The sequence below is a fragment of the Methylotenera sp. genome, from assembly GCF_029946165.1.
GTDB lineage: Bacteria > Pseudomonadota > Gammaproteobacteria > Burkholderiales > Methylophilaceae > Methylotenera.
Map to the genome: position 1 here is coordinate 115,343 of NZ_JAQSDZ010000008.1, position 57,671 is coordinate 173,013.

The window sequence follows — 57,671 nt, forward strand, 5'->3', positions numbered from 1 at the left end:
ATTGGTATTGATTTACCACACTCAAGCAATTGCTGAAAACAAAGATTTTGCAGGTCCTTCAGCTGAAGAAGGCAAAGCATTCTTTAACAATAAAGTTAAAACAGTTGATGGTAAAGAAACCGCTTGCGCTTCATGCCACACAGCCAACCCAGCTGATAAAGGTAAAAACATCGTAACGGGCAAGGCGATTCAACCATTATCACCAGCGGTCAACACAAAACGCTTCTCTGATTTTGACAAAGTTGAAGCTAAGTTCTCACAACATTGCTTTGATATTTTAGGTGAAGACTGTACAGCGGCTCAGAAAGCCAACTACATTACTTACGTGTTAACTGAAAAAACACCAACGCCTAAAGCTAAGAAATAATTTTTAAGCTTTTAATTAAGCTTAAAAAAACTAAAAGCAGTGTTTCACGTGAAACACTGCTTTTTTTACGTCCTCACTTTAGGTGTTTTGTGGGGGTTTTTTAAGGTTTTACTTTTTAGGCTTTGTTATATTAGATGTTCACTTAACTAAAGTGCTGAGTAGGGAAGGTAAAATGATTAGCCTCGCGGAGCTTTTGAAAAAAAATCGGCATCAGCGTGGGCATGATAAGGCTTCTTGCCCACGCCACCTAATTTGCAAGATACGCACTTAACAATACTATTTTTGAACCTTTTTCGGCTTTGGTTTTTTGCTTTATTTTTTCTATAGGTAACAAACTAATAAGTTGCTGATTACGCCCCAATAAAAATGCCACGCACGCCGCATCGGCATTAGCGCCTTTGTAGAAATATGCGACATGCAACTCATTATCTAACGCTTGATGCGCTTTGAGTAAATTAGCTGGAATTGGTGATTGGGTCGTAGAAATCGGTTAATGAAGCATTAACTTGTTAAGCGCGTGCATATAATATTGTTTGAGCGGCAGTTTTTATAGTTTTGTAGGAACGCCTTGCAGCTGCGAGTTTTCATTTACAACGATTGCTGTTCGCGAATGCAAGCCACTTCTACTTTCAGGCCGCGGGAAGTTGCTGTTGTAAACAAGGCTTGCTGAATATGTAAAATCACTTTTTAGGCGCCCACACAAAATGTGCATCCGAGCCATATGTATACTCAAGCATATAACCCAATAGTGATGAATCATTACCTTTTCATTGCAGAAAGCCTGCTGTGTTGGTGGTAGCGCCAGCTCTTGTGTAGGTATTTTGGTGCTTTAAAGACGGATTTTTTAACTGCCAATACACTGCATCACATACGGCATTTACCGCAATAGCTGTGGACTAGCTTCTTTTCACCATAAACAATATCTTACGCTACCATTTCTTAACTCTTCGGAGCCTATAAAGGACCTTATAAAAATTTTTGCTAATGGCCTAACTTATATAAATGCTGCCGTTTCTTCTGTTGTAAATAATAACCGCCATCTGCTGGCTTACTTACATAAGTAATTTGTGGCACACTGAAATTTGCTTGCTGCTCTTTTCTAATATCAAATTAGGTGTCTCCACTAAATATGGGTTGATATTATTCGTCTTAATCGCATGCGGCTCACCTTTAATATCTTCGTATTTATAAATGGTTTTATCGGCGACCCTCCTGCAAACCAAACCCACAACACGCCTATCTTCTCGCCTTTGGTAATAAATGCTATTTGTAGAAACAAAGGCATACTTAATATTCCCTCCTCGAAGCTAGGGGAGGGCTAGGGTCGGGTAGAAGCTTGCACAGTGTTATTCATTATCTGTATTTCATCCCCATTCCTACCTTCCCCGATTAGGGAAACGAGTTGTAGCCATATATCGTGTGGCTTTGATGTACCAAGCCGCGACAAAATCAAGCAAACCCGCTTTTTTAATATCCTCACACACCAATTACATGTCATTTTTTTGTGCATCCGATTGAGTGCTTTTACTCAAAAACGGTGTGTTACCAAGCACATAACTACAGCGCTTTGCAGGTAGCATGCTTTGCCAATCGGTTTGTAGGGCATTGCCACACACAATATGCGGCGTGGCTTTTAAGGTAATACGCGCAAAAAAATTGCGCCAAATTCTTCTAGAATTTTCATATTCCTTTGGTAATCGGTTAACCATAGCGCTACTTGGCTAATTTGCGCGGGAAACTCTTCACTCTCAATGCAGTATAATTGGTCTACATTAATGTTAATCAAGACTTGCACGTCCATGACCAATTGCCCTGTTTCATGGCTAGCGCGTAAATCTTCAAGCACCAATACTCTGAACTCGCGATAAGTGACGCCTAAAAAGTTGCCGCATACACAAGCTTAGTCAAAAACGGTGAGAGTACGTAGCTTTTGGTTAAACTCTGCCAAGCGGTTTATTGCTCTTAACTTTTTCAAACTCCACCCATAGCGCATCTAAAAACAAATGTTAAATAAGCTTAAGAATAATCTTACTGATGTAATGTTCATCTAAATTGCGCAGCGCCTCTGCATCCATCAAGATTTGAATAGACTGCCGAAAATAGCGAGGAGGCATGGCGCTTCGCGCATTTTGCTATCATTCCGGGCGGGTGGAAGTGGCTTGAAAGTCTACACACCCAGTATTTGACGGGCTGTTGCTTGTGTAGAAAAATGATTGTTTCACGTGAAACACAAAATTAACATTTTTGTACTTAGGTCTAAAATGACGATGGTCTTGACGAGCGCATGACTGCGCGCCTATAGTATGGCAGGCGTTTTGTTATATATACCATAGCGTCTTCACCGAAAAATATTGAGGAGAACTGTATGGCGGGTAAATTCGAATTAAAAACAGCAAAAAGTGGGCAATTTCACTTCAATCTATTGGCGGGTAATGGCCAAATTATTATGCAAAGTGAAATGTATGAGAGTAAAGCCAGCGCATTAAATGGTATTGCTTCTATTCAAAAAAACGCCGCAGATGATGCACGTTATGATCGTTTAGCTTCAAAATCTGAGAAACACTACTTTGTACTTAAAGCAGCCAATCACCAAGTAATAGGTCAAAGTCAAATGTACGAGAGCGAAGCAGGTCGCGATAATGGCATTGAGTCAGTGAAAAAAAATGCACCAGAAGCTTCTGTAGACGACCAAACAGCTTAAGTTTTAATTCTTAGTAGCGCAATTCTGGCAACATTTTAACTCAGGCAAGCATGAGTTAAAATGTTGCCAGAATTTATTTGCCTATGCAGAATTTAGAAAATATTTCGCCTAATAGATCATCTGGCGTAAATTCCCCCGTAATGCTACTTAATGCATCTTGAGAAATTCTTAACTCTTCTGCCACCAACTCTGCCGAGTTGATTTGTTCAGCCGCTAAACTTAAATGTGTTTGTACTTGGCTTAAAGCATCCAAATGCCTGGCGCGCGCCATAAAAACACCTTCAGAATTATTTTCGTAACCTGCAAGTTTTAGTAACTGACTTTTTAGTAAATCTAAACCTGCGCCAGTTTTGGCCGAAAGATAAATATGCGTTGCACCATCTTTTTCGGCTACTAAAGCAGGTTCATTGGTCGCATCAATTTTATTATGTACCCAAATTTTGCGAATTTCTTGCGGCAACCTAGTTAAAATCGATCTTTCAGCTTCCGTGATACCGTGAGCTGCATCTACCATCAATAATGCGATATTGGCGCTTTGTGCAGCTCGCCAAGTTCGCTCAATACCAAATTTTTCTACTTCATCGTCTGTTTCACGTAAGCCTGCGGTGTCAATTACATGCAAAGGTACGCCATTTATCTGAATAGCATTTTTAATGGTGTCGCGTGTCGTACCTGCAATTGAAGTCACAATTGCAATTTCTTCACCCGCAAGCTGATTCATCAAGCTGGATTTCCCAACATTGGGCTGACCGACCAAAACGACATTAATGCCTTCACGCAATAAGCTACCTTGCTTGGCTTTTGCAAACACCGCGTTCAACTCAACGCTAATTGCAGCTAATTTATCTGCTACGCGACCTTGCGTAATAAAGTCTATTTCCTCTTCAGGAAAATCTAAGCATGCTTCTACAAACATGCGTAAATCAATCAGTTTTAAAAGTAGGGCATTAATGCGTTGCGAGAATTCACCTGACAAAGAACGTACTGCACTTTTAGCAGCTTCAGCAGTAGCGGCATTAATTACATCGGCAACCGCTTCAGCTTGAGCTAAGTCTATTTTGTCATTAAGGTAAGCGCGGCGTGTAAATTCACCTGGCTCGGCTTGACGTGCACCAAGCTCAATACAACGTGCCAGCAAAATCTGCATAAGTGCAGTGCCGCCGTGAGCTTGAAGCTCTAGAACATCTTCACCAGTGTATGAATGTGGATTTGGATAGAAAATAGCGATGCCACGATCGATTAAATCACCGTTGGCTTGCTTAAAATCTAGATAAGCTGCATGACGCGCGGGAGGGCACTGCGCTAGAATTCCCGTCGCTATTAGCTTTGCAGAAGGGCCTGACACTCTTACAACACCAATGCCGCCAGCACCACTGGCAGTGGCGATGGCGGCAATGGTGTCTATTGGTTTATTGCTTGCCACCTGTCTTTTTCAATAATGCTGCAGCATGAATTGATTTATTTACATACCATTGTTGCCAAATTGAGATGATGTTATTCACCACCCAATACAACACTAAACCAGCAGGGAAGAAGAAGAAGAATACGCTGAATATTACAGGCATCCATGTCATCACCTTAGCTTGAATTGGGTCAGTTGGTTTAGGATTAAGTTTGGTTTGAATAATCATAGAAATGCCCATGATTATTGGCAAAATATAGTAAGGATCAACCGCTGAAAGATCTTGAATCCAGCCAAAGAACGGTGCGTGACGTAGTTCAACTGAGCCTAGCAACATCCAATATAACGAAATAAACACTGGAATTTGAATTAAAATTGGCAAGCAACCGCTCATAGGATTGATTTTCTCTGTTTTGTAGAGCTCCATCATCGCTTGCTGCATCTTTTGTCTGTCATCACCAAACTTTTGCTTCATTGATTCTAAACGTGGCGCTAATTCACGCATCTGTGCCATTGAGCGATAGCTTTTTGCTGATAATGGGTAGAACGCCGCTTTAATCAACAAGGTGAGCAAAATAATCGCTACGCCCCAGTTATGAACCAAGCTGTGGATAAGTGATAACACCCAAAACAATGGTGAAGCCACCATTTTTAGCCAACCGTAATCTACGGTGTATTCTAAGCCTGGTGCCGTTTCTACTAAATCTTTTTTAGTTTGCGGGCCTGAATATAAACGTGCTGGAACCGTTAAACTCGCGCCTGGTGCAATGGTACTTAATGTACTTTTTGAACCGATTCTATATATATGTTCATTAAGCTCTTCTGTATAAAACTCGCGTGCTAAACCATCTTTTGGAATCCATGCACTTACAAAGTAATGCTGTAACAAACCAACCCAACCGTCGCTTGAAGTCACTTTGAGTGGCTCTTTAGCCATATCACTAAATGCTAATTTTTTAAACTTAGTTTCGTTTGTAAAGTAGGTACCACCAGTAAAGGTTGGCATTAATTTAGAGCCTTGATTTGACTCATTATCATGCACGATTTGGTAGTAAATTACAGGTGTAATGGCTGTTGCAGAGCCATTTTTAATTTCATAATTCACATCGATTGCGTATTTATTACGATGGAAAGTATAAATTTTATCTACTGTTACACCATTGCCAACCCAACTTAAACGCACCTCTAATGCATCTTTGCCTTCTTGCATTTGGTAAGTGGTAGCTGCGCTGGTGAAGACAGACTTATGTGAAGGTAAATCTGCACCTATTAAGCCTGTTTGCGCAACATAAGTCATTGGCTTTGCTGCATCATCCAACAAAACAAAGTTAGTTTGAACGTTATCTGAAGAGCGATGTTTCAACAATTCTAATCTACGTAAATCGCCGCCTGTGGTATCAATATCCGCTTTGTATAGATCTGTAGTAACGCTAATGCGTTGACCCGCTGAAAGTTTAAAATCACTATCTAGAGCGACATTGCCAGCCACTGCAGGCGAATTATTTGTAGTACTACCAACAGTTTGACTGCCTTGTTGCACAACTTCAACTGGTGCATTTTGGCGCTGCCAAGCATCCCACAACATCAAAATTGACATTGAAAATATAACAAACAGAACTAAACGTTTTGTATCCATGATTTTTAGGGCAATCTTTATAAAATATTTAAATGTTAAGGTATGGGGTCATGTCCACCAGCATGCCAAGGATGGCAACGCAACAAGCGACGTACTGTGTAATAACTGCCAACTACAGCGCCATGCTTATTAATAGCTTCTATCGAGTAATGTGAGCAAGTAGGGTAAAACCGACATTGCTGGCCAAAAAATGGGCTAAGCAATACTTGATAAACTTTAATCAACCATATGAGTATACGCGCCATTATGTTCATCACTAATTTTTAGAGACTATCATTTACGTCTGTTTGGGTCATTACTTGTGAGCTCTTTTGTTGGCTTGAAATAACGCGCTGGTTTAATTTAAAAATAAGTGAATCAAACTCTTGTTTTATTTGAATAAAATCTTTTTTATCAAATTTTTTTTGCACTCTAATAATTAAGTCAACATGGCAAATGTCATGCTGGTTTAATCTAAAAAACTCGCGCAAAACACGACGCATATAGTTTCTACTGACCGCTAATTTAGCCGTTTTTTTCCCTACAACTAAACCTAAACGGGCACGTTGAAGATTATTTGGCTGATAGTGCATGGCCAAATACTTCAAAGAAAAACGTTTGCGGAAATTAAAAACGGATGAAAAATCATCCGTTTTAATCATCTTGGCTTGCTTAACAAGCCTGTATGTTTGCACCATTATTTTTTAACTGCTTTAGCAATACTGTAACTAAAATTACTGTGTTAAAACTAACGCTGATAAATGCTGCGATGTAATATAAAAGCCCTAAAGGACTTTAAAATTACAGACCTAAACGTTTACGACCTTTAGCGCGACGAGCTGCAATAACAGCACGACCACCTTTAGTAGCCATACGAACTAAAAAGCCATGCGTACGGGCGCGACGTGTTTTTGAAGGTTGATAAGTACGTTTCATGTAATTCTCCAACGAGCGAAATGCTATAAAGGGCGCTATTAGACACGATAACCACCTATTTTGTCAACGTTTATTTAGTTTAGTAAAGATTGTATTTGCCTGTGGATAAGTTAACGTAAACAAGCTAAAATGTATTCGATAAACTATCTAAAATTAATAAGCAAATTATATTATTAATTACAATAAAAACAAATAGTTAACAATTATTTATATGCAAATGATTGTTTTGCTAACTAAATACCTAGGTAAATCACGATAGATGGAAAATTTTTGGCCAACTTGTCTCAGTCGTTTTGAACAAGAGCTCTCTACGCAACAATTTAATACTTGGATTAAACCTCTTCATGCAGAAGTTGAGGGTAATGCAGTACGTCTAGTCGCGCCTAATCGTTTTGTGATGCAATGGGTGAAAGAACGGTTTCTAAAAAAAATTGAACAGTTTGCGCATGATTTACAGTTAGCCAATATTAAAATTGATTTTATTATTGCTGAGTCCGATCAAAAAAATAACTCAGAAAAAAACACTGCAAAAAATACGTTTAAAAATGAAGTTAGCAATAATGTTAATCTGATGGAATCAAAAATCAGTCAAATTAGCCATGCGATTTCAACCTCTAAAAGTATCAATAAAAAAACTAATGAGCCATCCAAAGTTAGCTCTGGTTTAAATAGTTCATTTAACTTTGATAATTACGTAACCGGCCGCGCTAACCAATTAGCGCGCGCCGCTGCCATACAGGTAGCAGAAAACCCTGGTACAGCTTATAACCCATTGTTTATTTACGGTGGCGTAGGGCTTGGTAAAACGCATTTACTGCAAGCGATAGGTAATGAATTAAAGAAAAATAATCCAGAAGCTAAGATTCGTTATTTGCATGCTGAACGTTATGTCACTGATGTAGTAAAAGCTTATGAACATAAAGCTTTTGATGAATTTAAGCGCCAATATCATTCTTTAGATTTATTGTTAATTGATGATATTCAATTCTTTGCCAAAAAAACCCGTACGCAAGAAGAATTTTTCTACGCTTTTAATTCATTGATTGAAGCTAAAAAGCAAATCGTGATTACCTGTGATACTTACCCTAAAGAAATTATCGATGTAGATGAACGCTTACGTACACGCTTTAGCTGGGGCCTAACAGTTGCCGTGGAGCCACCAGAGCTTGAAATGCGTGTGGCTATTCTATTAAAAAAAGCAGAAGCGGTTAATTTAAACCTACCTGAAGATGTCGCTTTTTTTATTGCTAAGCAAATACGCTCTAGCGTACGAGAGTTAGAGGGGGCTTTGAATCGTATTATTGCAATGGCTAAGTTTACTGGTCATGTTATTGATGTACATTTAGCAAAAGATGCGCTTCGTGATTTAATAGCTGTTCGCGGCAGGCAAGTAACAATGGAAAATATACAAAAAACCGTTGCTGATTATTACAAAATTAAAGTCGCCGAGATGTACAGCAAGAAGCGTACGCGTAACTTTGCTCGACCTAGGCAGATTGCTATGGCTTTATCGCGCGAACTTACCAACCATAGCTTTCCAGAGATTGGTGAGGCGTTTGGTGGCAGGCACCACACAACGGTAATGCATGCCTGTGATGAAGTAGATTTATTAAGGCAAAATGACCCTACGTTTACGCGTGATATTAGCTTTTTAGTGCAAGTAATTAGAGATTAGAACTACTATTTAGATAAAATAAAAGTTTATAAATTATGTGTATTTTCACGTAGTTTATATCAAGTTAAGTTATGAACTTTCTGTGGATAAAAGTAGGAAAAGGTTGTGTATTTAAGAATTACATTATTTTCTCAACAATTTATCCACAGTAGAATATGCTTTTATTAAGATAAAAAAATTAGAGTTAATATATTGATTTAATTAAAAAATAATCAGTTATCAACAGAAAATTGCAACATTATTATTATTATTATTTATATATATATTATTTAGGTTATAAAGATGAATATACAAATCAACCGCGAAACATTGTTAAAGCCTTTGACTTCAGTCACTAGTATTGTAGAAAAAAGACATACCTTACCAATATTGTCTAATTTGTTATTAGAGGCTAAACAAAACAAAATTCATCTAACCGCCACAGATTTAGAAATGCAAATATCACTTTCAATAGAAAGTGCAGCAACAGGTGATTTCTCAACTACGATATCAGCTAAAAAATTACTTGATATTTGTCGTTCATTGCCAGATAGCTCAGAAATTAATATGGCGACTAATGACAGCCGTATTACATTAAAAGCTGGTAAAAGTAGGTTTAATTTACAAACGCTGCCTGCGGCAGATTATCCAGTAATGACTAAAACACAAGGTGAAAGTACTTTGGTAACAGTTGGTCAACGTCAGCTAAAAGATTTGTTAAAGCAAGTTGAATTTGCCATGGCACAACAAGATATTCGCTATTACTTAAATGGCTTGTTATTTGAAGTTGTTGCTAATCGTTTAAACATTGTCGGTACAGATGGGCATAGACTAAGCTTTACCTCAACAGAACTTAAACAAAATTACGATAAACAAGATGTTATCTTGCCGCGTAAAACTGTGATTGAGTTAATCAAGCTGCTAGATGATAGTGATGAAGATGTACAAATTGAATTAGCAAGTAACCAAGTTAACTTCAGTTTTAGTCATTTTAAATTAATCTCAAAAGTGATTGATGGTAAGTTCCCAGATTACAACCGTGTGATTCCAACAGGGCATCAAAACAGCTTTACAACGGATAGAGTAGGCGTGTTGTTAGCAATGCAGCGCGCTTCAATTTTATCAAACGAAAAATATCGCGGTATTCGCATGGTGCTAAGTAATAATAATTTAAAACTCATCAGCACAAATAGCGATCAAGAAGAGGCTGAAGAAGAATTAGAAATTGATTACGCAGGCGATAGCTTAGACATAGGTTTTAACGTTACCTATTTAATTGATGTGTTAAATAATACGAGTAGTGAGCAAGCCACGTTCTCATTTGCAGATGCAAATAGTAGCTGCTTAATCACAGTACCTAAGAATAATGATTACAAATATGTAGTCATGCCGATGCGTATTTAAGCGCTTGTTTCACGTGAAACAGTTAAACCCAAATATTTACTAAATAAAGACAATAAGTATGGCTGAAAACCAATCAGAATCAAAACCAGTGTCGCCAGATTACGATTCATCTAGCATTAAAATCCTTGAAGGTTTAGATGCAGTCCGTAAACGCCCGGGTATGTATATTGGTGATACATCAGACGGCTCAGGCTTACATCACATGGTGTTTGAAGTGTTAGATAATGCGATTGACGAAGCATTAGCTGGTCATTGTGACGATATCAAAGTCACAATTCATTCGGACAACTCAATTAGTATCTCTGATAATGGTCGCGGCATTCCAACAGACATTAAAGATGATGATAAGCACGAGCCTAAACGTTCAGCCGCTGAAATTGTGATGACAGAATTGCATGCAGGCGGTAAGTTTGACCAAAACTCTTATAAAGTTTCTGGCGGCTTGCATGGGGTGGGCGTTTCTGTAGTGAATGCCCTATCTGACTGGTTGCGTTTGAAAATTTACCGTAAAGGTGAAGTGCACCAAATGGAGTTTCAGCGTGGCGTGCCAGTTTCACCTTTAGTTAAAACAGGTGTGACTGAAAAACGAGGTACCGAAGTTCACTTTTTAGCATCAGTAGAAACTTTTATATTGGTAGAATTCCATTTCGAAATATTAGCAAAACGTATTCGTGAACTCTCTTTTCTAAACAACGGAGTGAAAATTGAGTTACTTGATCAGCGCACCGGTAAAAGTGAAAACTTTGCCTATTCAGGCGGTATTAAAGGTTTTGTGGAATACATGAACCGCAGTAAAACGGTGCTTCATCCAAAAACTTTTTATGCAATGGGCGAAAAAGACGGCATGACCATTGAGGTGGCTATGCAATGGAATGATTCATATTCTGAAACGGTACAATGTTTTACCAATAACATTCCACAACGTGATGGCGGTACGCATTTAACCGGCCTGCGCACGGCCATGACACGTACTTTGAACCAATATATTGAGCAAAGTGATATTGCTAAAAAAGCTAAAGTAGAAACAACTGGCGATGATATGCGCGAAGGTATTTGCTGTGTGTTATCCGTTAAAGTGCCAGATCCAAAATTCTCATCTCAAACTAAAGACAAATTAGTTTCAAGTGAAGTGCAACCAGTGGTATCAGAAGTAGTTTCAGCTAAATTGGCTGAATTCTTAGCAGAAAATCCAGCGGATGCAAAAATCATTGTAGGTAAAGTGGTCGATGCCGCTCGTGCGCGGGAAGCTGCGCGTAAAGCACGTGAAATCACACGTCGTAAAGGTGTGATGGATACCATGGGCTTGCCAGGTAAATTGGCAGATTGCCAAGAGCGTGACCCAGCTAAATGTGAAATTTACCTTGTGGAGGGTGACTCAGCGGGTGGTTCAGCTAAACAAGGGCGTGATCGTAAGTTTCAAGCGATTTTGCCGTTAAAAGGTAAAATTCTAAACGTAGAAAAAGCGCGTTTTGATAAACTTTTAGGCTCACAAGAAATTGCCACACTCATTACTGCGCTTGGTACCAGCATTGGTAAAGCGGACTTTAATGCAGAGAAATTACGTTATCACCGTATTATTATCATGACCGATGCCGACGTTGATGGTGCGCATATCCGTACCTTGCTTCTCACATTCTTCTACCGTCAAATGACAGAGTTAGTAGAACGCGGCCATATTTATATTGCACAACCACCTTTGTATAAAGTTAAACAAGGCAAAGATGAACGCTATTTAAAAGATCAACAAGAGTTGGATCAATACTTACTGCAATCTGCACTTAAAGGCGCTGAGCTAACCACTAAAACAGGCGCAGAAGTGATTATAGGCGCACCATTAGCTGAAATTGCAAAACAAATGGTACTGACAGAAGCCGTGATACGCAGAATTGCCGCGCTTTATGACGAGAGCGTGTTGCGCGCTATGCAAGATTTAGGTGAAATGAGTTTAAGTACTAAAGAAACTACAGAAATTGCAGCAGCTAAATTACGCCCAATTTTAGGCGCTATTGGCAGTGATGTGATTGTAGGTTTTGACAAAGAAGCAGGCGCACATCGTTTAGAAATCAATAAATATGTACATGGTAATTTGCAGTGTTGCGTGATTGATGCCGAGTTTTTAGGCTCAGGAGATTATCGTCAAATTAGCAAAATGTCTGTGATGCTGCAAGGTTTATTAGGTGAAGGTGCCTTAATCAAACGCGGTGAGAAAGAACAAAGCATCACCACTTTCAAACAAGCGCTAGATTGGTTGTTAGAAGAAGCAAAACACAATCTCAATATACAACGCTATAAAGGCTTGGGCGAGATGAACCCATCACAATTATGGGAAACTACAATGGATCCAACGGTACGTCGTTTACTCAAAGTACAAATTGATGATGCAATTGCAGCCGATGAAATATTTACAACCCTAATGGGCGATCAAGTTGAACCTAGAAGGGCTTTCATCGAAAGCAACGCATTAGGGGTTGGTAACTTAGATATTTAGGGTAGTGTAGGTTCCCACTGATTTCTAGATTTTTCCCAAAAAAATAGATTTTTAATTTTTAAACTGAAATTCATAAAGGGTCCTAATTGGACCCTTTTTCTTTATATGCTTGTGATAGGTTCTCGGCCCAGAATTAACCATAGAGTTGTTGACGGTTAACTTACTCACAGACTAACGTTAGTAATATTAGGATATTTATAAATGTTTATTTATACTAATTCAACATTATTGAATAAGAGTGTCAATGCTGTTAAGACTTTAAAACTTCTCACGATATTAAGAAGTTAGTTTCGTGTTCTTCACTGAATAATAAAAATATAATACTCAAACAATTAGACATAAAAAAATGTCGGCGTTTGTAAGAATGATTTTAATAGGGGTTGTAAAGAATGAAAATAATAATAACAATAGGCCTTGTCCTTACCTCACTCTTAACGGGCTGCGCCACCAACCCAATGACAGGTAGATCACAACTTATCTTAGTTTCAGAGGCTGCTGCCATTAACAAAAGTTCATCACTTTATGAGTCTATGATTAATGGCTATGGAAAAGAAAGCAAAATTAGTAGTGATCCAGCAGTCAATGAGCGTGTTCAAAAAATTACCAACCGACTTGTCGAGCAAGCTGTTTTATATAAACCTAACTCTCAAAAGTGGCAATGGCAAGTCAATGTAATTGAATCGGAAGAAGTAAATGCTTTTTGTATGGCTGGCGGAAAAATGGCCGTTTATACAGGTTTACTAAATAAGGTTCAGCCAACTGATGATGAGCTAGCACAGGTCATGGGACATGAAATATCCCATGCTTTGGCAAATCACACCACAGAAAAAATGTCTGTGCAAATCTTAACTCAAATTGCTGTAGGGGCTGTAACCGTTGCAGCGGCGGCTTCTGATAGAAGTGCTTACCAGTCACAACGAAATTACAACACGCAAGCGGTGCAAAACACAGCAGTTTTAGCGGGTGCTGCATTTGTTACCTTACCAAATAGTAGGGGTGCAGAAACCGAGGCTGATAAGCTAGGCATCGAGCTTGCTGCCCAAGCGGGTTATAACCCAGAGGCAGCAGTTTCGCTGTGGCATAAAATGATGGAGGCAACTGGTAATAAAGTTAAAGGTGACTTTATGAGTACTCATCCTTCACCACCGAATAGAATTGATGCTTTAACTGCTCTGCAGGAGCCGATGAAAAAAATTTACGATGTAAAAGCTCCGCTTTATGCCAATTACAAACCAACATTCCAATATGTAAAAACCGCTAGTGAGTCGTCAGGCTTTGGTTCCAATGTTCGCGTTGTTTCAGAAGGGTCTTCTCTGGCACCGGCACCAGTTTTAGACGAATCAAAGACTATGGCATTCTACTCAGCTGATTATGAATCATTCAAAGCTGGTACTTTTGAGTTCAATTGTAAAACTTGTAGCTTAAAATTTTATATGAACCAAGTTGAGTTACGAAGATTGCATGACACCCGTGATTGGCGGGGACTGGCACAGAAGCTTATAAAAATTGGATATCAATTTGATCTCTCTTACTATTATCTTGCAACAGCGGCAAAGGGATTAGGGCAAATAGATAGCTCTAAAATTTATTTTAAAAAGGCAAAAGAGCTCACTGAAAGTGATGATACTAATTGTAAAAAAGCAAAAATGATTAAGTGTGAAGGAGTTGATATAGCAGCAGTATCAGATTTAGCGCTGAAATAAAATATTAGTGACCTGATTTTGAAGTGAGGTCATTAGTTTTCGACCTTCAAACTGGAAAATTAAAGTTTATTTAACCAATTAAAAATTTGCATCTTGGCTTTTTTAGTAATTTATTAAATTAAACTCGCTTTTAGGCTTAATGGTCGCGTGCTTAATTACGCTCACTCCAACACCACAACGCGAGTTCATACTATTTTTATTTCCAAATCTACCTTATTAATGAATGTATTCCTACATTCATTTCATCATAACTCTGATAATCCATCTTAGGCTGAATCATTAAAGTGTCCTTTTGATCAATTTCTTTTTGAAGGAGTTAATGATGTATATCAGCGAAGTAATGACGAAAAATGTGCGGATTGGATCTCCTGAGGACACACTGCAGATGGCTGCGGAAATGATGGGGGACTGTGATTTCGGGATTTTACCGATTGAGGATAACAATCAATTGGTAGGCATGTTATCTGATCGTGATATCACCATTCGCGCTGTTGCCAAAGGTTTTTCACCTAATGAACATCATGTAAGGGAAATTATGACCCGAGATGTACAATTTATTTATGAGGATGAGACCGTAGAAGATGCAGCTCAAATGATGAGTAGTCTGCAAGTGCGTAGACTTCCAGTGGTAGATATTGACGAACATTTGGTAGGCATTGTTTCGCTCGGAGACCTTGCAATTTCTGGTGATGAAGCTGCTGGGGATGCGCTTGAGTCAATCTCACAGCCAAATTAACTAGAGCTTACTTTAAGCTAAGATTCTTTAACCCGTGGATAAATATTCACGGGTTTTTTGTCTAAATTTCATGATTGCTTACTTCTACGCTTAATAAAGTCTACGACACTTAGCCTAGCTATTAGCCTGACACAAGCATCAAACTCTCGGATAGGGGTCCATTTTGTGCAAGAACCTACTTGCTGGGGTTAATAGTAAATGCGTTATTAGAATATTCGTCTTTACCTGCTGAACCAAGGGTAGATAATTGTAGTTTTAATTGCAGTAGAAAATATTCTTGAAGATATGTTTATATCTTCGAACGCTTGCTAACAGACGCAAAATCAGGAGAAGCATAATTTTAAGTTCACCATATAGGAAAGGATTATCAAATGAGAAAGTCTCTGGCAATTAAAGCGTTAACATTTGTGGCTTTGTATCTTTGGCGAAAGAAGAGTAAAGCTAGTAGGGCAAAATCACCAATGAATAACGTATAACTTCAAAATTATATAAAGCAATCATAGGATTTGATTTGAGTACCTTAGTCTAATTTTGTAAGTCTAATTTTGTACTAAGGTACTCAAACTTGTTATATATATTGCATTTTCAAATGCTATATATTTCTTTTAGTTTTATGCAAGGTCAAACAAGGAATACTCCTTGTCCATATTTGACTGTCGACATTAATCTCTACTAGCAGTAAGATAATTGTATTGATTTAAGGAAATTAATCAGTGGCGTTCTTAGCGCAAGCTGCATCAAGGGATAATTATGTCCCAATTGAGGCGAAATTGGTTCAGTTTCCATTTTTTATAACGGAGGTCATATCATACATCCGTGGAAGCAAAAGCTGGTATGGTTTGCGGCTATTGTGGCAGTACTATTTGTTGTGCCATTCTTAGTTCCCATGAGTGCATATATTCAGCAGGTAGAAGCGTTGGCAACGAACACGCTCGGCCAACCAGTCAGCATTGGGTCGCTTCGCGTAGCCTTATTGCCAAGCCCGCGTCTTAACGTGGGTGATGTCGTGGTGGGTAAACATCGAGAGTTAACTATCGCGCATATTTCTGTGGTTCCTGCCCTTACATCTTTATTGTCAGAGACCAAGGTAATATCAAGCTTGCGAGTGATAAAGCCCATGAGTACAAAGGACGCGCTTAATATTTTAGCTGGTTTAGCCACGGAAGCAGAGGGGAAACCCAGCAACAATGCTGTAAATGTACGTCAAATAATTATAAAGGATGCAAAGCTTGATTGGCCAGGCATGCGCTTGCTAGAGATGAATGCTGATATCAGCTTAAGCGCTGAAAGTAAGCCTGAAGCAGCTAAGATAGAGAGTGTAGATGGCCAGCTAAAGTTTAATTTTATCCCCCAGAGTAGTCGGCAATTAATCACGCTCACTGCCAAAGAGTGGATTTTGCCGATGGGAGCGCCTTTGCTCATTAACCAGCTACAGATGAATATGGTGCTAACCGAAAGCAAGTTGGAGGTTTCTAAAATTGACGGCACATTTTATGGTGGTAAGTTAAGCGGCGTTGCTAATTTAACTTGGGGTAAAAGCTATAAGATTAACGGAAAAATCAAGCTTGATAACCTAGCGCTACATGAGCCAGCAACGTTACTGACCAAGTCTACAAGCGTGAGTGGCCAACTTTTTAGCAGCGGCCAATACACTGCGACAGCAAAAGAGCCCGCACAGCTAGCGGATAACTTGCATGCGAATTTTAAATTTAATGTAAAAGATGGTGTGCTCTATGGTTTTGACTTGGCAAAAGCGCCATTAATGCTTTTAGGGCAGGGTAAAGGCGGTGAAACCAAGTTTGATGAGTTCACTGGCTTGCTTGGAATCTCAGGTAAAACATATCAATTACGTAATTTACAAATAAGTTCTGGACTGATGTTAACCTACGGCGCAGTGAAAATAAACCCGAATAAAAGCCTAAATGGCGAGGTGAAAGTAGAAGTCAAGAATAGCATGAAGATTGCAGCAATTCCGTTACAAGTTTCTGGTACTTTAGACAACCCAACAGTATTCCCAACCAAGGCTGCTATAGCTGGCGCTGTTGCAGGTACCGCCCTTTTAGGACCGGTAGGGACGGGAGTTGGCATTAAGGCTGGCGAGGCTATAGGAGACTTGAAAGGCTTATTTATCGGTGATGAAAAATAAATAGCCATGTTTGCAACATACTGTAGGGCAATAGGTAAGATAGTTGGTATAAATTAACAAAATAGGTGGTCTGTTATGTTTAAATTTAAAAAGTGGTTGTGGGCAAAAATTACAAGATTTTTGGGGCTTAATCGAGCTTATGAAAAATACTTAGCTCATTTTAATCATTATCAAACGAATGTGGTGGATGGGGAATTGCAAAAGGACTTGAATGTAAAGGCCATGAGCAAAGAGGAATTCACGAAAGTGTGGAAGCCAACTAAAAAAAGTAAAAGCGGATGTTGTTAATTTATACATCAAAATTATTTCGCAATAAAAAGATAGCCTGCTAGAAGTAACCCCACTAATGCAATTGAAAAGCTAAATAATGAAGCCAACCAAGGAATTGCTAATTTGGGTACATCTTCAGGTGGAAGCGTTTTAAGATAACGATAATGGTTTAATTGCGCCCCTACTGAAATGATAACTCCAATCATCACCAGCGAAACGCCCAAGATACCTGCAGTACCATTACTCGGTTGCAAGGTATTATTAGTTTGATTTGATAATGACAATACCGATAAAAATAAGCCAAATTTAGCTACAACAAACCCAAGTGCCATTACGGTCATACTCGACCGCAGCCAAGCTAATAAAGTACGTTCTGCAGCAAAAAAGACACTTGGGTCAGAAGCCATTTGTATTCCTTAAAAGTTATCTTGATTATAAAAAATAAGTAAGTTGATATATCAATTAAGTAGTTATTCAAATCTAAATATTAACCCTATATGCTAACTTTTAATCATGGTTCTGGTGAATCAGTATCAAAATTCCCTTGGCTTAAGCTAGTCCGCGCAGCCGCCGCTAGTGCCTGATATTTCTTTTTGAATTCATCGAGATTCTCCTCTTCAAGATCTTCCAAATCCAGGAGTACATTATGAGCGCCTTTTGTAGCGCGGATTAACTCGTCAAGCTTGACCTGAATGGCCTCAGTATCTCTATTTTGTGTATTTTGAATTAAGAAAACCATTAAAAATGTGATGATGGTTGTTCCTGTATTAATAACCAATTGCCATGTATCGCTAAAATTGAAGATCGGACCTGTAAGAATCCACACGACAACAATCGCAGTTGCAAAGGCAAACACGCGCGGTCGACCGCAGAAGTGAGCTGTGACCTTAGCAAAATTTGAATACCAAGAAGTGTTGCGCATAAGTTTTATTTCCTTGATGGTGTTTGTTTAACTTTATTGTTTAACAATTAAACCACATTTTATTTACTTAAACTTTTACTGACTATCCAGCAAAGTTACGCGACCATACTAATTTTATACTTAACTAGTACTTAACTAGGTTAAAAAAAACAAATTTCCGGTACGACGGAATTAAAACTAAAGATAACGGTGTTAACCTTCTAATAAGAACATGATTAAGTGTTTATTTTAACAATGATACTTTTATCCTTGGTGTATCCTTATTCTTAATCATTTAATTTCCATAATTGGGTAGTAATACTCATAAAGTTATAATTTGTTATATATATTTTTCGGGTTAGAGCAAAGCCTAATTTATTAAGGGTTAGTAAGTGGCAAATCAAATAAAATACCTGAGTATTTCCAAGAGTTATCGACTAACGTTAGTTATGTTGCTTATTCTATCTGGCGTATTTGTTGCATATATTCGTTCAGAAATACAGGTTGACCGCGCTAATGAACTAAGAATTCAATCGTATCTTTTAGCTGATTAACTACGTCAATCATCTGATGACCTTACGCGCATGGTGCGCACTTATGTAATCACTGGCGATAGTATTTATAAGCAACATTATCAAGAGATTTTGGATATACGTAATGGCAAGCTCCCTCGCCCAACTTCCTACAACAATATATATTGGGATTTAGTATTAGCTGACAACATCAGGCCTCGCGCTTATGGTGAAAATAAGCCCTTACTGCAGAGGATGAAAGAAGCAGGGTTCACCAATATAGAGTTTGCAGAGTTATCAAAAGCTAAGTCTAACTCTGATTTGTTGACGAACAGAGAGTTCGCTGCAATGAAGTTAATCGAACCTACGAATGCCACTACGGCCCTTGTTCGTAATAAAGCTAGCTTAATGTTACATGACATGGCTTACCATCAGGCTAAGGCTGCCATTATGCAGCCCATCTCTAATTTCAACCAAATGATGGAAATACGGACTTTAGCAAATATTCATTATGCTGAAACAACGGCTTTGGTGTTGAGAATACTTGTCATTTTCTTCGGAGTAATGTTCTCTTTTGCCTTATGGCGTCACTATAAATTACTAAATGCCATATTAGGGGCATCTGCAGATGAGGTGCACAGGCATTTAGTAAGAATTGGCAGTGGGGAGCTGTTATCAAAGATTCCAGTCGGAAAAGGTATGGAAAACAGTGTGATGGGGTGGCTCTCTCAAACCCAAATCAAATTGGCTCAAATTAATAATGAACATCAAGCTGCAGAACTACGAAGCCATCGGCAAACTCAACTATATGCAGCTTTAAGTCAATGCAATCAGGCGATTGTGCGTAGTAAAAATGAGAGGGAACTATTTCCTAAAATCTGCCAAGATGCCGTGCTCTTTGGCGGCATGAAGATGGCTTGGATAGGGATTTTTGATGAAAAGAGTCAATTATTAATTCCTGTTGCCTCTTATGGAACGGGGACAGAATATTTAGATTTTCTTAAAATTTCCGTTGACGCTAAAGTGAATACTGGACGTGGCCCTAGCGGCACAGCATTTCGTGAAGATAAACCGTTTTGGTGTCTTGATTTTCGTCATGACCCTTCAACAGGATTTTGGCATGAACTAGGTTCAAAATTTGAATGGGGTGCTTCTGCGGCATTACCGCTGCATCGCAATGGTAAGGTTGTAGGTATCTTTAATATCTATGCCAATGACCAAAATGTGTTCGATAAACAAGGTCAAAATCTGTTGATTGAAATGACTTCAGATATTGATTTTGCGCTGGATAATTTTGATATTGAAAATGAACGGGAACAATTTAAAGGGAAATTGTTAGAGAGTGAAGAAGTCTCGAGATTAGTGCTGGAAAACTCCTTAGATGCAATCATCAATATGGACAGCCAAGGCTTAGTGATTGAGTGGAGTGGCGCCGCATATAAAATGTTTGGCTACCAACGAGAGGATGCTATGGGTCAAAAACTCTCTGATCTTATAATTCCCGAAAGAGACCGTGAAGCGCATTTAAAAGGAATGAAAAGAGTCATTGCCACAAATCAGTCAAACATGACTGGTCGACGTGTTGAGGTATCTGCGTTAAGGCTTGATGGTACAGAAATGCCAGCGGAAATGTCTATAGCAAAAATTGAAACAGGTAACTTAGTCTTTTTTAGCGCATTTATTAGAGACATTACTAATCGTAAAGAATATGAAAAGCAAATACAGCAACTCGCCCATTTTGATGCGTTAACTAATTTACCTAATCGGATTTTGTTGCAAGACCATTTCAAATACGCATTAAGTTTGGTTAAGCGCAATAATGGAAAATTGGCCATTATATTCCTCGATCTTGATCACTTTAAAGACATTAATGACACACTAGGTCACAGTATTGGTGACTTATTACTAAAAGAGGTAGCGAGTAGATTACAGTTGACCTTGCGTGAAGAAGATACGCTGTCACGTTTAGGTGGAGATGAATTTATATTAATATTACCAGGGACAGATTCGCTAGGTGCGGCTAACGTATCGCAAAAACTGCTAAATATTATGGCTATGCCTTATCACATTGATTCGTTTGAACTCACTGTCACTGGTTCATTAGGTGTTGCGTTGTATCCTGACGATGGCAATGATTTTGAGATACTCTCTCAAAAAGCCGATACCGCAATGTATCGAGCCAAACAAGAGGGAAGAAACAATTATCGTTTCTTTACTGCTGAAATGCAGGCTAAATCTTCCAGAAATTTACAATTGGTGAATGCTTTACGTTACGCACTGGAACGCAATCAACTACATTTGCATTATCAACCTCAGATATCTCTTAATAAAAATTGCATCATCGGTACAGAAGCTTTATTGCGCTGGTATCACCCAGACCTTGGTACTATTTCTCCTGCGGAATTCATACCAATTGCTGAAGATTCAGGATTGATAATTTCTATCGGGGAGTGGGTGTTACGGCAAGCCGTGAAACAAGCTAAATTATGGATGGACGAGGGTAACGACCCATTAATCATGGCGGTGAATATCTCAGCAATACAGTTCCGTCATCCAGATTTACCTAAATTAGTCACACAAATACTTGAAGAAATTGGACTGGCTCCAGAATATCTTGAGTTAGAGCTCACTGAAGGCGTTGCAATGTATGACCCTCTAGGTGCCATTGAGATGATGAATAATTTACATGAGCTGGGTATTCGCTTATCTATTGATGATTTTGGTACAGGCTATTCTTCATTGAGTTATTTAAAGAGGTTTAAAGTCTATAAACTCAAAATTGATCAATCTTTTGTGCGAGACATTAATACCGACCCTGAAGATAAAGCAATTGTGAGCGCCGTGATTAGCATGTCTAAAAGTCTTGGTTTACAAACTATCGCAGAAGGGGTGGAAACCATTGAGCAATTAACCTATTTGCGGGCGCAAGGGTGTGACGAAGTGCAAGGTTTTTACTACAGCAGAGCTATGCCAATAGAACAATTAGACAAGTATTTCAGAGAGTTTAAATCATTGAAACATTAATTGTGCAATCACATCTTGGGATTGGCTATTTTGGATGCACGTTTAAAAAAGCCCTTTCAGACTTTTTAAAGAGCATTTAACAGGCATCAACACCAATCAGGATTTGGGATTTCGGCAAATACTTTACGTAAACCCTCACCCCAATGTTGACGCACTGAGAGAAAGTAAGGGTCGTCTTTTGCAATGCGGTGATTGTAATCGATGCTAAGTTTATTATTTCTATACACCAGCACGTCCACTGGCAAATCAACAGACACATTACTGCGAATGGTCGAATCAAATGAGATGAGTACGCATTTAAGTGCGTCCTCTAGGCTACATTTGTAATTAATTACCCTGTCTAAAATCGGCTTGCCGTACTTAGTTTCGCCTATCTGAAAATATGGGGTTTCTTTGCTGGCTTCAATAAAATTTCCAGCAGAATATATATGGAAAAGCCGTGTAGGCTCACCCGCTATTTGCCCAGCAAACAGAACCGAGATATTAAAGTCTGTATTGTGGTGGCGTAAATGTTCGGCATCTTCTTTATGCACAGTACGGATGGCCAAACCAATTAGTCGCGCAGCATCGAACATATCGCTGACATTGAGTAAATGCTGCGTTTCATTGTTGGCGATGTCTTTATGTAAGTGTTGCAATACAGCTTGTGTAACGGCTAAATTACCAGAAGTGAGCATAATCATCGTGCGCTCGCCAGGTACTTCAAAAGTAGTCATTTTAGGAAAAGTAGCTACTTGATCCACCCCCGCATTTGTACGGGTATCTGATGCCATGACTAATCCAGATTCTAGAAGTACTCCAACACAATAAGTCATAAATGCAGCTTGAGAAATAAAGCATTAATAATAACTTTTTAATGATTAAACAAGCAACTTGTTTGCGCTGTAAATCGCGCCAAATCAAGCTTCATTTAGGTGATTCTAGGATTTTATTTGTTAAAACTTGTTTCTATTAATGCAACTTAACCGCTGAGCCGAATTTAAGCTTAAAATGTGCTTAGGTTTTTGAGACTACACATGGCAACTTCAAATCAAAATTCACAAGCTTCTAAAGTTAATTCTTGGCTAGGTAATACGGCTGGCTATTCCGCAGGCGCAAGCAAATTGGATGAAATGCTTGATCAATCAGGCAAGGTTCGCCCGCATTGGTCATATTATATTCAAGCCTTACAAAAATTAGGGTCAACTGAAGTAAGTTTAAGGCAGAATGAAATTCACAAGTTACTCCGTGAGAACGGCGTCACTTACAATGTGTATGGTGACCCTGATGGCAGCAGTAGGCCTTGGCAGCTAGATTCCGTTCCATTGCTACTTGCGAATGAAGAGTGGCGCGAGATTGAGCTTGGTCTGCTTGAGCGTGCAGAGCTTCTTAACCTAATTTTGGCGGACATTTACGGGCCGCGCGAGCTTATTCGACAAGGCTTGTTACCGATTGAGATGTTGTATAACCACAGCGGTTTTTTACGCGCTTGTGACAAAATTAAAATACCAGGTAAACATCAATTAGTGCTTTATGCGGCAGACTTAGCCCGCGGTCCTGATAATCGTATGTGGGTCATTGGCGACCGCACCCAAGCGCCTTCTGGGGCTGGATATGCTTTGGAAAACAGGCTGGCAATGTCGCGTGTTTTTCCCAATATTTTTCGTGACACACAAGTACAACGCTTGGATGGCTTTTTTCAATCGTTGCGTCATGGTATGCAAGAAATTGCACCGCAAAATTCAGATGCGCCAAGAGTAGTTGTACTTACACCGGGGCCGTTTAATGAAACCTTCTTTGAACATGCTTATTTAGCTTCACATTTAGGCTATCCTTTGGTTCAAGGGGATGACTTAACCGTGCGTGATGGCTTTGTTTGGTTGAAATCACTGAATGGTTTGCAGCGCGTAGATGTGATTATGCGCCGTATGGACGATGTATTTTGTGATCCACTAGAGTTGCGTGATGATTCACGTTTAGGTATTCCAGGCCTGTTAGAAGTAGCGCGCAGAGGCAATGTGACGATTGCAAACCCTTTAGGCAGCGGCGTATTAGAAAGCCCAGGTTTATTGCCATTTTTACCAAAAATAGCACAATACTTTTTAGGCAAACCACTGCGTTTGCCTAGTGCCGCCACATGGTGGTGCGGTCAGCCCAAAGAGCTAGATTATGTGCTTAATAATCTAAATAAATTGGTCATTAAACATATTTGCCGTGGCGCTGTTACCTCGGTTTTTGGTATTCAGTTGAATCACCAACAAATCACTTATTGGCGCGACCGTATTCGTGCCAACCCAGCATTTTTTGTCGGGCAAGAACATGAAATTTTCTCTACCGCGCCCTCATTGGTGGATGGTCATTTAGAGCCGCGTCAGTCATTGATGCGCTGTTTTATGGTTGCCCAAGAAGGTGGTTATAAGCTCATGCCTGGCAGCCTCACACGCAGCGCGGCGCAAACAGAAGATGTGCTGGTTTCAAATCAGCTAGGCGCAATGAGTAAAGATACCTGGATAGTGGGTGGCAATACCACGCAACAAAACAGTCCTGCAGCAAGTAAGCATAATGAATTAAATAGTAACAGTTACTCCAGCACGCTTTCAAGCCGCGTTGCCGAAAATTTATTTTGGGTGGGGCGTTATGCCGAACGTACAGAAGGTAGCATTCGCCTGCTTCGCACGACAGTTAAAAAACTTTATATCAATCCAGATAATAGTAATGTGTATTTTCAGCATAGTTTGCACACGATGTTGCGTAGCTTAACTAACATTACCAATACTTACCCAGGTTTTTTGGGTGATGCAACTAAAGAAGCCACCGCATTACTGCAAACACCAGATGGCGAATTGTTGGCATTAATGTTAGATGAAGAAAAAGTCGGTAGCATTGCCAATAATCAGCGTAGTTTGGTGCAAGCGGGTTATACCGTGCGTAATTTGTGGTCATCGGATACTTGGCGGGTAATGGACGACATTAAGTCCCACTTAGAACAATCCCAGCAACTCACAGAATCTACATTGTGGAATATTCAAGAGCACATGGATGGATTAATCACCGCATTATCAGCATTCAGCGGCTTGATTATGGAAAGCATGACACGTGGTAACGGTTGGCTATTTTTAGATATTGGCCGTCGCCTAGAGCGCGCATTACTGCTAATTTCACTATTACGAAGTAGCTTCTCTACCGCGCAAGCTTCAGGCACAGAACAACTTTTAATGGAATCATTGCTGGAAACCAGCGATAACCTGATTTGCTACCGTGAGCATTATCGCAATAGCATAGAGCTACCTTCATTTATCGAATTGCTGATGTTAGATAAAAATAATCCACGCTCTTTGGCCTACCAATTTAGTCGCATTCAAGAACACGTGAACAAAATGCCGCGAAAACAAAGCAACGCACAGCTTAGTGTAGAAGAACGTCTCATATTAGAAGCGTGTAGTCTGTTAGATCTAACCAATATTAACGACTTGATTAAAACTACACAGGCGCATGTGCGTGAGAATTTAGATCAAACACTAAGCCGTTTGTATTATTTAATCGCCACCTTATCCGACAGCATTACTGTTACCTATTTCAAACACGGGCAGCTACAACATTCTCTCAACGAAGTCAGGCCAGTTTAGCAAAATCACATGCACTATAAAATCACTCATATCACTAAGTACGATTACACCAATAAAGTTTCTCTGTCATACAGCGAAGCCCGCTTAATGCCAAGAAACTGTAAGAATCAACAAGTGATTTCATCCACGCTGGATATAGAACCTTACGCGGCAGACTTTCGTATTCGCGAAGACTTTTTTGGTAATCCTGTGGCGCATTTTTCTATGCAGCAAGCACATAATGTTTTCACTATTACCGCAATAAGCGAAGTACAGCTACAAGAAAACCCAACCCAACTAGACTTTTATCAGGGGTATAAGTGGGAAGAAGTGCGGGACATGTTAGCGCAACAGCAGTATTTTTTAGCACAATCTGCAGAAATGTTAGATGCCCGTCAATACACACTAAATTCACCATTGGTGGCTGTAAGTGCAGAGCTGGCGGAATACGCGCAACCTTCTTTCACAAAGGGCAGGTTAATCACAGATGCGGTGAATGACTTAATGCAACGTATTTATAAGGACTTTACCTTTGATCCAGACTTTACCACCCTCGCCACGCCGCTGGCCACTGTATTAGAGCACAGAAGAGGGGTTTGTCAGGATTTTGCACACCTTGCAATTGGCTGCTTACGTTCATTAGGATTAGCCGCACGCTATGTGAGTGGCTACATAGAAACCATACCACCCGCGGGCAAAACCAAGTTGATTGGCGCAGATGCCTCACATGCTTGGTTTTCAGTCTACGTGCCCGAACAAGGCTGGGTAGATTTTGACCCCACCAATAACCAAATGCCCAGCACCAAACACATCACGCTGGGCTGGGGAAGGGATTATGCCGATATTACCCCACTAAAAGGCGTGATATTTGGCGGCCAACAGCACGAGTTAGATGTTTCGGTGCATGTAGAGTGTTTAGATTCGTAAGCCTAATTTACCTTATAGGGTTTTTGATTACTTGATTACGTCTCCGTGTTACAAACCCTACAACCCCAAGACCTAATATGAGCATGCCATAAGTTTCAGGTTCAGGAACAGGGCTCACTGAGACTTTCCAAGAACCTGGCTGACCTCTGTGTTCTCCTTCGAATGTGACAAATGGTTCATCATAACCATTAATGCTATCACTAAGATTTGATGAGCTCATATCAATAAAATGGCCGCGTCCACCGTAAAATGCAAATCGATTTAGATTGATATTCCAAGTGCTTGGCAGTCCATCTGCACTAAAACTACCTATATTTAGATATCCGCCTACTTGTGGATTGAATTCATCGGGAGTTGGCCCAGGATAAATCAACTCTGTGGGGTTTGTTAAGCTTGTAGTAAAAATTTTCAGTGAAGTTATATTGTCGATACTCGAGCTGGTAGTTAAAAGTCCAACAGTCTGAATCTCGATCCCTAATGAAATTTCATCTGTATAGCCCACCATTTCCCATTGGACGTCATCGATCTGAGTCATTACATGGTAAGTTTCTAGAAACGGGTTTCCAGTGTAACTGTATATATAGTTAGCCTTAGCTAGACTAGGAAACATTGTGAGAAGGATAAAGCCGAGGGGAAGGATTGTTTTGATAAACTTAGAAAAAGCCTTTTTCATGGGGAACTCCTTTCAGAAATCCACTTATTTAGAGATGTTAGAAAACATTGCTAAATACATAAAGCTTAATGAGTAAATATTGCGTTTTAACCAATATCGGCAAAATACAATATTTATCATTGTTCTAAGTTTACGCTGCTAAATTTGCTAATACAATAAACTCAGTGGATTGTGAAGGTGAGTTTTAATTATTAGTTTATTCTAATTTTTCAACGGGTTATCTTCCGCATAAGCGAATCCAATTTTCTTTAGCTTAGCTTGATACATGGCTTTATCTGCAGAGTTAATCAACTCTTCCGAAGAGTTTCCATCTTTAGGATAAATGGATATGCCAATACTAGGATTGATCACTATATCCTGCCCTGCTAAACGACAAGGTTGCTGAATTGAGTTAATGATTTTATGGGCAATTAAATCAATATCGCTTTTACTTTCCATTTGCATTAACAAATAAAGAAACTCATCACCCCCATGCCGGCTAACTGTGTCATCTTCACGCGTTACATCTAACAAACGTTTAGATATGGTTTGCAACAAGGTATCTCCGACACCATGTCCATAAATATCATTAATTTCTTTAAATTTATCAAGGTCCAAAAACATCACTGCTAAAGTCCAGTGATATCGATTAGCCTGCGCCAGTGCATGTTCTAGCCTATCAGTAAACAGAGCGCGATTAGGCAGACCTGTTAATGTGTCATGCAGTGCATCGTGGCGATCAGAATCTCCTTGAGCCTTAACCTCGATTAACTGATCTTCTAATCGCTCTCGCTCTACAATTTCTTCTGCAAGCGCTTCATTAACAATGGTTAGTTGTTCAGCGACATCCTCTACTTTATCTTTAACAGCATCACTCTTTTCAATAGCATTTTCTACTTCTAAATTCGTCTCTTGATTTGCTAATTCTTGCTTAAGTACTTCGTTGACTGAAGAGAGCTCCTCGACACAATTCGTCACATTGTCTTTTATAAGCTCACTCTTTTTCAAAACCTTAGACAAGGAAATTGTTTTTTTATTTGGATTAGATACATCTGAAGCTTTATTTTTTTTCATGTGCTGAGAAATATCCGAGTTTTAAGTAGTTAAGAGTGAGTTTAATTCAGATTGCAAATACGTTTAAATGGTTCAAGTGTTATACAAGCATAAGGCAAATGAGCTCATTTACCTACAAAGCCTTTAGCTAACTATCTAATCATCACAATCTAGTATTCTTAATGAGAAATTAGAGGGTCATGTATACTTAACAACAGTTTTATTACACTAAAACTTTACTTATTTAACTAGTTCTTGGCGACCTTTAAAGCACAATCTAGTTATACATCTTTTTGATTTAATCCTCTAAATAAGATTTTACTGATGTCAATATCACCTAAATTACCTCATGATCCTCTGCAAAATAAAATACTTGCAGCACTAAATAAGTCTGATTACCAACGTATTATTTCTGACTTAGAGCTAGTAGAAATGCCGCTTGGATGGAAGCTTGCTGAAGCGGGCGACCACGTGAAATATATTCACTTTCCAATTAGTGGAATCGTTTCACTTATTTACGATTTAGAAGATGGCTCATCAAGTGAAATAGCGATTGTGGGCAACGAAGGGATGATCGGTATTTCAGTCTATATGGGTGGAGATAGCATGCCAAGTAGCACAGAGGTTCAGTGCGCAGGCTATGCTTATCGCCTCAGTAGAAAAATTCTGAAACGAGAATTTTCCTTAGGCGGCCAACTGCAACAAATTGCTTTGCTTTACACGCAAGCCTTGATTGCGCAAACCTCTCAAACAGCCGTTTGTAACCAACATCACACAATAGATCAGCAACTTAGCCGCTGGCTACTAATGAGCTTAGATAGATTGCACGATGATAAAATGTTAATCACTCAGAGCTTAATTGCTAGGTTACTAGGTGTACGCAGAGAAAGCGTGACCGAGGCCGCTGGTAAATTGCAAAAAGTAGGGTTAATTACCTACACTCGCGGCCGTATAACAGTGCTGGATCGTCCCAAACTAGAAGAACGCGTATGTGAATGTTATTCTGCAGTTGCAAAAGAATACGCACGTTTGCTGCCAGCCTAGTTAATGTTTTTTTTTGATATAAAAATCACTCAACCCGTATTACGCAAACCCGCCGCAATACCATTAATTGTTAAATGAATCGCGCGTTTCACTAGCACGTCGGTTTCACCGCTTCTATGGCGTTTAATGAGTGCGACTTGTAGGTGATTTAGCGGGTCTAGGTAGGGGAGGCGGTTTTTGATTGAGTTAGCCAATGTTGGGTTATTGGCTAGGCGTTCGGTACTTTGTAAAATTAAATTAAGTGCTTGGTTAGTGAGTGCATGCTCTCTTTGAATGCGTTCAAACACGGAGTTTCTTAGAATTTCATCCTGAACTAATTCAGAATAACAGGCGGCTATGTTAAGGTCTGTTTTTGCTAGCATCATGTCCATATTTGAGATGAGCGTTTTGAATAAAGGCCAAGCGGTGAGCATGTCTCTTAATACTTCTATGCGTTGATTTCTGTCGGTTTCATCTTTGCTTGCGCTTAAATAGTTATTAATGGCGCTGCCAAAGCCGTACCAACCCGGCAGTAGTAATCGGCATTGCCCCCATGAGAAACCCCATGGTATTGCGCGTAAGTCTTCAATGCGTTGGGTGGATTTACGCGATGCAGGGCGGCTGCCTAGGTTTAAATCGGCAATTTCTGAAATGGGCGTTGAGCTGAAAAAGTATTCGGCAAATCTTGGCGTTTCATAAACCAAATCTCGGTAAGCGTGCATGGCGCTGGCTGAGAGTTGATCCATTAACATTTCATAAGCTCTACGCTGCGTTTGGGGCAACTGATCTTGCGGAAATAGCGAAGCATCTATGGTTGCGGCTATAAATGCCTCTAAATTGCGCCTTGCCACTTTGGGGTCTGAAAATTTATTGGCGATAATTTCACCTTGTTCCGTTAAGCGTATTTGCCCTGCAACTGTGCCCAGCGGTTGCGCCATAATCGCCTGATAAGTTGGCCCGCCGCCACGACCAACTGCGCCGCCACGGCCGTGGAATAAACGCAATCTCACGTCTGCCTGACTGAATAGCTCAACTAAATAGACTTCGGCTTTGTATAACTCCCAGTTTGAGGTTAAGAAGCCGCCGTCTTTGTTGCTGTCGGAATAGCCGAGCATGATTTCTTGCTCATTGCCTTGGTGGCGAATTAAATGGCGAATGCCTAGCAAGCTTAACCATTCACTCATGATTTTTGGCGCATTGCGTAAATCTTCAATGGTTTCAAATAGCGGGACGATATTGAGTTCCATCTCTACGCTGGATGAACCCCATGCACCACGCAATAAGCCTGCTTCTTTTTGTAGCAAAGCCACTTCAAGCAGGTCAGACATCGTTTCGGTATGCGAAATAATATAGTGGCGCACCGTGCGACTGCCAAATTTTGCACGAACTTCTCGCGCTTTTCTCATTACATTCATTTCTGTTTGGAGCAAGTCTGAATATTGTTGAAAAGGTGAGTACAACAAACGTGGCTGCCTGAGCTCTTCTAGCAGAATATTTACTTTTTCTGTCTCCGTGAGCGCTGCATAGTCAAAACTATAGCCAGCATTCACAAACAGCTCTTTTAACACGGCTTCATGCACGTCTGAGCTTTGTCTTAAATCGATGGTGGCTAAATGAAAACCAAAGGTTTCAACTGCCTTAATCAGCTTGCCCAGCCTTGGGTACACCAGCAATTCACCATGATTTTTAATCAATGAATTGGCAATAATATTAAGGTCAGCTAGCAACTCATCTGCACTAGTATAAGGTTTTAGATTTTCGGCTACGTTGGTTTCGATATGCAGGCTGGCTTCGCTACCGATTAAATTTTGAAAGCTGAGTGACAAGCGCCCCATGACCGCCATGATGGCAAGCCGATAAGGTTCATCTTGTCGGTGTGGAGATTGGTCTTGCGAAGTGCTAGCTAAATCTAATAACTCTTGTGAAACGTTCACTAAGCGCGTGGTGGGCGTTAGCTCTTTATGCAAGCTGCTGATTTCGCGTAAATAATGTTCAAATGCTACGGTTGCTTGCTGTACTGTTGCAGTGTCTAAGGTAGCGGCGTTTACATTGGGGTTGCCATCACGGTCACCGCCAATCCAACTGCCCATTTGCAAAAAGCTTGGTAATTGGTAACGCTCGGTGCCAGTTTTACCAAATAAATCGCCTATGTCTTGTTCTAAATCTTGCAATAGCTCAGGTATGGCATCGAGCAAACTCAAGCGGTAATAAGAAAGCGCATTGTCAATTTCATTATTAACCGTGAGTTTGTCAAAGCGCAACATTCTGGTTTGCCACAAAGCCGTTACGGCGGCGTAGAGCATACGCGAGTTTTTTTCGGTTTCTTGGCGCGACATCAGTTGCGCTTTATTGGCGAGCAATGATGAAATGACTTGTTCCGTGTCTAACAGGCTTTTTCTTTGCACTTCGGTTGGGTGTGCGGTTAACACTGGTGAGATTAATGCTGATTTAAAAAAATCATCAATTTGTTTTAAGGTTAACTTCTCATCTTTGAAAGATCGGATAGAGTTTGCCACGCCGCCTGGCGCTTCAACGCTTTCTTCCATTCGATATTGGTAGTTGCTGTAAAGGTCTTCAGCAATATTGACCAAGTGTTTAAAGTAACTAAACGCTCTTGCCACTGAAATGGTTTGGCTGTTCGTGAGCTCTTTTAATAAGCCATCTAATTTTTGTGTAAACTCCTGGTCACCTTCGCGATGAAATTTAACGGCAGACTGACGAATCGCCTCTATGGTTTCAAAAGTTTTTTCGCCTTCGTTATCTTTAATCACCTCGCCGAGAATGCGCCCAAGGTAACGAATATTTTCTTTAAGCGCGGTTTCAGCCGCGGTCTTCGGTGCATTCATTTTTCAATTCCTAAAACCAAGCATGTTCAATGGCTCACTTATTTAGAGTGCAATCTCTAATTCGCATGCCACCTTAAATCTAACGTAAATGGATAGTCACGGTTATTTAACTCAGTGGGCGGTTCCATTTGTTTCACCGCTATATTAGCGGCATCCTTCGGCGATTTAATTGTGCCTGGTGTATGTTCAAGAACGGTAAAACGGCTTACGCGGCGGCCTTCAGCTTCATAAGCATTGACTGGCAAGGTGTCATAGTTACGACCTCCCGGATGCGTGACATGATAAGTACAACCGCCAACAGAGCGGCCATTCCATGTGTCGATCACATCAAACACCAGCGGTGCTTGCACGCCTATGCTTGGGTGCAATGCAGAAGGTGGGTTCCAAGCGCGGTAACGTACCCCTGCGACCATTTCACCTTGTGTGCCAGTGTCACGTAGCGGCAAGCGGCGACCGTTGCAGGTAATTACATAGCGTTCACCTGTAATGCCAGTGAGTTTAACTTGCAGGCGTTCAACCGAAGAATCGACATATCTAGCTGTGCCGCCGCTAGTGATTTCCTCACCTAATACATGCCAAGGCTCAATTGCGGTTCTGAGTTCAAGTTGTAAGTCTTGAATTTCTAATGTGCCGCAACGTGGAAAGCGGAATTCAATAAACGGCGCAAACCAATCTTTAGAAAATGCATAGCCAGCAGCTTGTAAATCTTGCGCGACATCTTCAATATCGCGTTCAATAAAGTGCGGCAGCATAAAGCGGTCATGTAACTGTGTGCCCCAACGTACCAGTGGTTTTTTGTAGGGCTCTTTCCAAAATCTTGCCACTAAAGCGCGTAGTAGCAATATTTGCACCAAGCTCATATGCGCATGCGGTGGCATTTCAAAAGCACGGAGTTCTAATAAGCCAAGTCGACCAGTATCTGAGCCCGGCGCATAGAGCTTATCAATACAGAATTCACTGCGATGCGTATTGCCCGTCATATCCACAAGCAAATTGCGTAATAAGCGATCTACCAACCACGGCGCGGGTACTTCACCATCTGGCATTTGTTGAAAGGCGATTTCTAACTCGTACAAGCTATCATTACGCGCTTCATCAACGCGCGGTGCTTGGCTAGTTGGGCCAATAAACAAACCTGAAAACAGGTATGACAATGAAGGGTGATGCTGCCAATACGTTATTAAGCTGCGTAGCAAATCAGGGCGGCGCAAAATGGGGCTATCCGCTGGCGTAATTCCACCCAGCGTGACGTGATTACCGCCTCCCGTGCCAGTATGACGGCCATCCAGCATGAATTTCTCAGAGCCTAGTCTGGTTAAACGTGCTTGTTCATACAATATCGTTGTGTTGTTAACCAAAGCATCCCAACTGGCGGCTGGGTGAATGTTAACTTCAATCACACCAGGGTCTGGCGTGACAGGTAAGCGAGTTAAGCGTAAGTCGTGAGGCGGTTGATAACCTTCAATCACCACAGGCATGTTTAAGGTGCTAGAGGTGGCTTCAATGGAGGCAATGATGTCTAAATAATGTTCTAACTTATTGGTGGGCGGTAGAAAGACATGCAAGCGTCCGCCTCTGGTTTCTACGCACAAGGCTGTATGCGGCGTAAATTCTGGGTCTGCTGGCGGTGCTTCTTCATCAGCTTCAACATCAACACCGTCATCCACCACGCCCATCTCGTTTCTATGCATATTCTCTTTGGTGAATTTGCTATAACGGCGGCTAACTTCAGAATCAATATCCGCTAGTGGCTCTACCGCTTCATACAAGCTACGCTCATGTTCGTGGTCGCGGTCTTCAAAGGCTATCCAAGGCAATGAGCTTAATGGCAGGCGCAATCCCATAGCGGAATCGCCCGGCGCTAGAAACATTTCTCCACGTCTAAATTCCCAAGCGCTGCTGCTCCAAGCGTTGCGCTGGTGACTCCAATGCAGTGGAAGTAAATAGCCAACTGGCGCGCCTAAATCTCCCGTGAGCACTTTTGTCAGGCGCTTGCGCTCTAAATCATCTTTAAGGTCTGATTTGAGTGGGTTTAGATTGTTTGGTAATAAGCCTTCAGCTAATAAGTAGTAAAGCGGGTCTTCATAACCCGCACAAATATGGCTGCCTTTCAGACCTAGTCGTTTTGCTAGGTCGCGAATGAAGGTGTCAGCTTGTGTTTGATTTAAGCCATAGTCTTTGTTTTCATCGGCTAAAAGCTCAGGGTTACGCCAAACGGGTTTGCCATCTTTACGCCAAAAGCAGGCGAGTTGCCAACGAGGTAGCGCTTCGCCCGGGTACCATTTTCCTTGTCCAAAATACAGCAAACCGCCTGGTGCAAAGCTATCGCGTAAACGTCTGACTAACTGACCAGCTAATTGACGTTTTTCCACACCATCAGCATCAATATTCCATTCTGGCGCATCCATATTATCGATAGAGATAAAAGTCGGTTCGCCACCCATGGTGAGGCGCACATCTCCTGCTTCTAATTCAACATCTATCTTTTGACCTAGCGCATTAATCTCTACCCATTGCTGTTCGCTATAAGGTTTGGTGACGCGCGGATCTTCGTGAATACGGGTGACATTATTGCTAAAACTAAATTCGATATTGGCTTGACCTGTATAGCCGCCAGTCACAGGGGCTGCGCTGACATAATCAGCCGTGCAAGCGAGTGGGATATGACCTTCACCAGCCAATAAGCCAGAAGTTGCATCTAAGCCTATCCAACCTGCGCCGGGAATATACACTTCAGCCCATGCATGCAAGTCGGTAAAGTCAACTTCGGTACCAGATGGGCCATCCAAAGATTTAACATCAGCCGTGAGCTGCACCAAATAGCCAGAAACGAATCGAGCGGCTAAGCCCATGTGGCGCATGGCTTGCACTAGCAACCAAGCAGAATCACGACAAGAACCTAATCTTTTGTCTAAGGTTTCTTCACATGTTTGCACGCCTACTTCCATGCGAATAGAGTAATTGACCGTTTGATTAACGCGCTGATTTAAGTACACCAGAAAATCTACAATGGCTTTTTTACCAACGTCAATTTCTGCTAACCACGCTTTGAGCGAAGGCCCTTGTTCGCGCACTTCTAAGTAGGGCGCAAGCTCTTTAAGTAACTGCTCTGGATAAGCAAACGGATAATTCTCTGCGTATTCTTCCAAGAAGAAATCGAAAGGATTAATCACCGTCATTTCAGCAATCAAATCCACTTCAATAGAAAGCACGGTAGATTTTTCTGGAAAAACCACGCGCGCAAGATAATTGCCAAATGGATCTTGCTGCCAACTAATAAAATGATTCTCAGGTAATATTTTAAGTGAGTAAGCGCTCACAGGCGTGCGCGAGTGCGCCGCTGGCCGAAGACGGAAAACATGCGGAGTAAGTTGCACAGGGTTATCATAGTGATAAGCTGTTTTATGGTGTAGCGCGACTCGAATAGTCATTAATGTGTCACCTTCTGTTGAGTCGTCATTATTGTGATGCTAGCTAGCACTTTCAGCTTGTAATAAACGTAAGCTCTCTTCAACACCAGCTGCTTTAGTTAATTCAGCCACGTTCTGTTTGGTGAAGAATCCATCAAAATCGCCAAAGCGTTGTACATATTCAATGATGAGTGAGGAGTGTTCTGAGGCGCTGGAGAAAATTTGTTTTAGGCCTTCTTCGCGTGAGCCAATCACATCTAATAAAAAGTCTTTACCTTTTTCTCTAATCACATCGACCACGTAATCAATATTAATCTGACCATTGGTTTCGCCATCTGCCACGCCCAGTGCAATGTGGTGCAAACGCGGACCATAATTACGCACAAAGTTTTCAGTTGGTGACGGTAAGCCGACTAAGTGATTAACGAAGTAAGGATGATTAGCCGCCGTGAAAACTTTTGCAGGGCTTTTTTGCTCATTATTATAGTGCGCGCTTTTAGTCACATTGGTTGAAGAGTTTTGGCTGGCAATATCGTATGAGCCCCAGTAGTAATAGCTGGAAAGCGTGAGATACTCAAGTATTGCCACCTCACGATTTTGGCTGTAAATACGCGTTGCTAAGTGGTCAATTGGTAAAATTAACTTATCCAAACCTAGTTTGGCTTGCGTGTCTTTGGCTTCAAGATATCCGCGATTCACATCTTGATGAATCACACTTACGCCAAGCGCATAAATACGAATATCACCGACTGGTCGCTCCCAATAACCCACAATATTGTGGGTGTAGGGCGATGGTTTGACGATAGACATATTGCCAGGTAGTTCTAACTTGCGAATTTGATCTTGATTGAAAAAGCGAATCTCGCGGGCTTTTTGTAGCTCAACCACTTCATGCTGATTAGTTACCCGGAAGATTTCGCCCATATAGCGCGAGTTTGGCTTGTGCGCGCCTATCGGGTAAACCTCATTCAAACTGCGGAAAATACCATGCGTATTGGGGTCGCGTACTTCGCGCACCAAAATGTCTGGTGAATTCATATCGATACGTAAAATATGCGTCCAATGTGATTCTGATTCTAGCGTGACTAAGTAGTGGTAAGGCGTCATTAACGCCAACTCGCTGATGTAAGCCACCGAGCAACCCGGCTCAACAGTAATCATCATGGCGTCAATTTCATGCACCATGTCAGTCAAGCCGATGCGATCTCTATCTTCCAATAGTTTGGGTAGAAACTCTTCAAACCAAGGTGAATTAACCTTGTCGCCGTGGCGTTGGTATTGCAGTGAGTTCATTAGGATTTCCGAAATGTAAAAATAATTATGGCTAATTGCTAGAAAATTGAAAGACTTAGTTATTGCTGCATTTGCGAAATTTCATGCACTTTAAAATCTACCGACATTTTATCGTTGGCAATGTCATGCATCACGCTGCTTACCGGGCATGCATCACGGTAATCCAGACCAGTGGCTAGCCTAATATGTATGCCGTTTGACGGCATATTATTGGCTATATCGAAGCTTTGCCAGCCAGTTTCTAGCAGCCAAGCATCCGCCCAGCTATGGTTTTCAATTTGTTTAGTTGCGGGGTTAAAACAGTAGCCATGTACTAATCGCGCGGGAATCTTTAAAGCCCTGCAACAACTAATAAATAGATGCGTCATACCCTGACTTAATGCTTTGCCAGCAGCAAAAGTTGAAATCGCTGATTGTTGATTTTCAGCAGTGGTTTTATCCCACTTAATAGTTTGAGAAACGCCATCCATTAATGCTGTTAATAAGTTTTGGTTAATAGTGTCATGCTGTGATGCTATATTTTGCGCAAACTTAATAATGGCTTCATTGGCTATAGTGAGTGAGGTATTTCTCAAGTAAATAGGTAGCGCCAAGTCATCGTGTTTAATTTTATTTGTTTCTAACAAATCTTCGGAGCTATCAAGATCAGTTTCTACTTCACCCGTAGCGATAATCATAATTTCTTGATGTGGTGCATCCTTCACCAAGGTGTGTGTGATATTGCCAAAAGCATCAGTCTGAGTGGATGATAGCCCGCTTACCTTCAATTGCCAGTTGTTCACGCGCTGACCAAAGCCATCTTGAGGTGTGAGGCGTAATTGCTGTATGGTATACCCAACAAGCTTGTTGAATGCGAAGCGGGTATGGTGTTCAATATTAAACTTCATCGCGATCTCCCCACTTATAAGTTTATCTTTACGGCGAATAGTTAAGCCTAATCATTAATTTCAAATTAGGCTGATACTTTGCTTTGGCTTTGCGTTTGACCTCCCACTACATTCACTTTTTCAGGTTCGTTGACTAATGGCGCATTCAAATAAGTGCGCTGAATCTCAATACCGAGGCGATTGTTCTGCCTGAGGAATGCTTCTAAAAACTCATGCAACCCGCCTCTGAAAATATCTTCAATACGACCGTAATGCAAACTTGAATGCATTTCACCCGCTAAACGTTTGCATTCGCGACCCGCATCGCCCGTGAGTTGGTCAAGTATTGTCGTAAGTTCATTCATACATGCGTGCAGCGATCGCGGCATGTCTTGACGTAACACCAGAAGTTCAGCGACACGCAAAGGCATCACTGCATCGCGATACACTTTTAAATAGGCTTCATAAGCACTGGCAGAACGTAGCAGTGCGCTCCATTCGTAATAATCTACTGCGCCGCCCACATCGCTGGCTGAAGGTAACAATAGGTGATATTTCACATCAAGCAGGCGCGCCATGTCGTCAGCGCGTTCGATAAACCCACCCAAACGTGTGAATCTGAAGCCATCATCACGCAACATCGTGCCGTAAGTCACGCCGCGGAACAGATGTGAGCGTGATTTCACCCAATCACAAAATTCTGACAAGCCGCTTTCTAAAATTAGCTTTTTGTCCATTTGCTGAAACTCTAGCCATAAGCTATTAATGTTTTCCCACATTTCGGAAGACATGGCTACACGCACGGCATGTGCATTTTCGCGCGCAGCACGTAGGCAATTGTAAATACTCGACAAATTGCGACTGTCCATTGCAATGTAGTAAATCACATTGTGCGCGGTGACTTCATCATAAGCTTTATGAAAATCTTCTTTGGTGTCAGAAATATGTAGCAATGGCACCCAAAGCGCCGCCTCACTTTGAGCGGCATTTTGTACTAGCGACATGCGATAAGTAACTTCCAGCATACGCGCCATGTTTTCTGCACGTTCAATATAACGAGCCATCCAATAAAGGTGATCAGCGGTGCGACTTAGCATTGCAACACCCATGTATCTTTAGTGCCGCCACCTTGCGATGAGTTAACCACTAAAGACCCTTCATTCATTGCCACACGACACAATGCGCCAGGCACGACTGAGGTTGTTTTACCTGTTAAGACATAAGGGCGCAAATCTACATGGCGTGGCGCCACGCCTTGCTCAACCATGGTTGGACAAGTAGAAAGTGCTAATGTAGGTTGGGCAATGTAATTATCAGGGTCCGCAATAATACGTAATCTAAATTCTTCAATTTGCGCTTTGCTTGAGGTAGGGCCAACGAGCATGCCATAGCCACCAGAGCCTTGCACTTCTTTAACCACCAATTCAGCAAGGTGATCTAACACATATTTTCTATCGTCTTCCTTACTGAGCTTATAGGTTGGAACATTTGACAAAATCGGCTCCTCACCCAAATAAAACTTAATCATTTCAGGCACATAGGTATAAGTTGCTTTGTCATCAGCTACGCCTGTGCCGATGGCATTCGCTAACGCTACACCGCCATTACGATAGACTGAAACCAACCCAGGTACACCCAACATGGAGTCTTGCCTGAATGCCAATGGGTCAATAAAGTCATCGTCTATACGGCGATAAATCACATCAATCTTTTTAGGCCCTTCGGTGGTGCGCATGAAAACAGCATTGTCTTTCACAAACATATCGCGACCTTCAACTAGCTCAATGCCCATTTGTTGTGCAAGAAAGGCATGCTCAAAGTAGGCGCTGTTGTATGCACCAGGCGTCATTAGTACTACGGTAGGGTTACTGGTTGCGCCACGGGGCGCAACTGCTCTAAGGTTTTCAAGCAGAAGTTGCGGATAATGTTCAACGGGTGAAATAGGATATTGTCTGAAAAGTTCAGGGAATAATCGCATCATCATGCGACGATCTTCCAGCATGTATGAAACACCAGAAGGCGTTCGTAAGTTATCTTCTAATACATAAAATGTATCCGCTTCGGTGCGCACAATATCAATGCCTGCGATATGTGCATACACGCCGCCCGGCACGTCTACCCCTTGCATCTCTGGCCTGTACATTTCGTTGGTCAGTATGCTGTCAGGCATGATGCCAGCTTTAATAATGTCTTGGCCGTGATAGATGTCATTCAAAAACATATTAAGTGCCCGCACACGTTGGCAAGCGCCTGCGGAGAGCTTTGCCCATTCACTTGCGGCTAAAATTCGGGGGATTACGTCAAATGGAATCAAGCGCTCAGCGCCTTCTTCTTCGCCATAAACCGCAAATGTGATGCCAACTCGTCGAAACAATAGTTCAGCATCGCGAGATTTTTGCGCAAGTTGAGAAAAGTCTTTGCCACCTAACCACTTAGCATAAGGCGCGTAAACTTGTCTAACGCCTTTTTTTGAATCTACAGATTCATCAAATGCCGTGAGCAGTTTATTTTTATAATCAATAGAAGCCATAAGTCATTACTTGCAAGGGCCGTGCCAACTCATACAAAAATTATCAATCTCTATATTGAATGCGCTTTCCAGAGCTGTTCCTAATTAAATTAATTGCATAAGCAATAGGTGTTATTAAGTCCACTTTAACAGATGCGCTGGTTTGGTGCATACCTAACTGAGCAAAGTGTTTTGTTAGTGCGTAATTTCATCAAATTTCCCTCAACGTAAACTCTGTAGCCTATTTCAGGCTAATTAGGTGAAGTAGACTGGTCAAACTTAAAAAAATTAGCTTTTGGTACAATTGTTGCTGTATCTTCTGGGTAATTTCTTTAGATATGTGGCTTCGTTAACAGATGCTTAACCATAGATTGCTTAGAATAATAAAAAGGAGACAACTATGTGGCTACATACCCAATGCGATATTACTTTTGACGTTGCTATACCAACACCGTTCATTTTGATGCTTAGGCCGCGCAGCGGTGTTAATCAATGGATAGCACGCGAGTCGTATACGCTAAATCCGAGCGTACCAGTGGTTGAGTATACCGATAACTATGGCAATCTTTGTCAGCGCTTAATCGCGCCACAAGGTGAATTTTCAATTCATACTTCTGCTGACATTATGACCGCAGACAACATCGATGTTTGTGCTGGCGCGCCGTTTGATGAAGTGCAGAATCTGCCTAACGAAGTGCTTACTTACCTGTTACCTACGCGCTATTGTGAGTCAGATCGCTTTATCGATTTAGGTCAGGAGCTAGTTGCTGGCGTGGCGCCCGGTTATGACCAAGTCGCTACCATCGTGGCTTGGATACAGAACAATATTAAGTTTAATTCAGACTCCATGCACTTTCAGCTTTCTGCGGTAGAAGTGAATCAGCAGCGTGAAGGCGTATGTCGTGAGTTGGCGCATTTGGGCATCGCACTTTGTAGAGGTTTGTGTATTCCTGCGCGTATGGTGGTGGGTTACTTGCATGGGTTAAAGCCTATGGATTTTCATGCATGGTTTGAGGCATACGTTGGTGGACGCTGGTATACCTTTGATCCAACACAACCGCATCCTATCGGAGGTCGTGTTACTGTGGCTTATGGGCGCGATGCAGCGGATGTTGCGATATTTAACCAATTTGGCCCAGCGCTATTTCCACTAGCCATGTCGGTGAGTGTGAAGATGTTAGATGCAGCACCTACCTAAGGGCTATTTAATTTAAGCATGCAAAGATTACGCATTAAACATCTGACCGAATATACCTTCCCAGCGCAGGTAACGTTGAATCAACATAAGCTTTTACTGCGACCAAGAGTAGGCCATGACGTCCGTATTGAGTCTTCAAAATTAGAAATTTCGCCTAGTTATAATATTAAATGGCAGCGGGATGTATTTGATAACTCTCTGGCCATTGTCAATTTCTTAGAGCCTTCAAATAAGCTCACTATCGCTAGTGAGGTCATTATTGAACACTATGATCAGGCACTTTTTGACCCCATGTTAGAAAGCTATGCTTCTCAATATCCATTTAGTTATGCTTTAGATGAACAAGCGGATTTGGCAAGTTTTCAACAAAGCAGCTTTTACAACGACCAACAAGTCGTAAACACTTGGTTGCAACAACAAAACTTAATTGGCATGCAAACTTTTAGCTTGTTAATCAATTTAAATCAAAATATTAGCAAAAATTTTCGTTACCAAATGCGAGAAGAAGCGGGGGTGCAATCGCCTTCGCAAACCCTTTCACAACGGAGCGGATCTTGTAGAGATTACGCGACGCTCTTTATTGAAGCATGTCGGTGTTTGGGGTTAGCGAGTCGATTTGTCAGTGGCTACTTACATGCCCCAGCAACAGAAGCTGGAAACGCAACCACCCACGCATGGGCTGAAGTATATTTGCCCGGCACTGGTTGGAAAGGATTCGACCCTACTTCAGGAGAGATTACGGGTAACCACCATATTGCGGTAGCTGTTGCGCGCAATCCAGAATCAGTTCCACCAATTTCTGGTAGCTTTACTGGACTGGGCTTAATGGCCACTACGATGCTAGTAAACGTGCAGGTTAATTTGCTGCTTTAGCGATACACATTTAGCATTAAGTAGGCAATGCCAGCCGATTTACTACTTAAAATTCAACCATTTCAAATTCTGCTTTAGAAACACCGCATTCAGGGCATGACCAATCAGCAGGTACGTCTTCCCAGCGCGTGCCGGGTGCAATACCATCTTCAGGCCACCCTTTTTCTTCTTCATATACAAATCCGCATACTACACATTGCCACATTTTCATGATTTTTCCATTATTAAGCTTTAAAGCTTTGAGATTGAAGTCTTACTATTTTGTCGTTTGCTAGCTTAAAGCCTTACAGGAAACTTTTCAAATAAAAGCTGATTAAATAAAAAGCCCGTACTTGATAATAGTTTCAAGTACGGGCTTTGAATAGCAAGTTTAGATTTGCTAAAAGATAGCTAACTTACAAGCCTAAAGCCTTAGCTATACCAGCACCATATGCTGGGTCTGCTTTAGAGCAGTTGGCAATATGACGTTTTTGAATTTCAACAGAAGCGCCACCAATAGAGCGAGCTGTATTTTCAAACAACACTTGCTGTTCGGCAGGCGTCATTAAACGGAACAAATTGCCAGGTTGAGAATAGTAGTCCTCGTCCACGCGATGATTCCAATGATCTGCCTTGCCCTCAATGGCTAATGGAGGCTCACTGAAATCTGGTTGCTCTTGCCATTCGCCTTTAGTGTTTGGCTCATAACCAATGGTTGAACCATGGTTGCCATCGGTGCGCATCGCACCATCACGATGATAGCTATGAACTGGACATTTAGGCGCATTAACAGGTATTTGATGATGATTCACCCCTAATCTGTATCGCTGTGCATCACCGTAAGCAAACAAACGCGCTTGCAACATCTTGTCTGGCGAGAAGCTAATACCAGGTACGACTGCCGCTGGGTTAAAGGCAGACTGCTCAACTTCAGCAAAGAAGTTTTGAGGGTTACGGTTAAGTTCCATCACGCCCACTTCAGTCAATGGGTAGTCTTTATGTGGCCAAACTTTGGTTAAATCAAATGGATTTAGAGAGTAAGAGCCTGCATCTTTCTCAGGCATGATTTGTACAGCAAGTGTCCATTTTGGATAATCACCATTTTCAATACTATCAAACAAATCGCGCTGATGACTTTCACGGTCTTTACCCACAATAGCTTCTGCTTCCGCATCAGTTAAATTCTTTATACCCTGTTGGGAAGTAAAGTGAAATTTCACCCAATAACGCTCATTGTTAGCATTAATCAAACTAAATGTATGGCTACCAAAACCATGCATGTGACGATAACTTGCTGGTATGCCACGGTCGCTCATCACAATGGTGACTTGGTGCAAGGCCTCAGGTAATGATGTCCAGAAATCCCAGTTGTTTTCTGCACTACGCATGTTAGTGCGGGGGTCACGTTTTACTGCATGGTTTAAATCTGGAAACTTAAGAGGATCGCGTAAAAAGAATACGGGTGTGTTATTACCAGCTAAATCCCAGTTACCTTCTTCAGTATAGAACTTTACTGAAAAGCCGCGAATGTCACGCTCGGCATCTGCAGCGCCACGCTCCCCAGCTACGGTAGTAAAGCGTGCAAACAATTCAGTTTTTTTACCGACTTGTGAGAATATTTTCGCACGCGTGTATTGGCTAATATCATTAGTCACAGTAAAAGTACCATATGCACCTGAGCCTTTAGCGTGCATACGGCGTTCTGGAATCACCTCTCGGTTAAAATGCGCAAGTTTCTCTAACATCCATACATCTTGCAATAATACTGGTCCACGCGGTCCAGCTGTCATGGTATTTTGGTTATCTGGCACTGGTGCGCCAGCTGCGGTAGTCAATTTCTTTTTAATGCTCACGAGATTTCTCCTTATTAATATGATTAATTATTTGCTGCAAAGTTGGCGAGTAGTTCTATCAGGTCTTGTCTATTAGATTCAATCATTATTTTTAACATTTTTTACTCCTTAATCACCGTCATCACTAGCGATGTGTGTAGCCATTCTATAGGGTGATAATTGATATGTATAATTGTATGTTTCAATGGCATTGATAAATATAATTTATCAATGTATGATGAAAAAAACTGAGGATATTGAGCTTAAATGAGTCTAACAGAATTAAAATTTATTGTAGCTGTGGCGCAAGAGCGCAACTTTAGGCGTGCTGCGGAAAAGTGTTTTGTCTCGCAACCTGCGCTTAGTATGGCGATTAAAAAACTTGAAGAAGAGCTGAATGTGATTATTTTTGAGCGTAGCAGAAGCGAAGTCAGTATGACTGAAATTGGCGAAAAAATAGTGGAGCAAGCCTCAAAAGTTTTAGAAGAAACCGCCTACATTAAGCAGTTAGCAGAACTCGGTAAGAATCAGCTAAAGGGTACATTAAAACTGGGCATGATACATTCAGTAGGGCCATATTTATTACCCGAGATTATTCCGATATTACGCAATAGCGCACCAGATATGCCTTTGGAAGTGGAAGAAAACTTAACGGCTAATTTAGAAGTGCAATTACGTAATGGCATTATTGATGCGGCCATTATTGCCTTGCCATTTAATATCCCTGGCTTGCAATATCGTGCTTTATACGATGAAGAGTTTGATGTAGTCATACCAAGCGATCATCACTGGGCAAATCGTAAACATATTAAACCCGAAGAGTTGGCAGATGAAAAAGTACTGTTACTAAATAGTGGCCATTGTTTTAGCAACCAAGTTACGCAGGCATGCCCAGAACTCTCACGTAAGGGAGAGGTTTTGCAGGGTAATTCTTTAGAAACTATTCGTAATATGGTGGCTTCCAACCTAGGTATTACCGTATTGCCTTGCTCGGCCACAGCAGAACGCTACAATAACCCACTGATTAAAGTAATTCCATTTGCCCGCCCAGCGCCAACAAGACGTATAGCGATTGCGTGGCGTAAGAGCTTTATGAGATTAGAAGCGGTAGAAAAAATTGCTGAGGCGATTAAAGCAATTGATTCAAATTACATGCTGTTGATTGAGTAAGTATATAAACTTCAATGAGCATACTTACTTAGTAAGAGTCCGACTTATTGACGCGGTAAATCAAAGGCAATAAAAAAGGCGCCTAAGGCGCCTTTTCCGTAATAAAGAACAATTATTTGTTCATTACGTACATTGTAACTTCGAAACCGAAACGCATTTCAGTAGCTGCTGGTGTTGTCCACATAATAATTCTCCTGTAAGTTAATTAATTAAGTAATACATAATCTATGACTTACATAATACATTGCGGTTGCAATTACTAGCTATGTAAAGCAATTAAATTAGACTAATGATTTTCATTAGAATAGGTTTTGAGGCTAATTTAATAACTCACGGAAAGTCGATAACCAGCCACAGCTTTATCTTGAGCAGTCAGTGCTAATTTAACTTTGATTTCAGCGCCCGCAGGCAAGCCACGAGTAATATCAGTATGCTCAGGCAGATACTCTGCAGGAGTGAATATGCGTCTAAATTTAGGTTTGTCCTCAATATCGGTTAGGGTCAGCTCAATATTCGGGTAAGTTTGATTGAATGCAGCTTGATTTATCAAAGTGGTAGAAAAGTGGACAAAACCTTCGTGGGCTTCATCTTCTCGCATGTCTGAATCATCAATGATGATAAATTCAATTTTCTTAGGGAGCTGAATATTACAAGAAATTTTCTCGCATAGTTGAGTAAGCAAAGGTTTGAGTTTTGGATAGTAAATAGCAATATCACTACGCCAATAATAGAGGCTTTGTGCCAGAGCTGCGAGAAATAGAATAATGGCTAACAGACTTAATAACCAATTAGATAAACGACTTTTAGATTTGGCTTTGTGGTCAATCGCTTCAAAGTAATTTGCTTGACTGTGTTGTAAAACAACATCTTGCACAATCTCACTGTCTTCGCTACTTACTTGGGGACTTTCTTGCTGTTCATTCTGTGTAACTTCAGCCGGATTCACTGTCTTGATACTGGCTAAATCAGTGCCTTCTTTAATATCAGCTTCAGACTCGGTAATGTTCACCAACTCTATTTTTGCATCAAATACATTTAAACAATGGCCGCAACGTACTTTGCCATTGTGTTGGTTTAATTGATCATCAGTAACAATAAATTGCGTTTGGCAATTAGGGCAATTAGTGATGTTGCTCATTTTCCACTCTATTTTTTAGTGCCAGTTAGCATTACCCAAGAATCCATTGTTTGTGGGACATGCATGTTAAACCATTCAGCATAAATAGCACTTACGTCAGTAGCTTGTTCTTTTAAAATACCCGAAAGCGCGATTTTCCCACCAGTTTTGCAGGATTTTGCCAGTGCAGGCGCCAGTACGCTTAGTGCACTTGAGAGGATATTAGCAACCACGATATCGAACTCACGTGATTGATATTTGCTAGCATGATAAAAAGCCGCAGCCACATCATTCTGCTCGGCGTTATATACGCTAGATTGAATGGCTTGAGGGTCAATATCAGTTCCGATAACTTCAGATGCGCCTAGTTTTTTTGCCGCAATCGCTAAAATACCTGAGCCGCAGCCGTAATCTAAAACGGTGTCTTGTTCAGATACTGTCTCAGTCAGCCATTTCAAACAAAGATGGGTCGTGGGATGACTACCTGTGCCAAAAGCTAGGCCTGGGTCTAATATGATGTTGATTGCATCTGCATTTGGCGCACTATGCCATGTTGGCACAATCCATAAATTATCGGTAATTTTAATCGGCTCAAATTGAGATTGGGTCGCGCGCACCCAATCTTGCTCTTGTATGATTTCGGTAGAATATTGCAAATTGCTTAATTTGGTTTCTCGCTCCAAATCAGCAATCACTTTTGCAACATCAACACCTTCATCAAACAAAGCGCTCACAAGGTTTTGTTGCCAAATACCCGGTGGTGGGTCACCTGGCTCGCCGAATATAGGCTGCTCATCTAATGTATCGGCATTTGCATCTTCAATAATGGCAGATAGCGCACCTTGTTCCATTAAAGTATCGCTAATTAAATCAGCCGTATTGTCTTGTGCTTCAATTTTTAACGATACCCATGCCATGCAAAACCCACTTACTTATGATTATTTGTTATAAATGCCAAGCTTTTGTTCAAGGTAGTGAATGCTAGTACCACCTAGATGAAAAGCTGCGTCAGCCATCAGATCTGCGTGCAATGCTACGTTAGTGCTAATGCCGCCAATCATCATTTCTGATAGCGCAATACGCATGCGAGCAATGGCTTGGTCACGCGTGTCACCGTAAGTAATAAGCTTACCAATCATAGAGTCATAATTTGGTGGCACGGTATAGCCCGCGTATGCATGCGTATCAATACGTACACCAGGCCCGCCTGGCATATGGAACGTCGTGATTTTGCCTGGAGATGGTATAAAGTTGTATGGATCTTCCGCATTAAGGCGGCACTCAATCGCATGGCCTTTGAGTACAACGTCCTTTTGGCGGAATTTTAGTTTTTCACCAGCCGCTACAAAAATTTGTTGTTGAACTAAATCAATACCGGTAATCATTTCTGTTACGGTATGCTCAACTTGTAAACGCGTGTTCATCTCAATGAAGTAAAACTCATTGTTTTCATATAAGAATTCAAAAGTACCAGCACCACGATACTTAATTTTGCGACAGGCTTCCGCACAGCGTTCGCCAATTTTGTCGCGTAATCTTGGGTTAAGTAATGGCGCAGGCGCTTCTTCAAGAATTTTTTGGTGCCGACGCTGCATCGAGCAATCCCGTTCACCTAAAAACACTGCGTTACCATGTTGGTCTGCTAATACTTGAATTTCAATATGGCGTGGTTTTTCTAGGTATTTCTCCATGTAAACCACTGGGTTACCAAATGCTGCTTGCGCCTCGGCTTTGGTCATATTCACTGAGGCAATTAGTGCGGCTTCGGTATGCACTACACGCATACCACGACCGCCGCCGCCGCCAGCTGCTTTAATAATGACTGGGTATCCGACTTTTTTAGCGATTTTTATGATTTCTGCTGGATCATCTGGCAATGCGCCATCTGAACCAGGTACGCAGGGTACGCCCGCTTTTCTCATCGCATCCTTAGCCGATACCTTATCGCCCATTAAGCGAATAGTTTCAGCACGAGGGCCGATAAATACAAAGCCACTTTGCTCAACACGCTCTGCAAAGTCAGCATTTTCTGATAAAAAGCCGTAACCTGGGTGAATTGCTTGCGCATCAGTGACTTCTGCCGCACTAATTACAGCCGGAATATTTAAGTAACTTTGACCAGACGGTGCTGGCCCAATACATACAGATTCATCTGCTAATTTTACATATTTAGCTTCTCGGTCTGCTTCAGAATGAACGGCAACCGTTTTAATTCCAAGTTCGCGACACGCACGCTGAACGCGAAGGGCGATTTCGCCTCGGTTAGCGATTAAGATTTTGTCAAACATAGCCATGTTGTTAAATACCTTTTAAATTTTTATTAGCCAATAATAAATAGTGGCTCGCCGTACTCAACAGCTAAGCCGTTTTCGACTAAGATTTTCTTAACAACGCCAGCTTTATCTGACTCGATTTCATTTAATAATTTCATCGCTTCAATAATACAAAGCGTATCACCTACAGAAACTGTATCGCCCACCTCTACAAATGGTTTTGCATCTGGTGAAGAGGAGCGATAGAAAGACCCGACCATAGGAGATTTAACCGCATGGCCTTCTTCAACCACTGGTACTTCAGCAACTGCGGTTTGTGGCGCTTGAGCTTGAGGTGCAACACCATATTGCGCAGGCGCAAAATTGGCATAATGCTGTTGCACTGGTGTGCTAGATGTAAAATTGCGGCTAATACGTACCGTTTCACCTTCTTCTGTCAGTTCAAGTTCAGCAATGCCTGACTCTTCAACAAGATCGATTAGTTTTTTAAGTTTGCGTAAGTCCATAGTAACCTCTAAAAATCTAGGAAAATTTTAGTTAATAACAAGAATAAATTTAAGAATGATTGATGCGCCGAATTGCATAATCAAGCGCAAGTGTATAGCCGTGGGCACCTAAGCCACTGATAACTCCTACTGCAATATCGGTAAAATAAGAATGATGACGGAACGCTTCACGTGCATATACATTAGATAAATGCACTTCAATAAATGGTACTTTAACAGCGGATAGCGCATCCCGCATCGCAACAGATGTATGTGTAAATGCGGCTGGATTGATAATCACAAAATCCACTTTTGTCGTCGCAACAGATTGAATTTTAGTAACAAGATCGCCTTCAGTATTGCTTTGATATGCCTCTAAAGCTACTCCTGCTTTTGCTGCAATATCCGTTAAGGTTTGATTGATAGAATTTAGCGTGTCGCTACCATAATGCTCAGGTTCACGTGAACCTAATAAATTAAGGTTTGGACCATGCAATACTAAAATGGATTTAGCAGACATGTGCAACCAATATGAAGAGCATTTTAGAATGTAAAATCGTGTAATTCATGGTTGCAAGTTTGCCGAAGTTAGCAGGTTTTGTCCAGTGACTTCATACATTTAAACGAAATTAGCTTGCGTTCATAATTTAAGTAGTTGATTTGCTAGCTTAATCCTAATTGTTAAATAGAGGATGTTATTGCGGTAGTAGAGGTCGTAAAGCGGTCTCTAAAAGGGATTTATTGATGCGCCCAAAGTAAGTATCTACCACTGCTCCGCTCTCATTAATAATCACGGTATAAGGTAATACGCCTTTATCATTACCTAAATCATTGCCAAGCACCATGCCTTCGTTCTCCGCCGCAAGTAAAGGGTAGCTTACAGGCGTTGTTGCCGAAAACTCTTTTACGAGTGCTAATTCATCCACAGCCATACCAAGCACAACCACATTTTTATTTTTATATTCTGTATATAATTCAGAGAGTTCTGGCATTTCTTCGCGGCAAGGCGGGCACCAAGTTGCCCAAAAATTCAGCACGATTATTTTGCCTTTAAATTGGCTTAAATCTTGGATGATACCGTCTGGATTAGATAGCTTACTTGCAAAAAGCGATTGAGTAGAAAGTTTGCTGTGGTCTGTAGCATATGTTTTTAATGTGGCATTTGGACTTAAAAAGTAGTAATAGATCGCAAAACCAAGCGCAAGCATAATGGCTAAGTAGCCAAAATTAGAAAGTATTTTTTTTAGCATAATTTGAGGGTTAGTTTTATTAATTTAGTTTGATTAACACTGAGCGGTTAATCCTTGCTGATTTTGTGGTGCGATAATACAGCTATCACGTCTAGCTAAGGTTGTGCTAAAACGCTCAGCATCTTGAAAGCCAATGGTTTTAAGGGTTGTCATTTCTTTACCTTGCGCATTAAAAAATGCAATACCAGGTGGGCCGAATAAGCCAAAGCGTTTTAGGAGGGCTTTATCTTCATCGGAATTTGCAGTGACATCCACTTGCAATAGCAGCGTGTTTTTAAGTTGCTGCTGCACTTTTGGGTCGCTAAAGGTAAATTGTTCCAGCTCCTTACAAGCCACGCACCAATCTGCGTAAAAATCTAACATTACAGGTTGATTAGTCGTAGCTAGCTTTTGTTCTAATTCAGCAATGCTAGCAACGCGGGTAAAGTTTAACTGTGAAGGATTTTTTGATTGGTTAGCACTGCTTAGCGTAAAGTTACTGAGTGGATTTAAGGCAGATTTAGCGCCAGAAAGCGCCCCAACAAATAGCGTTACGCCAAATATCAAAAGAACAACAGCAACCCCTTTCCACAATTTAGTAAAGTTAGTGGCATGTGCTGGCAAACTATCTAATGCGCTGTGATAGACCGCGGTCACTATTAATAATATTGCCCATAGCCCTAATTGAATACTCACTGGAATAATTGGTGAAATCAGCCAAATAGCCATACCTAACATTAATACACCAAAAAAGTTACTCACCGCGTTCATCCAGTTACCTGTTTTTGGCAACAAGCTACCTGCAGAAGCGCCAATTAACAATAAAGGCACACCCATGCCAATGGCTAGTGCAAATAAGCCTACGCCACCTAAAAATACATTATGGGTTTGACCAATGTAAATCAGTGCGCCAGCTAGTGGTGCGGCCACGCATGGGCTAACAATCAATGCAGAAAGTGCACCCATGACAAATACACCAAAAAAGTGACCACCTTTGAGTTTGTTGCTGGTATTGAGCATTTTGTCTTCAAAGCTTTGTGGAAGTTTAAGCTCATAAAAGCCAAACATTGATAAAGCTAATAATATGAATATCAAGGCGCTGGCACCAAGTACCCAAGCATTTTGAAGTGATTGGCTGAGCAGGTCGCCAGATAAGCCCGCTGCGATGCCTGCTAAGGTGTAACTTAATGCCATGCCCAATACATAAGCCACAGACAAACCAAATGCATGCAGTTTTGAAGGCTTAATTTGCTTGCTTTGGCTGCCTACAATAATGCTCGATAAAATTGGAATCATCGGCAGCATGCAAGGAGTAAGCGAAAGGAGTAAACCTGCAGCAAAAAAACCTGCGATGACTAACCATAAATTGCCGGATTTCAATATTTTTGTCGTGTTATCCGTTTCGTTATCGTTCGAAACATTAACCACTGCGGCTTTTTCTGGGGAGCTTACAATATTTTTAGCATCAGCTAAATCTACGGTAAATGTTTTGGTCATTGGCGCGTAGCATAAGCCTTTTTCGCTGCAGCCTTGATAAGTCACGGCAATCTTAATGACATTATTTTTAATGTTAACTAAATTGATTTTGGCGCTAAAATCATGGTTATAAACTTCCATCTTGCCAAAGTTTTTATCATTCTTAATTTCTGCAATTGGTAAATCTACTGAAGCGATTTGGGCTGATGTACTAGGTGTTAAGACGAATTTGATGCGCTCTTTGTAAAGGTAGTAACCTGAGACTACGGTAAAATTTGCTTGAATAGTTTGTGCATCTTTAACGGATAAATCCAACTGAAAAGCGGCATCAGGTGATAAAAAAGTATCTTCGCTGTTAGTTTCAATCAGAGAGTTTGTAAATGAGCTGAACTTGTTTTCAGCCGAAGAAACATTGGGTAAAAACCCCACTACGGCAATCAAGCAGAAAACTACATATTTAATAAATGCCGACGATTTAAGAAGTAAAGGGTTCACTATTAAGTTCACTAATGTTTTTTTAAAAGATTGCGCTTGAATGAAGAAAGCTAAATTTTTAGTAATTAAAATTAAACTATCTTGCATTTTAAATGCTCAGACTCCATTACATAGAGAGTGAATGAGTATCATACGTTCAATATTACTTGTAATCCATTAAGGATGATATATCAATGCGTTTAATAGTTACACTAGCCTTTCTTTCCTTTCCAATTGGGGAAATCTGGATTTTAATCAATCTATTTCAACAATATGGTTGGTGGGTATTATTATACTTAGTCGCCATGGTCTTGCTTGGCTTACAACTTATTCGTGAGGAAAAGTTATTGTTTTCAGGTCGAATAATGCAAAGCCTTAGTCAGGGGTCCAATCCAATGAAAGCATTGTTTGGTAGCGCGCGACATATGTTTGCTGGCATATTACTCATAATTCCAGGTGTACTCACAGATGTAGTCGCCGTAGTGCTATTGTTAATACCTGTCGATAAAAGCACGATTAAGTCGTCTACATTTAAGCAAAAAGCTGCGAATGATGATGTCATAGAAGGTGAATTTCACCGCGAAGAATAATGGAAATGCTTCTGTTAGTAACTTTAAGTAGAGGCACCAATTAAGAATAAAACGAGAATCTAAATATGAGTTATCAAATCACTATTCAATCCAGCAAACATACCTACACCGCAAAAGCTTCAGAAACTATACTGGAATCAGCCATTAACGCGGGAGTGAATATTCCATATGGTTGTAGAAACGGCACTTGCGGTAGTTGCAAGGGCGATATTATTTCAGGTGAAGTGGATTATGGCGACTATGCCTCTAGTGCGATGACCGAGGCAGAAAAAGTCGCAGGTAAAGCTTTATTTTGCTGCGCTCATCCACTGTCAGACTTAACCATAGAGTGCCGTGAGATTCACGCCAATGTGATTCAGCCACGTATTTTGCCCGCGCGCGTAGAGCGTAAAGAGCAACTTTCACACGATGTGATGGCGCTATTTTTAAAGCTACCAAGCACTGAGCATCTCAAATTTATGGCTGGTCAATACATAGAATTTTTACTTAAAGACGGTAAACGCCGTGCATTTTCACTAGCTAATGCACCACATATAAACAATATATTAGAGTTGCATTTACGATTGATTCCAGGTGGTCAGTTTACCGAATACGTATTTAACGAAATGCCAGACAAAGCTATTTTGCGAATTGAAGCGCCATTCGGTAGCTTTTTCTTAAGGGAAGATTCTGACAAACCTATCATTATGGTCGCTGGTGGCACGGGCTTCGCGCCAATCAAAGGCATCATTGAACACATGTTGCACAATAATATCATTCGCCCTGTGACTTTATATTGGGGCGCGCATAGTTTAAAAGATCTTTATATGCCATCGCTGCCAGCCGCATGGGCAGTTGAGTATCCGCATATCAAATTCATTCCAGTATTGTCTGACGTTACCGCGGAAGACAACTGGCATGGCCGCACAGGCTTTGTGCATCAAGCCGTGCTAGATGATTTTGCCCAAATAGGTTTAGCAGACTATGAGGTATATTGTTGCGGCGCACCAGCGATGGTAGAGGTGGCGCACGCCAGTTTTGTAGAAGCTGGTTTGCCAGAAGATGAATTTTTCTCAGATGCGTTTAACTATGCAAAACCAACGCCTAAAACCATGACATAAGCTTGGTTTGCTACTTAACCCTGATAATCAATTAGAACATTTAATTCCGTAGCATTTTCCGCTCAAACTGTTGCGGATGGCTGTAGGAGAGGCTTGTAGCCCCGAACAAAATATCACTTCGAATCGCCCTCGCCATTCGGGGCTACAAGCCCTTCCTACATTGGATTTAGGTTAATTTTATTATTTCTAATGGACAATAATCGGGGTTTAAGACTACCTTAAGAATTCAACATTATGATTTGCTCCAACCTTCAATAAAAGGAGCAAATCATGGAAACTATTACTTACCAAAGAAAAAAGGTCTATGACCCCATTCTTCGGTTAATTCACCTTTGGAATGGTTTATCCATTCTATTTCTTATGACCACTATTTGGATCTCAGACCTTTTTGAAAAAGGTGTGGGAGAAAAAACGCTGTGGCAAATTCACATTTATATTGGTTATGCCTTAACAGTTGGTATTGTGGCTCGACTAGCATGGGGCGTTGTTGGCCCACGTCATGCCAGATTTTCGGATATGTGGCATCCCATTGTTTGGTGGGACGCCGTGCGAAACTTCAATTTACACGCCACGCCACGCTTCGGTCATAACACTTTAGCTAGCGGCGCCTATCTACTCGTTTATCTATTGCTGATTACCATGGCAATCACTGGTCTTTCTCTCGCGGCAATTGAGCATAGTACGGGGCCATTTAACGCTTGGATAGGTGATATGCCTTGGTTGAAAGAGATTGTAGAAGAACCACACGAGCTGATTTATTACTTTCTTATGGCGTTTGTGGTGGTGCATATCGCTGCTTTAATTTGGCATGAGGTCAAAGATAAAACGCCGCTTGCGCAAGCCATGGTCACTGGTTACCAATATGAAGTAGACCAAACTCAAAGCATACCTAACAATCAAGGAGATCATCATGCGTAAATCATTTTATTTACTAGGGTTAGTTTTCAGCCTGAATGCTTTTGCTGCAACACCTCAAGAGTTGCTCAAGCAATATGAGGTGCAAGCTAAGCAAGAGAATGCGGCATTTGCAGGGTTTTCTGCCGAGCGTGGAGCTAACTTTTTTAAAGCTGAGCGGACACACAGCGATGGTAAAAATGTGAGCTGTGCTACTTGCCATACCTCTGACCCGCGTAACCAAGGGAAAACTCGCGCCAATAAAGTGATTGAGCCGATGGCAACTATCGCAAATCCACAAAGGTTTACTGATGCCGCTAAGGTGGAAAAATGGTTTGGTCGCAACTGCAAAGACGTATTGGAGCGCACTTGTACTTCGCAAGAAAAGGGCGATTTCATACAGTATTTAATCAGTGTTAAGTAATCTGGCTACCTTTATAAATCCAAGTTTCGTTGCTACACAGCGTTACTCACAAAAAATTACTTCTTACATATTAAATATATGTGGTGGCGCAATTTTTTGCTCGCGCCTTGTTTAGCTTATCGCACGATTGTTCTGGCTTTAGCCAGATTACAGTCGTGGTGATGCCCATCACGGGTAAAAACTAGAATTTATAAAGGTACCCATAACAATTTAAAGTGATATAGGAGAATATGATGAAAAAATGGATGCAACTATTAGTGTTAATCACCAGCATTACTTCCGCTGGAACCTTATTGGCAAGTGGAGGGTTTGGTGCGGGCGAAGGCAGTAGCAAAAATATGCCAGCTGTGACCAATGCAAAATGGAAGACAGAATGTGGCAGTTGCCATATGGTTTATCACCCAGGCTTATTGCCAGAGCGTTCATGGAATAAAGTGATGGCAGGTTTAGATAAACACTTTGGTGAGAATGCAAGTTTAGATGCGGCCACGCATGACGAAATTGCAAAGTTTCTCGCGGCCAATAGTGCTGATAAGCAAGATAATCGCCGTTCAAACCGCATTAATGAGTCTATTCCCGCAAGTGCAGCGCTAATGAGAATAACTGAAACACGTTACTTTACGAGCAAGCATGATGAAGTTTCGGCTAATACGTTTAAACGTAAGAGTATCGGTAGCGAATCCAATTGTATCGCTTGTCATAAGGGTGCAGAAAAAGGTGATTTTTCTGAGTCACAGCTTAGAATTCCGCGTTAATATTAGCCAATGAGAGTTTTATTAGTCGAAGATGATGCCCTGCTGGGTGATGGAGTTCGCGCTGGGCTGAAACAGGCAGGGTTTGCTGTGGATTGGACGCAAGATGGACAAGCGGCAAAGCTTGCTCTAGAAACAGAAGAGTACGCACTGATGGTGTTAGACCTTGGCTTGCCAAAGTTAAGTGGAACCGAGTTGCTTAAATGGTTGCGTGGCGCCAATTCGGCCTTGCCAGTGCTTATACTTACAGCGCGTGATACGGTTGCTGACAGGGTAGTTGGTTTGAATGCTGGCGCAGACGATTACTTAATCAAGCCTTTTGATTTAGATGAGCTGATTGCACGACTAAATGCACTATTGCGACGTAGCGCAGGCCAAGTCACCCTCACTTTACAGCATGATGATATTGAGTTAACGCCATCAACTCATCAAGTGAGTCAAGGCGGTCAAACAGTCGAGCTTTCTGCACGTGAATTTACCTTGTTACATGAACTTTTGCTGCATGTCGGCCGTGTACAGTCGCGCGAGCAGTTGGAGCAGCATTTGTATGGTTGGGGTGAAGAGGTTGAGAGTAACTCAGTTGAGGTGCATATTCATCACTTGCGCAAGAAACTAGGCTCTGGATTAATTCGTACCTTACGTGGCGTTGGTTATGTCATAGATAAGATGTCAGCAGCATGAAATCATTGCGGTTACGTCTAATATTGCACTTGTTTGTTGGGTTGGGTGTGGCTTGGTTAGTGGCTGCATTGTTTACGCTGCTAGAGTCTCGTGAAGAAATTAATCGGTTGTTTGATGCTCAGCTTGCACAATCTGCTCAGGTACTGCTTGGTACCACGCGGCATGAGATACATGAACGTATCGAGCATGGTGAAGATGAAATTCACGTGACTCATGAATATGAGCAAAGGCTAGCTTTTCAAATATGGAATGAGCGTGATTTGTTGCTACGCTCCAGCAATGCACCTGTCACCCCCATGACCACTAAAGATGGCTATAGTGAAACTATTATCAGCGGTCAAGCATGGCGCGTATTAACTAAATGGGACAGTAAACATGAGTTTATGATTCAAGTTGCTGAGCCTTTTGCTGGCAGAGAGCGTTTAGCGCGCCATATTACGCTCAAAATGTTGATGCCAACTTTGGCTGCTGTACCCGTGTTAGCGTTATTGATTTGGTTTGGTATCGGCGCAGGCTTGCGTCCTTTGAATAATCTCAAATATGAGGTCACCAAGCGTGCGGCCAATCAGCTGGAACCGCTGGTGATGAGCGATGTGCCAGAAGAAGTCGCGCCCTTAGTTAAATCGTTGAATGATTTATTTGCTCGTTTAAAAGAGGCATTTGAAAGCGAAAGGCGCTTTACCGCTGATGCTGCCCACGAATTGCGGACGCCATTGGCTGCACTTAAAATTCAGGCGCAAGTAGCATTGCGCTCTACCAATGAAGCAGAGCGCAATGCCGCATTAGAGCATGTGTTGCATGGGGTAGATAGAGCTACCAGGCTGGTTGAGCAATTACTTACCTTAGCGAGGGTTGATCCTGAAAACGCTTCCTTGGATTATAAGCAAGTTGATTTGCGTAGTTTAGCCGCCTCCATTATGGCTGACATGGAACCTTTAGCACATGCAAAACAAATCGAGCTTCGATTGGAAAGTGAAAATGCATGTCCTGTACTTGGTGAAAGTACGCAGTTAAGATTACTGCTACGAAATCTACTAGATAATGCGATTCGCTATACGCCAGTAGGTGGTCATGTTTCAGTAAATATACATGATGATGACGG

At 41.2% G+C, this 57,671-nt stretch carries 51 protein-coding genes and 1 pseudogene (2 of these 52 running past the window's edge); 23 read left to right on the top strand and 29 right to left on the bottom strand.

Translation table 11 applies throughout. The features are described 5' to 3' along the window. A protein-coding gene (locus tag PSV17_RS05995) for a DUF1924 domain-containing protein (protein ID WP_300480638.1) crosses the window boundary here: on the top strand, positions 1 to 367 show its 3' portion. It extends 83 nt beyond the left edge of the window; 367 of the gene's 450 nt are visible here — the last part of the coding sequence; its start codon lies off the left edge, out of view; its stop codon occupies positions 365 to 367. Positions 368 to 914: 547 nt separating this feature from the next. Here PSV17_RS05995 and PSV17_RS13930 read toward each other — a convergent pair. The 3 genes and pseudogenes from PSV17_RS13930 to PSV17_RS06000 all read right to left on the bottom strand — a co-directional run. Then, positions 915 to 1,127, bottom strand: a complete 213-nt coding sequence (locus PSV17_RS13930) for a type IIL restriction-modification enzyme MmeI (protein WP_366910416.1) — start codon at positions 1,125 to 1,127, stop codon at positions 915 to 917. Positions 1,128 to 1,854: 727 nt separating this feature from the next. Next, positions 1,855 to 2,076: a DNA methyltransferase gene (locus PSV17_RS13935; protein ID WP_366910418.1), complete on the bottom strand. Its 222-nt coding sequence runs from the start codon at positions 2,074 to 2,076 to the stop codon at positions 1,855 to 1,857. Next, a pseudogene (locus PSV17_RS06000) lies at positions 2,001 to 2,255 on the bottom strand (DNA methyltransferase); the annotation flags it as partial. The gene PSV17_RS13935 and the pseudogene PSV17_RS06000, both read right to left, overlap by 76 nt. Before the next feature lie 477 nt (positions 2,256 to 2,732). Between PSV17_RS06000 and PSV17_RS06005 the strand changes: the two are divergent. Further along, entirely contained in the window at positions 2,733 to 3,068 is a 336-nt protein-coding gene (locus PSV17_RS06005; protein WP_300480643.1) for a YegP family protein, read from the top strand. A gap of 73 nt (positions 3,069 to 3,141) precedes the next feature. On the opposite strand, the gene mnmE is transcribed toward PSV17_RS06005, so the two are convergent. The 5 genes from mnmE to rpmH all read right to left on the bottom strand — a co-directional run bounded on the left by mnmE (position 3,142) and on the right by rpmH (position 7,021). Further along, positions 3,142 to 4,491 carry a tRNA uridine-5-carboxymethylaminomethyl(34) synthesis GTPase MnmE gene (gene mnmE / locus PSV17_RS06010; RefSeq protein ID WP_300480645.1) on the bottom strand — a complete coding sequence of 450 codons (1,350 nt, stop codon included), beginning with the start codon at positions 4,489 to 4,491 and terminating at the stop codon, positions 3,142 to 3,144. Next, entirely contained in the window at positions 4,478 to 6,106 is a 1,629-nt protein-coding gene (yidC, locus tag PSV17_RS06015) for a membrane protein insertase YidC (protein WP_300480648.1), read from the bottom strand. The genes mnmE and yidC overlap by 14 nt, the downstream gene beginning before the upstream one ends. A 35-nt stretch (positions 6,107 to 6,141) precedes the next feature. Continuing rightward, entirely contained in the window at positions 6,142 to 6,351 is a 210-nt protein-coding gene (yidD, locus tag PSV17_RS06020; RefSeq protein WP_300480651.1) for a membrane protein insertion efficiency factor YidD, read from the bottom strand. Positions 6,352 to 6,369: 18 nt separating this feature from the next. Next, a complete protein-coding gene (gene rnpA / locus PSV17_RS06025) occupies positions 6,370 to 6,747 on the bottom strand; it encodes a ribonuclease P protein component (protein ID WP_300480653.1) in 378 nt (125 codons plus the stop codon). A gap of 139 nt (positions 6,748 to 6,886) precedes the next feature. Continuing rightward, positions 6,887 to 7,021 carry a 50S ribosomal protein L34 gene (rpmH, locus tag PSV17_RS06030; protein ID WP_013149458.1) on the bottom strand — a complete coding sequence of 45 codons (135 nt, stop codon included), beginning with the start codon at positions 7,019 to 7,021 and terminating at the stop codon, positions 6,887 to 6,889. 259 nt (positions 7,022 to 7,280) lie between these two features. Between rpmH and dnaA the strand changes: the two genes are divergently transcribed. From dnaA to PSV17_RS06065, 7 genes are all read left to right on the top strand, one after another. Continuing rightward, the gene (gene dnaA / locus PSV17_RS06035; protein ID WP_300480655.1) at positions 7,281 to 8,696 is read left to right on the top strand and encodes a chromosomal replication initiator protein DnaA; all 1,416 of its coding nucleotides are present in this window, start codon (positions 7,281 to 7,283) and stop codon (positions 8,694 to 8,696) included. 282 nt (positions 8,697 to 8,978) lie between these two features. Beyond that, on the top strand, positions 8,979 to 10,079 hold the full coding sequence (gene dnaN / locus PSV17_RS06040; protein ID WP_300480658.1) for a DNA polymerase III subunit beta: 1,101 nt from the start codon (positions 8,979 to 8,981) through the stop codon (positions 10,077 to 10,079). A 58-nt stretch (positions 10,080 to 10,137) separates the two neighbouring features. Further along, a complete protein-coding gene (gyrB, locus tag PSV17_RS06045) occupies positions 10,138 to 12,567 on the top strand; it encodes a DNA topoisomerase (ATP-hydrolyzing) subunit B (RefSeq protein WP_300480659.1) in 2,430 nt (809 codons plus the stop codon). A gap of 389 nt (positions 12,568 to 12,956) precedes the next feature. Then, positions 12,957 to 14,270, top strand: a complete 1,314-nt coding sequence (locus tag PSV17_RS06050) for a M48 family metallopeptidase (protein WP_300480660.1) — start codon at positions 12,957 to 12,959, stop codon at positions 14,268 to 14,270. Positions 14,271 to 14,589: 319 nt separating this feature from the next. Further along, positions 14,590 to 15,006 (top strand): CBS domain-containing protein, encoded by a 417-nt coding sequence (locus PSV17_RS06055; protein ID WP_300480661.1) that lies wholly within the window; start codon positions 14,590 to 14,592, stop codon positions 15,004 to 15,006. Positions 15,007 to 15,856: 850 nt separating this feature from the next. Beyond that, entirely contained in the window at positions 15,857 to 17,152 is a 1,296-nt protein-coding gene (locus tag PSV17_RS06060; RefSeq protein WP_300480662.1) for an AsmA family protein, read from the top strand. A gap of 75 nt (positions 17,153 to 17,227) precedes the next feature. Further along, positions 17,228 to 17,440: a hypothetical protein gene (locus tag PSV17_RS06065; protein WP_300480664.1), complete on the top strand. Its 213-nt coding sequence runs from the start codon at positions 17,228 to 17,230 to the stop codon at positions 17,438 to 17,440. Between the two features lie 14 nt (positions 17,441 to 17,454). On the opposite strand, the gene PSV17_RS06070 is transcribed toward PSV17_RS06065, so the two are convergent. Together PSV17_RS06070 and PSV17_RS06075 are read right to left on the bottom strand one after the other, a co-directional pair. Continuing rightward, positions 17,455 to 17,829, bottom strand: a complete 375-nt coding sequence (locus tag PSV17_RS06070; RefSeq protein WP_300480667.1) for a DUF202 domain-containing protein — start codon at positions 17,827 to 17,829, stop codon at positions 17,455 to 17,457. Between the two features lie 104 nt (positions 17,830 to 17,933). After that, on the bottom strand, positions 17,934 to 18,344 hold the full coding sequence (locus tag PSV17_RS06075) for a low affinity iron permease family protein (protein ID WP_300480669.1): 411 nt from the start codon (positions 18,342 to 18,344) through the stop codon (positions 17,934 to 17,936). 563 nt (positions 18,345 to 18,907) lie between these two features. On the opposite strand from PSV17_RS06075, the gene PSV17_RS06080 reads away from it, so the two are divergent. Continuing rightward, a complete protein-coding gene (locus tag PSV17_RS06080) occupies positions 18,908 to 21,859 on the top strand; it encodes an EAL domain-containing protein (RefSeq protein WP_300480671.1) in 2,952 nt (983 codons plus the stop codon). Positions 21,860 to 21,945: 86 nt separating this feature from the next. Here the strand turns inward: PSV17_RS06080 and PSV17_RS06085 are convergent, their stop codons facing one another. Next, the gene (locus PSV17_RS06085; RefSeq protein ID WP_300480672.1) at positions 21,946 to 22,674 is read right to left on the bottom strand and encodes a proteasome-type protease; all 729 of its coding nucleotides are present in this window, start codon (positions 22,672 to 22,674) and stop codon (positions 21,946 to 21,948) included. A 201-nt stretch (positions 22,675 to 22,875) separates the two neighbouring features. On the opposite strand from PSV17_RS06085, the gene PSV17_RS06090 reads away from it, so the two are divergent. Together PSV17_RS06090 and PSV17_RS06095 are read left to right on the top strand one after the other, a co-directional pair. After that, positions 22,876 to 25,464, top strand: a complete 2,589-nt coding sequence (locus PSV17_RS06090; RefSeq protein ID WP_300480674.1) for a circularly permuted type 2 ATP-grasp protein — start codon at positions 22,876 to 22,878, stop codon at positions 25,462 to 25,464. Between the two features lie 9 nt (positions 25,465 to 25,473). After that, complete coding sequence (locus tag PSV17_RS06095) at positions 25,474 to 26,370, top strand: transglutaminase family protein (RefSeq protein ID WP_300480676.1); 897 nt, start codon at positions 25,474 to 25,476, stop codon at positions 26,368 to 26,370. Between the two features lie 7 nt (positions 26,371 to 26,377). Here PSV17_RS06095 and PSV17_RS06100 read toward each other — a convergent pair whose 3' ends face one another. Further along, on the bottom strand, positions 26,378 to 27,043 hold the full coding sequence (locus tag PSV17_RS06100; RefSeq protein ID WP_300480678.1) for a PEP-CTERM sorting domain-containing protein: 666 nt from the start codon (positions 27,041 to 27,043) through the stop codon (positions 26,378 to 26,380). A 201-nt stretch (positions 27,044 to 27,244) separates the two neighbouring features. Next, positions 27,245 to 28,096 (bottom strand): GGDEF domain-containing protein, encoded by an 852-nt coding sequence (locus PSV17_RS06105; protein ID WP_300480680.1) that lies wholly within the window; start codon positions 28,094 to 28,096, stop codon positions 27,245 to 27,247. A gap of 303 nt (positions 28,097 to 28,399) precedes the next feature. On the opposite strand from PSV17_RS06105, the gene PSV17_RS06110 reads away from it, so the two are divergent. Continuing rightward, entirely contained in the window at positions 28,400 to 29,119 is a 720-nt protein-coding gene (locus PSV17_RS06110) for a Crp/Fnr family transcriptional regulator (protein WP_300480682.1), read from the top strand. Positions 29,120 to 29,148: 29 nt separating this feature from the next. On the opposite strand, the gene ppc is transcribed toward PSV17_RS06110, so the two are convergent. The 6 genes from ppc to PSV17_RS06140 all read right to left on the bottom strand — a co-directional run bounded on the left by ppc (position 29,149) and on the right by PSV17_RS06140 (position 40,043). Beyond that, entirely contained in the window at positions 29,149 to 31,944 is a 2,796-nt protein-coding gene (gene ppc, locus PSV17_RS06115; RefSeq protein WP_300480683.1) for a phosphoenolpyruvate carboxylase, read from the bottom strand. A 56-nt stretch (positions 31,945 to 32,000) separates the two neighbouring features. Then, entirely contained in the window at positions 32,001 to 35,375 is a 3,375-nt protein-coding gene (locus tag PSV17_RS06120) for a transglutaminase family protein (protein ID WP_300480685.1), read from the bottom strand. Positions 35,376 to 35,414: 39 nt separating this feature from the next. Beyond that, positions 35,415 to 36,647: a hypothetical protein gene (locus PSV17_RS06125; protein WP_300480686.1), complete on the bottom strand. Its 1,233-nt coding sequence runs from the start codon at positions 36,645 to 36,647 to the stop codon at positions 35,415 to 35,417. 59 nt (positions 36,648 to 36,706) lie between these two features. Continuing rightward, on the bottom strand, positions 36,707 to 37,534 hold the full coding sequence (locus PSV17_RS06130) for a transglutaminase family protein (RefSeq protein WP_300480688.1): 828 nt from the start codon (positions 37,532 to 37,534) through the stop codon (positions 36,707 to 36,709). A gap of 65 nt (positions 37,535 to 37,599) precedes the next feature. Beyond that, positions 37,600 to 38,610 (bottom strand): alpha-E domain-containing protein, encoded by a 1,011-nt coding sequence (locus tag PSV17_RS06135; RefSeq protein ID WP_300480689.1) that lies wholly within the window; start codon positions 38,608 to 38,610, stop codon positions 37,600 to 37,602. Continuing rightward, positions 38,604 to 40,043, bottom strand: coding sequence for a circularly permuted type 2 ATP-grasp protein (locus PSV17_RS06140; protein ID WP_300480691.1), 1,440 nt, complete (start codon positions 40,041 to 40,043; stop codon positions 38,604 to 38,606). Before PSV17_RS06140 ends, PSV17_RS06135 begins: the two co-directional genes overlap by 7 nt. A gap of 379 nt (positions 40,044 to 40,422) precedes the next feature. On the opposite strand from PSV17_RS06140, the gene PSV17_RS06145 reads away from it, so the two are divergent. Together PSV17_RS06145 and PSV17_RS06150 are read left to right on the top strand one after the other, a co-directional pair. After that, positions 40,423 to 41,220 carry a transglutaminase family protein gene (locus PSV17_RS06145; protein WP_300480693.1) on the top strand — a complete coding sequence of 266 codons (798 nt, stop codon included), beginning with the start codon at positions 40,423 to 40,425 and terminating at the stop codon, positions 41,218 to 41,220. Positions 41,221 to 41,238: 18 nt separating this feature from the next. Beyond that, on the top strand, positions 41,239 to 42,093 hold the full coding sequence (locus PSV17_RS06150; protein ID WP_300480695.1) for a transglutaminase family protein: 855 nt from the start codon (positions 41,239 to 41,241) through the stop codon (positions 42,091 to 42,093). A 46-nt stretch (positions 42,094 to 42,139) separates the two neighbouring features. Here PSV17_RS06150 and PSV17_RS06155 read toward each other — a convergent pair whose 3' ends face one another. Together PSV17_RS06155 and PSV17_RS06160 are read right to left on the bottom strand one after the other, a co-directional pair. Then, a complete protein-coding gene (locus PSV17_RS06155; protein WP_300480697.1) occupies positions 42,140 to 42,304 on the bottom strand; it encodes a rubredoxin in 165 nt (54 codons plus the stop codon). A gap of 184 nt (positions 42,305 to 42,488) precedes the next feature. Then, positions 42,489 to 43,925, bottom strand: a complete 1,437-nt coding sequence (locus PSV17_RS06160) for a catalase (RefSeq protein ID WP_300480698.1) — start codon at positions 43,923 to 43,925, stop codon at positions 42,489 to 42,491. A 246-nt stretch (positions 43,926 to 44,171) separates the two neighbouring features. Between PSV17_RS06160 and PSV17_RS06165 the strand changes: the two genes are divergently transcribed. Beyond that, positions 44,172 to 45,074 (top strand): hydrogen peroxide-inducible genes activator, encoded by a 903-nt coding sequence (locus tag PSV17_RS06165; protein ID WP_300480699.1) that lies wholly within the window; start codon positions 44,172 to 44,174, stop codon positions 45,072 to 45,074. A 112-nt stretch (positions 45,075 to 45,186) separates the two neighbouring features. Here the strand turns inward: PSV17_RS06165 and pqqA are convergent, their stop codons facing one another. The 8 genes from pqqA to dsbD all read right to left on the bottom strand — a co-directional run bounded on the left by pqqA (position 45,187) and on the right by dsbD (position 52,236). Continuing rightward, positions 45,187 to 45,258, bottom strand: a complete 72-nt coding sequence (gene pqqA / locus PSV17_RS06170; RefSeq protein WP_012777389.1) for a pyrroloquinoline quinone precursor peptide PqqA — start codon at positions 45,256 to 45,258, stop codon at positions 45,187 to 45,189. A gap of 138 nt (positions 45,259 to 45,396) precedes the next feature. Next, complete coding sequence (locus tag PSV17_RS06175; protein ID WP_300480701.1) at positions 45,397 to 46,212, bottom strand: DUF3426 domain-containing protein; 816 nt, start codon at positions 46,210 to 46,212, stop codon at positions 45,397 to 45,399. 8 nt (positions 46,213 to 46,220) lie between these two features. After that, on the bottom strand, positions 46,221 to 47,108 hold the full coding sequence (gene prmA / locus PSV17_RS06180; RefSeq protein ID WP_300480702.1) for a 50S ribosomal protein L11 methyltransferase: 888 nt from the start codon (positions 47,106 to 47,108) through the stop codon (positions 46,221 to 46,223). 21 nt (positions 47,109 to 47,129) lie between these two features. Beyond that, positions 47,130 to 48,479: an acetyl-CoA carboxylase biotin carboxylase subunit gene (accC, locus tag PSV17_RS06185; protein WP_300480800.1), complete on the bottom strand. Its 1,350-nt coding sequence runs from the start codon at positions 48,477 to 48,479 to the stop codon at positions 47,130 to 47,132. Between the two features lie 32 nt (positions 48,480 to 48,511). After that, on the bottom strand, positions 48,512 to 48,970 hold the full coding sequence (accB, locus tag PSV17_RS06190; RefSeq protein WP_300480704.1) for an acetyl-CoA carboxylase biotin carboxyl carrier protein: 459 nt from the start codon (positions 48,968 to 48,970) through the stop codon (positions 48,512 to 48,514). A gap of 49 nt (positions 48,971 to 49,019) precedes the next feature. Continuing rightward, entirely contained in the window at positions 49,020 to 49,469 is a 450-nt protein-coding gene (gene aroQ, locus PSV17_RS06195; protein WP_300480705.1) for a type II 3-dehydroquinate dehydratase, read from the bottom strand. A gap of 175 nt (positions 49,470 to 49,644) precedes the next feature. Continuing rightward, positions 49,645 to 50,199, bottom strand: a complete 555-nt coding sequence (locus PSV17_RS06200; RefSeq protein WP_300480706.1) for a TlpA disulfide reductase family protein — start codon at positions 50,197 to 50,199, stop codon at positions 49,645 to 49,647. Positions 50,200 to 50,232: 33 nt separating this feature from the next. Then, positions 50,233 to 52,236, bottom strand: a complete 2,004-nt coding sequence (dsbD, locus tag PSV17_RS06205) for a protein-disulfide reductase DsbD (protein WP_300480707.1) — start codon at positions 52,234 to 52,236, stop codon at positions 50,233 to 50,235. 86 nt (positions 52,237 to 52,322) lie between these two features. Between dsbD and PSV17_RS06210 the strand changes: the two genes are divergently transcribed. From PSV17_RS06210 to PSV17_RS06240, 7 genes are all read left to right on the top strand, one after another. After that, positions 52,323 to 52,718 (top strand): FxsA family protein, encoded by a 396-nt coding sequence (locus PSV17_RS06210; RefSeq protein WP_300480710.1) that lies wholly within the window; start codon positions 52,323 to 52,325, stop codon positions 52,716 to 52,718. Between the two features lie 65 nt (positions 52,719 to 52,783). After that, positions 52,784 to 53,818 carry a CDP-6-deoxy-delta-3,4-glucoseen reductase gene (locus PSV17_RS06215; protein ID WP_300480712.1) on the top strand — a complete coding sequence of 345 codons (1,035 nt, stop codon included), beginning with the start codon at positions 52,784 to 52,786 and terminating at the stop codon, positions 53,816 to 53,818. A 270-nt stretch (positions 53,819 to 54,088) separates the two neighbouring features. Continuing rightward, positions 54,089 to 54,736, top strand: coding sequence for a cytochrome b/b6 domain-containing protein (locus PSV17_RS06220; RefSeq protein WP_300480713.1), 648 nt, complete (start codon positions 54,089 to 54,091; stop codon positions 54,734 to 54,736). Continuing rightward, positions 54,729 to 55,136, top strand: coding sequence for a DUF1924 domain-containing protein (locus PSV17_RS06225; protein ID WP_300480714.1), 408 nt, complete (start codon positions 54,729 to 54,731; stop codon positions 55,134 to 55,136). Before PSV17_RS06220 ends, PSV17_RS06225 begins: the two co-directional genes overlap by 8 nt. 230 nt (positions 55,137 to 55,366) lie before the next feature. Continuing rightward, positions 55,367 to 55,891, top strand: coding sequence for a diheme cytochrome c (locus PSV17_RS06230; RefSeq protein ID WP_300480715.1), 525 nt, complete (start codon positions 55,367 to 55,369; stop codon positions 55,889 to 55,891). A gap of 9 nt (positions 55,892 to 55,900) precedes the next feature. Next, positions 55,901 to 56,569 (top strand): response regulator transcription factor, encoded by a 669-nt coding sequence (locus PSV17_RS06235; RefSeq protein ID WP_300480717.1) that lies wholly within the window; start codon positions 55,901 to 55,903, stop codon positions 56,567 to 56,569. Then, a protein-coding gene (locus tag PSV17_RS06240) for an ATP-binding protein (RefSeq protein ID WP_300480718.1) crosses the window boundary here: on the top strand, positions 56,566 to 57,671 show its 5' portion. 223 nt of this gene lie beyond the right edge of the window; only the first 1,106 of its 1,329 coding nucleotides appear in the window; the start codon lies at positions 56,566 to 56,568; its stop codon lies beyond the right edge, outside the window. Before PSV17_RS06235 ends, PSV17_RS06240 begins: the two co-directional genes overlap by 4 nt.

Bases quoted from the DNA above. Each gene is read 5' to 3' on its own strand.
- PSV17_RS06230 (WP_300480715.1), top strand. From the start codon at position 55,367: ATGATGAAAAAATGGATGCAACTATTAGTGTTAATCACCAGCATTACT.
- PSV17_RS06210 (WP_300480710.1), top strand. From the start codon at position 52,323: ATGCGTTTAATAGTTACACTAGCCTTTCTTTCCTTTCCAATTGGGGAA.
- PSV17_RS06050 (WP_300480660.1), top strand. From the start codon at position 12,957: ATGAAAATAATAATAACAATAGGCCTTGTCCTTACCTCACTCTTAACG.
- yidD (WP_300480651.1), bottom strand. From the start codon at position 6,351: ATGGCGCGTATACTCATATGGTTGATTAAAGTTTATCAAGTATTGCTT.
- PSV17_RS06110 (WP_300480682.1), top strand. From the start codon at position 28,400: ATGTCAATATCACCTAAATTACCTCATGATCCTCTGCAAAATAAAATA.
- PSV17_RS13930 (WP_366910416.1), bottom strand. From the start codon at position 1,127: ATGATTCATCACTATTGGGTTATATGCTTGAGTATACATATGGCTCGG.
- PSV17_RS06130 (WP_300480688.1), bottom strand. From the start codon at position 37,534: ATGAAGTTTAATATTGAACACCATACCCGCTTCGCATTCAACAAGCTT.
- PSV17_RS06055 (WP_300480661.1), top strand. From the start codon at position 14,590: ATGATGTATATCAGCGAAGTAATGACGAAAAATGTGCGGATTGGATCT.
- PSV17_RS06070 (WP_300480667.1), bottom strand. From the start codon at position 17,829: ATGGCTTCTGACCCAAGTGTCTTTTTTGCTGCAGAACGTACTTTATTA.
- PSV17_RS06225 (WP_300480714.1), top strand. From the start codon at position 54,729: ATGCGTAAATCATTTTATTTACTAGGGTTAGTTTTCAGCCTGAATGCT.
- PSV17_RS06135 (WP_300480689.1), bottom strand. From the start codon at position 38,610: ATGCTAAGTCGCACCGCTGATCACCTTTATTGGATGGCTCGTTATATT.
- accC (WP_300480800.1), bottom strand. From the start codon at position 48,479: ATGTTTGACAAAATCTTAATCGCTAACCGAGGCGAAATCGCCCTTCGC.
- PSV17_RS06155 (WP_300480697.1), bottom strand. From the start codon at position 42,304: ATGAAAATGTGGCAATGTGTAGTATGCGGATTTGTATATGAAGAAGAA.
- PSV17_RS06095 (WP_300480676.1), top strand. From the start codon at position 25,474: ATGCACTATAAAATCACTCATATCACTAAGTACGATTACACCAATAAA.
- PSV17_RS06215 (WP_300480712.1), top strand. From the start codon at position 52,784: ATGAGTTATCAAATCACTATTCAATCCAGCAAACATACCTACACCGCA.
- PSV17_RS06075 (WP_300480669.1), bottom strand. From the start codon at position 18,344: ATGCGCAACACTTCTTGGTATTCAAATTTTGCTAAGGTCACAGCTCAC.
- prmA (WP_300480702.1), bottom strand. From the start codon at position 47,108: ATGGCATGGGTATCGTTAAAAATTGAAGCACAAGACAATACGGCTGAT.
- PSV17_RS06220 (WP_300480713.1), top strand. From the start codon at position 54,089: ATGGAAACTATTACTTACCAAAGAAAAAAGGTCTATGACCCCATTCTT.
- accB (WP_300480704.1), bottom strand. From the start codon at position 48,970: ATGGACTTACGCAAACTTAAAAAACTAATCGATCTTGTTGAAGAGTCA.
- dnaA (WP_300480655.1), top strand. From the start codon at position 7,281: ATGGAAAATTTTTGGCCAACTTGTCTCAGTCGTTTTGAACAAGAGCTC.
- PSV17_RS13935 (WP_366910418.1), bottom strand. From the start codon at position 2,076: ATGGTTAACCGATTACCAAAGGAATATGAAAATTCTAGAAGAATTTGG.
- PSV17_RS06120 (WP_300480685.1), bottom strand. From the start codon at position 35,375: ATGACTATTCGAGTCGCGCTACACCATAAAACAGCTTATCACTATGAT.
- ppc (WP_300480683.1), bottom strand. From the start codon at position 31,944: ATGAATGCACCGAAGACCGCGGCTGAAACCGCGCTTAAAGAAAATATT.
- PSV17_RS06090 (WP_300480674.1), top strand. From the start codon at position 22,876: ATGGCAACTTCAAATCAAAATTCACAAGCTTCTAAAGTTAATTCTTGG.
- PSV17_RS06080 (WP_300480671.1), top strand. From the start codon at position 18,908: ATGGTGCGCACTTATGTAATCACTGGCGATAGTATTTATAAGCAACAT.
- PSV17_RS06085 (WP_300480672.1), bottom strand. From the start codon at position 22,674: ATGACTTATTGTGTTGGAGTACTTCTAGAATCTGGATTAGTCATGGCA.
- PSV17_RS06125 (WP_300480686.1), bottom strand. From the start codon at position 36,647: ATGAACTCACTGCAATACCAACGCCACGGCGACAAGGTTAATTCACCT.
- dsbD (WP_300480707.1), bottom strand. From the start codon at position 52,236: ATGCAAGATAGTTTAATTTTAATTACTAAAAATTTAGCTTTCTTCATT.
- dnaN (WP_300480658.1), top strand. From the start codon at position 8,979: ATGAATATACAAATCAACCGCGAAACATTGTTAAAGCCTTTGACTTCA.
- PSV17_RS06140 (WP_300480691.1), bottom strand. From the start codon at position 40,043: ATGGCTTCTATTGATTATAAAAATAAACTGCTCACGGCATTTGATGAA.
- rnpA (WP_300480653.1), bottom strand. From the start codon at position 6,747: ATGATTAAAACGGATGATTTTTCATCCGTTTTTAATTTCCGCAAACGT.
- gyrB (WP_300480659.1), top strand. From the start codon at position 10,138: ATGGCTGAAAACCAATCAGAATCAAAACCAGTGTCGCCAGATTACGAT.
- yidC (WP_300480648.1), bottom strand. From the start codon at position 6,106: ATGGATACAAAACGTTTAGTTCTGTTTGTTATATTTTCAATGTCAATT.
- PSV17_RS06145 (WP_300480693.1), top strand. From the start codon at position 40,423: ATGTGGCTACATACCCAATGCGATATTACTTTTGACGTTGCTATACCA.
- aroQ (WP_300480705.1), bottom strand. From the start codon at position 49,469: ATGTCTGCTAAATCCATTTTAGTATTGCATGGTCCAAACCTTAATTTA.
- PSV17_RS06065 (WP_300480664.1), top strand. From the start codon at position 17,228: ATGTTTAAATTTAAAAAGTGGTTGTGGGCAAAAATTACAAGATTTTTG.
- PSV17_RS06200 (WP_300480706.1), bottom strand. From the start codon at position 50,199: ATGCTAAAAAAAATACTTTCTAATTTTGGCTACTTAGCCATTATGCTT.
- PSV17_RS06175 (WP_300480701.1), bottom strand. From the start codon at position 46,212: ATGAGCAACATCACTAATTGCCCTAATTGCCAAACGCAATTTATTGTT.
- PSV17_RS06150 (WP_300480695.1), top strand. From the start codon at position 41,239: ATGCAAAGATTACGCATTAAACATCTGACCGAATATACCTTCCCAGCG.
- rpmH (WP_013149458.1), bottom strand. From the start codon at position 7,021: ATGAAACGTACTTATCAACCTTCAAAAACACGTCGCGCCCGTACGCAT.
- PSV17_RS06105 (WP_300480680.1), bottom strand. From the start codon at position 28,096: ATGAAAAAAAATAAAGCTTCAGATGTATCTAATCCAAATAAAAAAACA.
- PSV17_RS06005 (WP_300480643.1), top strand. From the start codon at position 2,733: ATGGCGGGTAAATTCGAATTAAAAACAGCAAAAAGTGGGCAATTTCAC.
- PSV17_RS06165 (WP_300480699.1), top strand. From the start codon at position 44,172: ATGAGTCTAACAGAATTAAAATTTATTGTAGCTGTGGCGCAAGAGCGC.
- PSV17_RS06235 (WP_300480717.1), top strand. From the start codon at position 55,901: ATGAGAGTTTTATTAGTCGAAGATGATGCCCTGCTGGGTGATGGAGTT.
- PSV17_RS06100 (WP_300480678.1), bottom strand. From the start codon at position 27,043: ATGAAAAAGGCTTTTTCTAAGTTTATCAAAACAATCCTTCCCCTCGGC.